Annotated in this window: 46 protein-coding genes and 3 pseudogenes (2 of these 49 running past the window's edge); 23 read left to right on the top strand and 26 right to left on the bottom strand. The window is 65.3% G+C overall.

Annotated elements, in window-relative coordinates:
- The 6 genes and pseudogenes from accD to F6X37_RS17460 all read left to right on the top strand — a co-directional run.
- Positions 1 to 523 carry the 3' portion of an acetyl-CoA carboxylase, carboxyltransferase subunit beta gene (accD, locus tag F6X37_RS17485; RefSeq protein ID WP_090808311.1) on the top strand. 350 nt of this gene lie to the left of the window's left edge, so the window shows 523 of its 873 coding nt (coding positions 351–873); its start codon lies beyond the left edge, outside the window; the stop codon is at positions 521 to 523.
- Positions 524 to 844: 321 nt separating this feature from the next.
- Entirely contained in the window at positions 845 to 2,155 is a 1,311-nt protein-coding gene (gene folC, locus F6X37_RS17480; RefSeq protein WP_187612198.1) for a bifunctional tetrahydrofolate synthase/dihydrofolate synthase, read from the top strand.
- A gap of 29 nt (positions 2,156 to 2,184) precedes the next feature.
- Positions 2,185 to 3,129, top strand: coding sequence for an SPOR domain-containing protein (locus F6X37_RS17475; RefSeq protein WP_187612197.1), 945 nt, complete (start codon positions 2,185 to 2,187; stop codon positions 3,127 to 3,129).
- A 7-nt stretch (positions 3,130 to 3,136) separates the two neighbouring features.
- Entirely contained in the window at positions 3,137 to 3,688 is a 552-nt protein-coding gene (locus F6X37_RS17470) for a CvpA family protein (RefSeq protein ID WP_184057541.1), read from the top strand.
- Between the two features lie 89 nt (positions 3,689 to 3,777).
- Positions 3,778 to 5,328 carry an amidophosphoribosyltransferase gene (gene purF / locus F6X37_RS17465; protein WP_090810350.1) on the top strand — a complete coding sequence of 517 codons (1,551 nt, stop codon included), beginning with the start codon at positions 3,778 to 3,780 and terminating at the stop codon, positions 5,326 to 5,328.
- Between the two features lie 238 nt (positions 5,329 to 5,566).
- Positions 5,567 to 6,283 (top strand): annotated as a pseudogene (locus F6X37_RS17460) (PLP-dependent transferase); the annotation flags it as partial.
- An 18-nt stretch (positions 6,284 to 6,301) separates the two neighbouring features.
- Here F6X37_RS17460 and F6X37_RS17455 read toward each other — a convergent pair.
- Positions 6,302 to 7,090, bottom strand: coding sequence for a helix-turn-helix domain-containing protein (locus F6X37_RS17455; protein WP_187612210.1), 789 nt, complete (start codon positions 7,088 to 7,090; stop codon positions 6,302 to 6,304).
- A 19-nt stretch (positions 7,091 to 7,109) separates the two neighbouring features.
- Positions 7,110 to 7,451 carry an FKBP-type peptidyl-prolyl cis-trans isomerase gene (locus F6X37_RS17450; RefSeq protein ID WP_090808322.1) on the bottom strand — a complete coding sequence of 114 codons (342 nt, stop codon included), beginning with the start codon at positions 7,449 to 7,451 and terminating at the stop codon, positions 7,110 to 7,112.
- A gap of 196 nt (positions 7,452 to 7,647) precedes the next feature.
- Between F6X37_RS17450 and F6X37_RS17445 the strand changes: the two genes are divergently transcribed.
- Positions 7,648 to 8,469 (top strand): sensor histidine kinase, encoded by an 822-nt coding sequence (locus tag F6X37_RS17445; RefSeq protein WP_187612196.1) that lies wholly within the window; start codon positions 7,648 to 7,650, stop codon positions 8,467 to 8,469.
- Positions 8,470 to 8,560: 91 nt separating this feature from the next.
- Positions 8,561 to 9,904 (top strand): hemolysin family protein, encoded by a 1,344-nt coding sequence (locus tag F6X37_RS17440; RefSeq protein ID WP_187612195.1) that lies wholly within the window; start codon positions 8,561 to 8,563, stop codon positions 9,902 to 9,904.
- Positions 9,905 to 9,944: 40 nt separating this feature from the next.
- Here the strand turns inward: F6X37_RS17440 and treY are convergent, their stop codons facing one another.
- From treY to F6X37_RS17400, 8 genes are all read right to left on the bottom strand, one after another.
- Positions 9,945 to 12,812, bottom strand: coding sequence for a malto-oligosyltrehalose synthase (gene treY / locus F6X37_RS17435; protein WP_187612194.1), 2,868 nt, complete (start codon positions 12,810 to 12,812; stop codon positions 9,945 to 9,947).
- The gene (gene malQ / locus F6X37_RS17430) at positions 12,809 to 15,019 is read right to left on the bottom strand and encodes a 4-alpha-glucanotransferase (RefSeq protein WP_187612193.1); all 2,211 of its coding nucleotides are present in this window, start codon (positions 15,017 to 15,019) and stop codon (positions 12,809 to 12,811) included. The genes treY and malQ overlap by 4 nt, the downstream gene beginning before the upstream one ends.
- Positions 15,016 to 16,920 (bottom strand): malto-oligosyltrehalose trehalohydrolase, encoded by a 1,905-nt coding sequence (gene treZ / locus F6X37_RS17425; RefSeq protein ID WP_187612192.1) that lies wholly within the window; start codon positions 16,918 to 16,920, stop codon positions 15,016 to 15,018. The genes malQ and treZ overlap by 4 nt, the downstream gene beginning before the upstream one ends.
- Before the next feature lie 139 nt (positions 16,921 to 17,059).
- Positions 17,060 to 19,273 (bottom strand): glycogen debranching protein GlgX, encoded by a 2,214-nt coding sequence (gene glgX / locus F6X37_RS17420; RefSeq protein WP_187612191.1) that lies wholly within the window; start codon positions 19,271 to 19,273, stop codon positions 17,060 to 17,062.
- Between the two features lie 115 nt (positions 19,274 to 19,388).
- Positions 19,389 to 21,599, bottom strand: a complete 2,211-nt coding sequence (glgB, locus tag F6X37_RS17415) for a 1,4-alpha-glucan branching protein GlgB (RefSeq protein WP_187612190.1) — start codon at positions 21,597 to 21,599, stop codon at positions 19,389 to 19,391.
- Positions 21,592 to 25,059, bottom strand: a complete 3,468-nt coding sequence (gene treS, locus F6X37_RS17410) for a maltose alpha-D-glucosyltransferase (protein WP_187612189.1) — start codon at positions 25,057 to 25,059, stop codon at positions 21,592 to 21,594. The genes glgB and treS overlap by 8 nt, the downstream gene beginning before the upstream one ends.
- Positions 25,056 to 28,508 carry a maltotransferase domain-containing protein gene (locus F6X37_RS17405; RefSeq protein ID WP_187612188.1) on the bottom strand — a complete coding sequence of 1,151 codons (3,453 nt, stop codon included), beginning with the start codon at positions 28,506 to 28,508 and terminating at the stop codon, positions 25,056 to 25,058. Before F6X37_RS17405 ends, treS begins: the two co-directional genes overlap by 4 nt.
- Before the next feature lie 528 nt (positions 28,509 to 29,036).
- The gene (locus F6X37_RS17400) at positions 29,037 to 29,699 is read right to left on the bottom strand and encodes a DUF1345 domain-containing protein (protein WP_187612187.1); all 663 of its coding nucleotides are present in this window, start codon (positions 29,697 to 29,699) and stop codon (positions 29,037 to 29,039) included.
- A 336-nt stretch (positions 29,700 to 30,035) separates the two neighbouring features.
- Between F6X37_RS17400 and F6X37_RS17395 the strand changes: the two genes are divergently transcribed.
- The 4 genes from F6X37_RS17395 (at position 30,036) to F6X37_RS17380 (ending at position 34,750) form a co-directional block, all read left to right on the top strand.
- Positions 30,036 to 30,662: a sugar dehydrogenase complex small subunit gene (locus tag F6X37_RS17395; RefSeq protein WP_187612186.1), complete on the top strand. Its 627-nt coding sequence runs from the start codon at positions 30,036 to 30,038 to the stop codon at positions 30,660 to 30,662.
- A gap of 109 nt (positions 30,663 to 30,771) precedes the next feature.
- Positions 30,772 to 32,373 carry a GMC family oxidoreductase gene (locus tag F6X37_RS17390; RefSeq protein WP_187612185.1) on the top strand — a complete coding sequence of 534 codons (1,602 nt, stop codon included), beginning with the start codon at positions 30,772 to 30,774 and terminating at the stop codon, positions 32,371 to 32,373.
- Between the two features lie 20 nt (positions 32,374 to 32,393).
- Complete coding sequence (locus tag F6X37_RS17385; RefSeq protein ID WP_187612184.1) at positions 32,394 to 33,824, top strand: cytochrome c; 1,431 nt, start codon at positions 32,394 to 32,396, stop codon at positions 33,822 to 33,824.
- A 188-nt stretch (positions 33,825 to 34,012) separates the two neighbouring features.
- Positions 34,013 to 34,750, top strand: a complete 738-nt coding sequence (locus tag F6X37_RS17380; RefSeq protein WP_262419953.1) for a metallophosphoesterase — start codon at positions 34,013 to 34,015, stop codon at positions 34,748 to 34,750.
- 37 nt (positions 34,751 to 34,787) lie between these two features.
- On the opposite strand, the gene F6X37_RS17375 is transcribed toward F6X37_RS17380, so the two are convergent.
- Both F6X37_RS17375 and F6X37_RS17370 read right to left on the bottom strand, forming a co-directional pair.
- Positions 34,788 to 35,489 (bottom strand): RES family NAD+ phosphorylase, encoded by a 702-nt coding sequence (locus tag F6X37_RS17375; protein ID WP_090808353.1) that lies wholly within the window; start codon positions 35,487 to 35,489, stop codon positions 34,788 to 34,790.
- Positions 35,486 to 35,848 carry an MbcA/ParS/Xre antitoxin family protein gene (locus F6X37_RS17370; RefSeq protein ID WP_018424156.1) on the bottom strand — a complete coding sequence of 121 codons (363 nt, stop codon included), beginning with the start codon at positions 35,846 to 35,848 and terminating at the stop codon, positions 35,486 to 35,488. Before F6X37_RS17370 ends, F6X37_RS17375 begins: the two co-directional genes overlap by 4 nt.
- Before the next feature lie 187 nt (positions 35,849 to 36,035).
- Between F6X37_RS17370 and F6X37_RS17365 the strand changes: the two genes are divergently transcribed.
- Complete coding sequence (locus tag F6X37_RS17365; protein ID WP_187612182.1) at positions 36,036 to 36,710, top strand: hypothetical protein; 675 nt, start codon at positions 36,036 to 36,038, stop codon at positions 36,708 to 36,710.
- A 44-nt stretch (positions 36,711 to 36,754) separates the two neighbouring features.
- On the opposite strand, the gene F6X37_RS17360 is transcribed toward F6X37_RS17365, so the two are convergent.
- Positions 36,755 to 37,606 carry a LysR family transcriptional regulator gene (locus F6X37_RS17360; RefSeq protein WP_187612181.1) on the bottom strand — a complete coding sequence of 284 codons (852 nt, stop codon included), beginning with the start codon at positions 37,604 to 37,606 and terminating at the stop codon, positions 36,755 to 36,757.
- Between the two features lie 99 nt (positions 37,607 to 37,705).
- On the opposite strand from F6X37_RS17360, the gene F6X37_RS17355 reads away from it, so the two are divergent.
- The 5 genes and pseudogenes from F6X37_RS17355 to F6X37_RS17340 all read left to right on the top strand — a co-directional run bounded on the left by F6X37_RS17355 (position 37,706) and on the right by F6X37_RS17340 (position 40,655).
- Positions 37,706 to 38,098, top strand: coding sequence for a tautomerase family protein (locus tag F6X37_RS17355; protein WP_184057500.1), 393 nt, complete (start codon positions 37,706 to 37,708; stop codon positions 38,096 to 38,098).
- Between the two features lie 134 nt (positions 38,099 to 38,232).
- Positions 38,233 to 38,331, top strand: a pseudogene (locus F6X37_RS37975) (transcriptional regulator); the annotation flags it as partial.
- On the top strand, positions 38,328 to 38,798 hold the full coding sequence (locus F6X37_RS17350; RefSeq protein WP_187612180.1) for an ArsI/CadI family heavy metal resistance metalloenzyme: 471 nt from the start codon (positions 38,328 to 38,330) through the stop codon (positions 38,796 to 38,798). The pseudogene F6X37_RS37975 and the gene F6X37_RS17350, both read left to right, overlap by 4 nt.
- 221 nt (positions 38,799 to 39,019) lie before the next feature.
- On the top strand, positions 39,020 to 39,724 hold the full coding sequence (locus F6X37_RS17345) for an SDR family NAD(P)-dependent oxidoreductase (RefSeq protein WP_187612179.1): 705 nt from the start codon (positions 39,020 to 39,022) through the stop codon (positions 39,722 to 39,724).
- Between the two features lie 85 nt (positions 39,725 to 39,809).
- Complete coding sequence (locus tag F6X37_RS17340) at positions 39,810 to 40,655, top strand: TOBE domain-containing protein (protein WP_187612178.1); 846 nt, start codon at positions 39,810 to 39,812, stop codon at positions 40,653 to 40,655.
- Between the two features lie 37 nt (positions 40,656 to 40,692).
- On the opposite strand, the gene F6X37_RS17335 is transcribed toward F6X37_RS17340, so the two are convergent.
- The 4 genes from F6X37_RS17335 to F6X37_RS17320 form a co-directional block, all read right to left on the bottom strand.
- Positions 40,693 to 41,403 (bottom strand): sulfate/molybdate ABC transporter ATP-binding protein, encoded by a 711-nt coding sequence (locus F6X37_RS17335; protein ID WP_187612177.1) that lies wholly within the window; start codon positions 41,401 to 41,403, stop codon positions 40,693 to 40,695.
- 1 nt (position 41,404) lies between these two features.
- Entirely contained in the window at positions 41,405 to 42,079 is a 675-nt protein-coding gene (gene modB / locus F6X37_RS17330) for a molybdate ABC transporter permease subunit (protein ID WP_187612176.1), read from the bottom strand.
- A 22-nt stretch (positions 42,080 to 42,101) separates the two neighbouring features.
- Complete coding sequence (gene modA, locus F6X37_RS17325) at positions 42,102 to 42,875, bottom strand: molybdate ABC transporter substrate-binding protein (protein ID WP_187612175.1); 774 nt, start codon at positions 42,873 to 42,875, stop codon at positions 42,102 to 42,104.
- A 192-nt stretch (positions 42,876 to 43,067) separates the two neighbouring features.
- Complete coding sequence (locus F6X37_RS17320; RefSeq protein ID WP_187612174.1) at positions 43,068 to 43,769, bottom strand: phosphatase PAP2 family protein; 702 nt, start codon at positions 43,767 to 43,769, stop codon at positions 43,068 to 43,070.
- 358 nt (positions 43,770 to 44,127) lie between these two features.
- Here F6X37_RS17320 and F6X37_RS17315 point away from each other — a divergent pair, with 358 nt between their 5' ends.
- Both F6X37_RS17315 and F6X37_RS17310 read left to right on the top strand, forming a co-directional pair.
- Positions 44,128 to 45,306 carry a PHB depolymerase family esterase gene (locus F6X37_RS17315; protein ID WP_187612173.1) on the top strand — a complete coding sequence of 393 codons (1,179 nt, stop codon included), beginning with the start codon at positions 44,128 to 44,130 and terminating at the stop codon, positions 45,304 to 45,306.
- Between the two features lie 109 nt (positions 45,307 to 45,415).
- A complete protein-coding gene (locus F6X37_RS17310) occupies positions 45,416 to 45,595 on the top strand; it encodes a DUF3563 family protein (RefSeq protein ID WP_090808381.1) in 180 nt (59 codons plus the stop codon).
- 155 nt (positions 45,596 to 45,750) lie between these two features.
- Here F6X37_RS17310 and F6X37_RS17305 read toward each other — a convergent pair whose 3' ends face one another.
- The 7 genes and pseudogenes from F6X37_RS17305 to F6X37_RS17275 form a co-directional block, all read right to left on the bottom strand.
- A complete protein-coding gene (locus F6X37_RS17305) occupies positions 45,751 to 46,209 on the bottom strand; it encodes a TspO/MBR family protein (RefSeq protein ID WP_090808383.1) in 459 nt (152 codons plus the stop codon).
- A 57-nt stretch (positions 46,210 to 46,266) separates the two neighbouring features.
- Positions 46,267 to 46,741 (bottom strand): annotated as a pseudogene (locus F6X37_RS17300) (FAD-binding domain-containing protein); the annotation flags it as partial.
- Between the two features lie 209 nt (positions 46,742 to 46,950).
- The gene (locus tag F6X37_RS17295) at positions 46,951 to 47,370 is read right to left on the bottom strand and encodes an organic hydroperoxide resistance protein (RefSeq protein ID WP_187612172.1); all 420 of its coding nucleotides are present in this window, start codon (positions 47,368 to 47,370) and stop codon (positions 46,951 to 46,953) included.
- A 182-nt stretch (positions 47,371 to 47,552) separates the two neighbouring features.
- On the bottom strand, positions 47,553 to 48,005 hold the full coding sequence (locus tag F6X37_RS17290) for a MarR family winged helix-turn-helix transcriptional regulator (RefSeq protein WP_090808388.1): 453 nt from the start codon (positions 48,003 to 48,005) through the stop codon (positions 47,553 to 47,555).
- Between the two features lie 175 nt (positions 48,006 to 48,180).
- Positions 48,181 to 48,987: a BPSS1780 family membrane protein gene (locus F6X37_RS17285; protein WP_090808390.1), complete on the bottom strand. Its 807-nt coding sequence runs from the start codon at positions 48,985 to 48,987 to the stop codon at positions 48,181 to 48,183.
- Positions 48,978 to 49,973, bottom strand: a complete 996-nt coding sequence (locus F6X37_RS17280; protein WP_090808392.1) for a homoserine kinase — start codon at positions 49,971 to 49,973, stop codon at positions 48,978 to 48,980. Before F6X37_RS17280 ends, F6X37_RS17285 begins: the two co-directional genes overlap by 10 nt.
- A gap of 214 nt (positions 49,974 to 50,187) precedes the next feature.
- Positions 50,188 to 50,583 (bottom strand): hypothetical protein, encoded by a 396-nt coding sequence (locus F6X37_RS17275; RefSeq protein WP_090808396.1) that lies wholly within the window; start codon positions 50,581 to 50,583, stop codon positions 50,188 to 50,190.
- Positions 50,584 to 50,773: 190 nt separating this feature from the next.
- On the opposite strand from F6X37_RS17275, the gene F6X37_RS17270 reads away from it, so the two are divergent.
- The gene (locus F6X37_RS17270) at positions 50,774 to 52,300 is read left to right on the top strand and encodes an AMP nucleosidase (RefSeq protein WP_410451377.1); all 1,527 of its coding nucleotides are present in this window, start codon (positions 50,774 to 50,776) and stop codon (positions 52,298 to 52,300) included.
- A gap of 1 nt (position 52,301) precedes the next feature.
- On the opposite strand, the gene F6X37_RS37970 is transcribed toward F6X37_RS17270, so the two are convergent.
- Together F6X37_RS37970 and F6X37_RS17260 are read right to left on the bottom strand one after the other, a co-directional pair.
- Complete coding sequence (locus tag F6X37_RS37970; protein WP_410451376.1) at positions 52,302 to 52,445, bottom strand: hypothetical protein; 144 nt, start codon at positions 52,443 to 52,445, stop codon at positions 52,302 to 52,304.
- Positions 52,446 to 52,677: 232 nt separating this feature from the next.
- Entirely contained in the window at positions 52,678 to 53,421 is a 744-nt protein-coding gene (locus F6X37_RS17260) for a TIGR00730 family Rossman fold protein (protein WP_035471771.1), read from the bottom strand.
- A gap of 1 nt (position 53,422) precedes the next feature.
- On the opposite strand from F6X37_RS17260, the gene polA reads away from it, so the two are divergent.
- A complete protein-coding gene (gene polA / locus F6X37_RS17255; protein ID WP_187612171.1) occupies positions 53,423 to 56,164 on the top strand; it encodes a DNA polymerase I in 2,742 nt (913 codons plus the stop codon).
- Between the two features lie 157 nt (positions 56,165 to 56,321).
- Positions 56,322 to 57,671, top strand: the 5' portion of a protein-coding gene (locus F6X37_RS17250; RefSeq protein WP_187612170.1) for an NAD(P)/FAD-dependent oxidoreductase. 6 nt of this gene lie beyond the right edge of the window; only the first 1,350 of its 1,356 coding nucleotides appear in the window; it begins with the start codon at positions 56,322 to 56,324; its stop codon lies beyond the right edge, outside the window.

The following is a 57,671-nucleotide window of genomic DNA, read 5'->3' as shown; positions in this document are numbered from 1 at the left end:
CGCGATTCACACGCTGCCGGTCGTCGTGGCGAACTTCGAGTTCTCGTTTATGGGCGGCTCGATGGGTTCGGTGGTCGGCGAGCGTTTCGCGCGCGGCGCGCAGAACGCGCTCGAACAGAAAGTGCCGTTCATCTGCTTCACCGCTTCGGGCGGCGCGCGGATGCAGGAAAGCTTGCTGTCGTTGATGCAGATGGCAAAGACCACCGCGATGCTCACGAAGCTGGCGGAAGCCAGGCTGCCATTCATCTCGGTGCTGACCGACCCGACGATGGGCGGCGTGTCCGCGAGTTTCGCATTCCTCGGCGACGTCGTGATCGCCGAACCGAAGGCGCTGATCGGCTTTGCTGGTCCGCGCGTGATCGAACAGACCGTGCGCGAGAAACTGCCGGAAGGCTTCCAACGCGCCGAGTTTCTGCTGCAAAAGGGCGCGATCGACATGATCGTCGATCGTCGCAAGCTGCGCGAAGAGATCGCGCAATTGCTGGCGCTGTTGAGCCATCAGCCGGCGGACGCGGTCGCGTAAAAGCCGGGCAGCACCGCATTTGCCGCTCTTTCGCCGCGCTGTCGAAGACGCGGCGGAGCCAGAGAAGCAATCAAAAAAATAGCGCGCCGCGTGAGCAATCAAGCGGCGCGCTGTCATTTCCAGGATAATTACCGTCGCCTGCGATGCGGCAGCGGTCGAAGCCGAAGCTGGCGCGGTTCAAGGCGCGGGTTTGTGCGCATAAACCGCGCAACGGCCTACGCCCATGACTGGCGACCCTCGACCCTCGACCGCAACCGCCTGACCAGCACCCTTCGCAGCACTGCAGAACCGAACTACCGCGACTCACTCAAGATTCACCCGATGACGACATTCCCCACTCTCGACGCGTGGCTCACGCACCTTGAATCCGCGCATCCGGTCGGCATCGACATGGGTTTGGGCCGCGTCTCCCAGGTGCGTGATGCGATGCAGCTATCGTTTGCGTGCCCGATCATCACGGTCGGCGGCACGAACGGCAAAGGCTCGACCTGCGCGATTCTCGAAGCGATCCTGCTGCGCGCGGGCTATACGGTCGGCTGCCACACGTCGCCGCATCTGCTGTCGTTCAACGAGCGCGCGCGCATCAATGGGGCAATGGCAAGCGACGCAGATCTGCTGCCGCACTTCGAAGCCGTCGAGGCCGCGCGCCAGAGCCTGGCCAAACCGGTCACGCTGACCTACTTCGAATTCACGACGCTAGCGATCATGAGCCTGTTCGCGTCGCGCGGCCTCGACGCGGTGATTTTCGAAGTTGGCCTCGGTGGCCGTCTCGACGCGGTCAATATCCTCGACACCGACTGCGCGATCATCACGAGCATCGATATTGACCACACCGACTATCTCGGCGACACGCGCGAAAAAATCGCGTTCGAAAAAGCCGGTATCTTCCGTCCCGGCAAGCCCGCGATTTGCGCGGACCCGGTGCCGCCGCAATCGTTGATCGATCACGCGGAAAAGATCGGGGCGCAATTGTGGTTGTTCGGCCGCGATTTCCGTTACGAAGGCCAGGCCGGCAGCGAGCGACAGCAGTGGAGCTATGTCGGCCCGACGCTGCGGCGCTCGGCGCTCGCGTATCCATCGCTGCGCGGCGCGAATCAGCTGATCAACACGTCGGCGGCGCTGGCCGGGCTCGAAGCTTTGCGCGACCGTCTGCCGGTGTCCGCGCAGGACATCCGGCTCGGCATCGCCAACGTGGATCTTCCGGGCCGTTTCCAGGTACTGCCGGGCAAGCCGTCCATCGTGCTCGACGTCGGCCACAATCCGCATGCCGCCGCGGTGCTCGGGCAGAACCTCGGCAACATGGGCTTTTTCCCGTACACATATGTGGTGTTCGGCGCGATGCGCGACAAGGACATCGCCGGCGTGCTAAGTCATCTGAAAGGCGAGATCGATCACTGGTGCGTGACCGACCTGCCGACCCCGCGCGCCGCGTCCGCGCAAGAGCTGGAAACCGTGTTGCGCGAGCTGGGTGTGGAAGACGGCGCCGACAGCAGCGTCATGCGTTATGCGACGCCGGCGCAGGCTTTCCAGGACGCGCTAAAACGTGCGTCAGAGAATGATAGAATCGTCGTTTTCGGCAGTTTCTATACGGTAGCGGGTGTGATGGCCTACCGGAAATCGCAGCAACACTGAGCGGGCACCAGGCTCGAACCAAGCGATTCATGGGAATTTTCTCGTTCGGCAAGAAAGACGACGCGCCCAGCCGGCGCGGCGCAAACACCAGTTCCAATCGGGCCACCCGGGGTGAACGCGTCGAGCGGCGCACCCGCCGCACCGAGCGCACCGTCGCTGCAGATGCAATGCTGCTCGACCCCACGCTGCCGGAAAAGCAGCGCGCGCGCCGCCGGCTCGTCGGCGCAATCGCACTGGTTGTCGCGGCGGTGATCATCCTGCCGATGGTGTTGGACTCGCACCCCAAGCCCGTCACCGACGACATCTCGATCGACATTCCGAACCGGCCCGCGCCGAAGCTCTCCAGATCCACCGCCAACGAAGACGTGCAGGGCGGCGTCGCGCTGGACAATCCGCCGGCCGCCGACACGGGCGTGGCTGCGTCCGGCCTCGCGCCGGCGACGAGCGCGGCGACCACGGCGGCAGCCTCGGCCTCCGCCGCCAAATCGACGCAATCGACCGCAGCGAAACAAGGCGCGACCCCCTCCGCCGCAACTGGCGCTGTTACCGCCGCGACGCCGAAGCCCGCCGCGAAGCCGCAAACGCAATCGCTCGCAGCCAACACCGCGCCTGCTGTCCCCGCCAAACAGACGAAGGCACCCGCCACCACACCGTCGGCGTCGGCCGACGACGAAGCGAACACGGCCACCGCCAGCGCCGACGCGAACTCCGGCACGCCGGCCTCGCCGCCGGGCAACCGTTTCGCGGTGCAGCTCGGCGCCTTCTCGAACGAAGCGAACGCGCGCAATTGGGCCGCGAAGTTGAAAGCGGCAGGCGTGCCCACATATACGGAACATAGGAAGCAAGCCGACGGCTCGACGCTGACATTGCTGCGTGCAGGCCCGTTCGCCGACCGCGCCGCGGCCACCGCCGCTGTCGCGAAGGTCCGCGAGGCGGGCCTCGTGTCGGGCTCGAACGGCGGCAGAGCACAGTAAGCGAGCGATGTTCACTGCCTTCGACTACGCTGTAATGGCGGTGATTGGTTTGTCGGCGCTGCGAGGCGCCTGGCGCGGTTTGCTGTCGGAGGTGTTTGGTTTGATCGGCTGGGTCGCGGCGTTTTTCATCGCTTGCGAGTTCGTGGGCTACGTGGTCCCGTATATCCCGTCTACTTGGCCAGGCGGCGCGTTGACGCAGTGGCTGCTGGCTTTTTCGCTCGTGGTGATCGGCGTAGTGCTGGTCACGAGCGTGGTGAGCGCGCTGCTCAGCCGCCTCGTGCAGGTCACGGGACTGGGTGGTGCGGACCGCTCGCTCGGTTTGATGTTCGGCCTCGTGCGTGGGGTCGTTCTGGTGCTGATTCTGGTCGCCCTCGCAGGCTTGACCAAACTGCCCAAAGAGGAATTCTGGCGCAACGCGCTGCTTCGTCCGTATGCGGTTGCGGGCGTACGCGCAATGAAACCGCTGCTCCCCGAGGCGCTCGCCGCTTACGTCCATGTGGACGATTCGGGCGCCCCGAGCAATGCGCAACAGGACTCCGGCGCATACCGGCTGCCTTGACGTCGTAGCGCGTGCCGTCGCATGAAAGCGCGGGCGCGGTCGCAGGCACCGGTCGCCATCACGAATTTCGTACCTTTGAAGGACATGCCATGTGCGGCATCGTAGGCGTAGTTTCCCATTCCCCGGTCAACCAGCTGATCTATGACAGCCTGCTGCTTCTGCAGCATCGCGGTCAGGACGCCGCCGGCATCGCGACGGCGAACGGCAGCAATTTCCACATGCACAAGGCCAACGGCATGGTGCGCGACGTGTTCCGCACGCGCAACATGCGCAGCCTGCCGGGCACGACGGGCATCGGCCAGGTCCGTTACCCGACCGCCGGTTCGGCGTCGAGCGAAGAAGAAGCGCAGCCGTTCTACGTGAACGCGCCGTTCGGCATCATCCTCGCGCATAACGGCAACCTCACCAACTGGCAGCAACTGAAAGATGAGATGTTCCGCATCGATCGCCGCCACGTGAACACCAATTCCGATACTGAAGTGCTGCTCAACGTGCTCGCGCACGAGCTGCAACTGTCGAGCTCGGGTCTGCAGCTCGATCCGGCCGCGCTGTTCAAGGCGGTGTCGGGCGTGCATCGGCGGGTGCGCGGCTCGTATGCGATCGTCGCGTTGATCGCTGGCTACGGCCTGCTTGGTCTCCGCGACCCGTTCGGCATCCGTCCGCTGTGCCTCGGCAAACGGGAAACGGCTGACGGCGTCGAGTGGATGCTGGCGTCGGAATCGGTGGCGATCGAAGGTGTCGGTTTCGAATTCGTGCGCGACGTGCAGCCGGGCGAGGCGATTTTCATCGACGCCGAAGGCCAGCTGCATTCGCAGCAATGCGCGACGACCACGAGCCTGAACCCCTGCATCTTCGAACTCGTGTATCTGGCGCGTCCGGATTCGGTGCTCGACGGCGTGCCGGTCTACAACGTGCGTCTGCGCATGGGCGACTACCTCGCCGAGAAGATCAGGCGCGAGCTGCCCGACGTCGCAATCGACGTGGTGATGCCGATTCCCGATTCGTCGCGCCCGGCCGCGATGCAGGTTGCGAAGAAGCTCGGCGTCGAGTATCGCGAGGGCTTCTTCAAGAACCGCTATGTAGGCCGTACCTTCATCATGCCGGGGCAGGCGGTGCGCAAGAAGTCGGTGCGCCAGAAGCTGAACGCGATGAACATCGAGTTCAAGGGCAAGAACGTGCTGATCGTCGACGACTCGATCGTGCGCGGCACGACGTCGCATGAAATCGTGCAGATGGCGCGCGATGCGGGCGCGAACAAGGTGATTTTCGCGTCGGCGGCGCCGCCGGTGAAATTCCCGAACGTCTACGGCATCGATATGCCGACGCGCGGCGAACTGGTCGCGCACGGCCGCTCGGACGAGGAAGTTGCGCGCATGATCGGCGCGGATCACCTCGTGTATCAGGACGTCGATGCGCTGAAGCAGGCGGTGCGCGATATCAATCCGGCGCTGAAGGAGTTCGAGGCTTCGTGCTTCGACGGCAACTACGTGACCGGCGACATCACGACCGAATACCTCGACCGCATCGAAAGCGCGCGTCTCGCGCCGTCGTCGCAATCGGATCGCGATGCCGCGAGCGAAGCGATCGACGGTGGCGGCCCGGCGCGTTCGCAGCTGCATCTGCAACTGTCGGTGGGTTGAGCGTACACACCGCGCCCCGAGCGCATTAACATGTTGGCTTGCGTCGATTTGATCTCAGCTTGCGGACGCGGGGCAACCCGAAACAGCTAAAGCGAAGGGCGGAACGCGACAGTCGTCCGCCTTGGCTCCAGCCTCCCCGTACATGAAGCCCGCTTATGCCGACGCAAAAGCGGGTTTTTTTGTTGCTGCCTCGTTTAGCCACGGAAGCAGCCACGGAAACCTGGAGACCAGAACCAACATGGACGACTTCCACAACTTTGACTTCGACACGCTGGCCGTTCGCTCGGGCACCGTGCGCAGCGATGTCAACGAGCACTCGGAAGCGATCTTCCTGACATCGAGCTTCGTGTTTGCGAGCGCCGCGAGCGCCGCGAGCGCCGCGGACGCCGCCGAACGCTTCAGGAACTCAGAGGACTATTTCACGTACTCGCGCTTCTCGAACCCGACCGTGTCGATGTTCCAGGAGCGTCTGGCTGCGCTCGAAGGCGGCGAGGCCTGCATCATCATGGAAAAGGTGTTTCCGTTCGTACGCAGCGCCGGGCCGACGCTGTCCGCGTTCAACGTGTGGGTACTGTTGAAAGGCATGGAAACGTTGTCGCTGCGCGTCGAGAAGCAGTCGGCGAATGCGCTCGAAATCGCGCGCTGGCTCGAATCGCATCCTCAGCACGCGCTCGCGATGCGTCAGCAGAAGTTGGGCGGCGCGATCGTATCGTTCGAATTGAAGGGCGACACGCCCGAGCAGATGCGTATGAACGCATGGCGCGTGATCGACGGCACGAAAGTCTGCTCGATCACCGGCAACCTGGGCGACACGCGTACGACGATCACGCATCCGGCGACGACCACGCACGGCCGCATTACGCCCGAAACGCGCGCGGCGGCGGGCATCAGCGAAGGTCTGATCCGGCTTGCGGTGGGGCTTGAAAACGCGGGCGATATCCGTGCGGATCTGTCCGCGCCACCTCCGCCGCGCTCAGTGCCGCAACGCGCGCCACTGCCCGGGCGCCAGCCCGAAACGCCGCGTGAACGCGTGCGTGTAAGCGCTCTGATCGCCGAAGCCGATCTCGAGCGCGATATCGGTCAACGAAAGACGCGCGTCCGCAAGCAGCGTGATCGACGTGTCGAGCCGCAGCCGCTGCAAATAGCGATGCGGCGTCTCGCCGAACGCATCGATAAACAGTTGATGAAAACGCCGCATGCCGAAACCGCAGTGCGCGGCGAGGTCCGCGATCTTCAGCGGCTCGGACAGATGCGCGCGCAGCCAGCGGTCGATGCGCGCGAAATCGAGACGAACGCCTTCGCTCTGCACACCGGCAAGCGCCCCGGAATCGGCGACAAGCGCGGCGCCCAGGCGTGCCGCAGCATCCCAATGAAAGCGACGGTGACCGAAGGCATTATCTTGCGCTTCGCCCACGCCGCCCGCAGCATGCGCGGCAATCGCGCGCACGAGCTGTGCGAGCGACGGATCAACGGCCACGGCGCGCGCGCGCTCGAACAACCGCTCGGGCACCGCCAGCGACGCCGCAGGCAAATCGAGCACGAGCTGCCGGTTGGTGCCGACACCCGCATAATCGTGCCGCGCGCCGGCCGGGATCAGCCATGCGGAGCCGGCGTCGATCTGCTCGGCGACGCCGTCAACCGCCATCACCATTGCGCCGTCGAGCCCCAGCACGACCTGGTGGAAGTCGTGCACGTCCGACGCTTCGATCGCGCCATAGCAGCGCAGCGAAACGTTGGGGGCGGCGACGGCGGCGTGGCTCACGACAATACTCAGACGTGACTCAGACTTCGAGCAGTTCGACTTCGAACACGAGCGTCGCGTTCGGCGGAATCACCCCGCCCGCGCCGCGCACGCCGTAGCCGAGTTGCGGCGGAATGGTCAGCTTGCGCTTGCCGCCGACCTTCATGCCTTGCACGCCTTCGTCCCAGCCCTTGATGACCATGCCGCCGTCCAGCACGAACGCGAACGGGTCATTGCGGTCCTTGCTCGAATCGAACTTCTGGCCGTCGGTCAGCCAGCCCGTGTAATGCACGGTCACGGTCTTGCCGGCCACGGCTTCGGCGCCGGTGCCTTCCACGAGATCTTCGTACTTCAGGCCGGATTCGGTCGTCACAGTCGACATGCGTTGCTCCTCAGATCAAAACGTAAAACCGACATTGTAGGCGCGTTGACGTCGATCGCGGAGTCGGGTCCGGTTCCGCGCATGGCATGCGGATTGCATCCCGCGTTGCGATTCGGCCTCGACTGGCCGGTCCGAACGGGATGCCTATAATGAGGCTTCCCCCCCATCATCCAGCATTGCCTGAGAGGACTCGATCGTGCCTACGTCACCCAACGGGACTGCTGGCGCCCAGCCGGCGTCGGCCGGCTTCGTCATCACCGAACGCAGCGCGCTGCTGCGCGCGGAAACCGCGTTGTTCATGCGCGATCACGTGCTGTCGCAGGTGTCGCACGACCTGCGCGGTCCGTTGAATGCGATTCATAGCTGGGCGTACGTGCTCGAGCGCAAGCTCGACGCGAACGATCCCAATTCGCAGCGCGCGATCACCGGCATTCGCAGCGGCGTCGATCAGCAGGTGAAGCTGCTCGAGACGATCGTCGATGCGACGCGCGCCGAAACGAAATCGCTCGCGCTCACGTATGAACCCTTTCCGCTGCATCCGCTACTCGACGAAACCGTCGAGGAAGTCCGCGCCGGCCTCGCCCGCGCGCGCGGCGTCGAAGTGCGGCTCGACTCGCAGATCGCCACCGAGCAACTGAACGGCGACCGCGCTCGGCTCGCCGCCGCGGTGTGGCTGATGCTGACGTTCGCCGTCGAAGCGAGCGCGCGGGGCACCGAGGTCGCACTGGCCGCGCGCGCGGACAACGGCACATGGCATGCGAGCGTCGCGTACGAGCCGAACGAGGCCGCGTTGAACGACGCCGCGCTGCCGCATGTGCTCGAAGCGTTCGCGCGCAAGCAGGCGGGCGAACCGCGCGAGGCGAAGCGCATCGCGTGGGTGTTCGCGTTGTGCAAACGCGTCGCGGAGGCGCACGGCGGAAGCTTCGAGCAAAGCGATACGACGGAAGCGGACGGCGTCACCGCGACCCCCGCCACGCTCGTGCTGCGCGTGCCGTTCAGCGCGGCGGCGCCGAAATGAGCGTCGCGCGCGAATGCGTTGGCGCACAATCAAGAATTCATCGAGCTTTCAGCGCCTATACTGACAACTTTTGTTGCCGGAGCCCGTCGCTTTGATCCAGGTTGTCGCTCTTATCGGTGCAATGTTTCTGGTTGCACTCAACGGCTTTTTCGTCGCCGCCGAATTCGGTCTGGTCAAACTGCGGCAGACCCGCGTGCAAAGCCTTGCCACCCAGCATGGCATGCGCGGACGTCTGCTCGCGAAGGTGCACGGACAGCTCGACGCGTATCTGTCGGCGTGTCAGCTCGGCATCACGCTCGCGTCGCTCGGCCTCGGCTGGATCGGCGAACCGGCGTTCGCGCAACTGCTGATGCCGCTTTTCACCGTGATCGGCGTCGAGTCCGAGAAGCTGATGCATGGCATTTCACTGTTCTTCGCGTTTTCGTGTATTTCGTTCCTGCATATCGTGGTCGGCGAACTCGCGCCGAAGTCGCTCGCGATTCGCGAGGCGGAGAAAATTTCGCTGTGGGCCGCGACGCCGCTGTACGGTTTCTACTGGGCCATGTACCCGGCCATCTGGCTGCTCAACACGAGCGCGAACGCGGTGCTGAAGGCCGCGGGGCTCGATACCGACCAGGGTCACGACTCGCATTACTCGACCGAGGAACTCAAGCTGATCCTGCGCGGCCGCCGCGCGAACGTCGCGAGCGAACTCGGTGCGTCGACCGGCGCGTACAGCCAGGACGAATGGAACACGATCGCGCACTCGCTCGACTTCTCGCGAATGACCGTATCGGACCTGATGCGGCCGTCGCATGAAATGGTGTGCCTGCGGCGCGATCTGCCGTTGCGAGACAACATGCAGGTGGTCGCGCGGCACCGCTTCAGCCGCTATCCGCTGTTCGAGGATGCATCCGGCGAACGCGTGGCCGGCATGATCCATCTGAAGGACCTGCTGCTCGCGCGCCAGGCGGGCAGCACGCTCGACGACCTGTCGCGCTACGTCCGCCCCGTGCAGTACGTGAAGCCGGACATGCCGGCGCTCGAACTGTTCCGGCGCTTTCGCAAGGGCGCGCCGCACTTCGCGCTGGTCGGCCACAAGAACGCGAAACCGATCGGCTTCCTGACGCTCGACAACCTGCTCGGCGCGCTGGTCGGGCAGATCCACGATGAATTCCGCCAGGGCGACGCCGACTGGACCCGCATGGACGACGGCACGCTGATGGGCAAGGGCAGCTTGCCGGTGGTGTCGCTCGAACGCGCACTGGGTATCGACATCGATGAAGGCAAGGCCGAATCGGTGGGCGGGCTCGTGATCCAGGCGCTCAACGATCTGCCGAGCGAAGGGCAGCGCGTCGAGTTCGAAGACTTCGACGTCGTGGTCAAGAAGATGAAGGGACCGCGCATCGTGCTCGTGCGGGTGTATCCGAAGCTGTTCGACGACGAGGGCGGTTGAGGGCCGAGCCAACCCGAAGCCTCAACCCTTTTTAGCCGCCTCAGCTTCGAGGCACCCCATCCTCCACCAACACCGCGACCGGCATCGCGGCGAGCGCGTCGCGCAGATACAGCAGCCCGTGATCGTCGACTTTCGGCGCGGCGGGGCTCAGCCAATCGAACAGCGCACGCGCCGACAGATCGGGCGGCATTTCGATGGCCGTATCCGCCCATTGCGCCGGCTCGACGAGCGGCAGACCAGCATCATCGCCAAGCAGTCGCGCGGCCAACCGGCTGGCAATCACCACGGCCCACGCATTGCCATGCCGCCGCGCGAACGCGATCACACTCGACGCATGCGCGCCGCGCACCGTGAGCGGCAGATACGCGCCCTGACTCAGTAGCTCCGGCAGATGCGCGCGCAACGCCAGCACGCGCTGGATCACCGCGAGCTTTACGCGCCCGTCGCGCCAGTCCGCCAGAAATTCCGACGGCGGCGTTTGCGTCTGTGGCAGCCACGCCTCGCGTTTCGCGAAATCGACGGGCCGCCGATTGTCCGGATCGACGAGGCTGAAGTCCCACAGCTCGGTGCCTTGATAAAGATCAGGGATCCCAGGCGACGCGACGCGCAACACCGTCTGCTGCAGGCTGTTGAGCGCGCCCGCGCGACCAATGCGCTCGACGAACGCCGACAGCTCCTTCAGAAAGGCGTCGCGCCGCTGCGGCGCAAGGATACCGAACAGGAATTCGCGGCAGCCGGCTTCGTAGGCTTCGTCGGGCGCAAGCCAGCTGGTTTGCAGCTTCGCCTCGCGCAGCGCCTTCAACTGCCATTGCGCGACGCGCTCGGCCAGCTCCTTGACGCCGGCTTCGTCGTCGGCGCGCAGCGGCGGCGGCCAGCAGCCCACCAGCGTTTGATACAGCATCGCCTCGGCGGCGGGGCCGGGAGCCCATGCGTCGCTCTTGTCCTGGCTCACGCTGTTGATCGGCGTGCCGTCGAGCGCTCGACGCTGCGGCGCGTTCAACGTCGACCATGCACGCAACGTCGCGCCCCATTCGTCGGCGATCTCGCTGAGCACCGCGAGCCGCGCGCGCACATCTTCACCGCGCTTGTGATCGTGCGTGGCGGTCGCAAGCATCGCATGAGGAAAACGTTGCGCGCGCTCGAGATTGCCCGCATGAAACTGCTCCACCGACAGCGCGAACTCGCCCGGGTCCGAGCCGACTTCGTTGCGCGACAGCAGACGGCCGTAGCGATAGCACGCGGTGTCCTCGATCGCCTTGGCGGCGACCGGCGCGGTCAGCTGCGAAAACAGTGTTTGCGCGCTGCGCCGGGACGAGCCCGCATGCGGCGGCGCTCCGCCGCCTTGCGCCTGCTGCTGCGACTGCGCGCCGGGCCGCGCGGGCGGGGCCTCTTCGGCGCTGCCGCCGAGCCACGCATTCACGCGCTCGAGCGCCGCATGGTCCGAGCGCGGCAGCGAAGCGCGCGCGCCCGCGAGCGCCTCCTCGAAATAGACGTTGTCGGCGGCGCTGCGCAGTCCGCCCAGCGGATACATGCGGTACACGGGGAAATGCACGACCAGTTCGGTCAGCGCGCGGCGCAGCGCCGGGTACGTGAAGTCGCGCGTGCTCAGCGAATCGCGTGCGATCCGATGCAGCGCGCGCGCCGCGCGGTCCAGTTCCGCCGAGAAGTTTTCCGCGAGAATCTTGCGCCGCGCCGCGTGCGCTTCATCGGCGAAGCGCGCGCTGCGGCCGGTGAGCTCGGCCCACGTACCGGCGAGCGGGTCCGCGCCGGCCGGATCGTGCAGCAGCGCGCCGACGTCGTTCATGAAGTCGTAGCCCGTCGTGCCGTCGACGGGCCAGTCGTCGCGCAACGGCTCGCCACGGCCGAGAATCTTCTCCACCACCACATACGGCGCGGTGTCGCGCAACTCGCTGAGCCGTTGGCGCAAACGCTGGCAGTATTCGCGCGGCTCGGCGAGCCCGTCGATGTGATCGATCCGCAAGCCGTCGACGAGCCCTTCGCGATAGAGGCGAAAGATCAGCGCGTGCACCGCCTCGAACACCTCGGGCCGCTCGACGCGCACGCCGGCGAGCGTCGAGATGTCGAAGAAGCGCCGCCAGTTCACTTCGTCGGAGGCGGTGCGCCACCACGCGAGCCGGAAATGCTGCCGCTCGAGCAGCCGATGCAGCCGGTCGCGCGTGACCGGATCCTCAGGCGCGTAAGTCTCCAGCACGAACTCGATCGCCGACTCGCCTTCGCGCGCGACGAACTCGCGCAGCGCGTCACGCGCCTCGGCGGCGCGTGGTTGGTCGGCGGGCTGCGTGGTGAGCCCCTGAAAGCGATTCGCGAGCGCGCTCAGATCGGCGCGGTCGGCGCCTTGCAGGATCGCCGCGTAATCGACCGGGCAGATCGGGAACACGTGCGGACCGTAGCCGATATGAAAGCGTCCGCTGTCGGCCGCGAAATGCAGCCCGATGCGGCCCGCCGCCAGTTCTTCGCCGTACGACGCGCCGAGCGTCGGCAGCAGCACCTTGCCGCGCAGCGCGGGATCGGGCGAATGCCAGTCGACGTCGAAATGACGCGCATACGCGCTGTGGCGGCCCCATTCGAGGATGTCGAGCCACCACGCGTTGCTCGACCCGCCGACGCCCATATGATTCGGCACCATGTCGACGATGAGCCCCATGTCGTGCGCGCGCAGCTTGTCGACGAGGTGCTTCAGGCCCGACTCGCCGCCGTATTCGGCACTGACCTCGGTGTAGTCGACGGTGTCGTAGCCGTGCATCGAGCCGGGCTCGGCCGTCGTGATCGGCGACGCGTACAGGTGGCTGATGCCGAGCGCGGCGAAGTAGTCGATGTGCCGCGCGGCGTCGTCGAACGTGAAGCCTCGATGGAACTGGAGGCGCAGTGTGGAGCGTGGAACGGTCATGGCGTGTCAGGCTCCGCGGAAGTGTTGGATGAACGCGCGGCGGCGCGGCGCGCGCCGTCGACGGCCAGCAGGCGGTCGGTGAACACGGGGTCGTCGAACATCGCGTCGACGGGCAGCGTCATGCGGCGGCGCCAGTTCGGATGTTCGTCGATCGAGCCCGGCAGGTTCGGCTGCTCGTCGAGCGCGAGCAGGTCTTCGAGCGGAAACGTGACGAGCGGCCCGGGTGTCGCGGCGACGAATGCGAGCGCTTCGTCGACCGGCGCGTTGTCGGCGTCCGGCGGCGCGACATCGGGCGCGGCCACGCCCGCTTGCTGGAACGCGCGCCACAAGTCGGTGCGCTGCTGCGCGCGCTCTTCGAGCGCCGCTTCCTCGGGATCGCGCCCGTCGGCGCGCGCCATCGTCTGGCCGATGCGGTTGCGCCACATGATGTCGCTGCCGCGCCACCAGCCGGCGACGGTCGGCAGATCGTGCGTGGTCGTCGTGCCGACCGCGTAGCGGTCCCAATCGGCCGGCGCCTTGAAGCCGTTGCCGTCGGGGGCGCCTTCGAACCACAGCACGCGAATCCCCTCGATGCCGTGCTCGTCGAGCCGCTCCCGAAACCCGGACGGCACGGTGCCGAGGTCCTCGCCGATCACGATCGAGCGATGCCGCCACGATTCGAGCGCGATCAGCCGCAGCAGGTCTTCGAGCGGATAGCGCAGATATGCGCCATTGCGCGCGCTTTCGCCTTCGGGCACGAGCCACAGACGCCGCAAGCCGAGGATGTGATCGATGCGGATGCCGCCGGCATGCGCGAACGCCGCGCGCAGCATGTCGATGAACGCGGCGAAGCCTTGTGTGCGCATCGCGCGCGGCGAAAAGGTCGTGAGTCCCCACGACTGGCCGGCCTGGTTGAAGAGATCGGGCGGCGCGCCGACCGACACGCCCTGCAGCATGTCGTCGGGATAGGACCATGCATGACTGCCGGCGCTGTCGCAACCCACCGCGAGATCGGCGATCAGGCCGACCGCCATGCCGGCTTCGCGCGCGGTGTGCTGAGCGTGCAACAGGCCGCGCGATGCCAGCCACTGCAGGAACAGATGAAAGTCGACCTCGTCGCGATGCGCGGCGGCGAACGCCTCGACTTCGGGGCTGCGTGGGTCGCGCAACGCATCGGGCCAGTTGCGCCAATGGCCGTCGCCGCCTTGCGCGAGCTGCGCGGCCTGCAGCGCTTCGAAGCGCGCATGATCTTCGAGCGCGCGCCCCGCGCGTTCGCAGAAGCCGTGAAATTCGAGCGCCCGCGGCGAGTGCTGCGGGCGCTCGTTGGCGCTGAACTGCTCGTACAGCGCGCGCAAAACCGTGAGCTTCAGCGGGGTCGCGTGCGGCCAATCGATCAGCGGCAGCTCTTCATATTTGGACCACGCGTTGCCGGCCTGCGCCGATGCGGACGCGGACGCATCCGCGCCGAACACCGCGGCCGGATCGATATGCGTGACGTTGAGCCATAAACGCGACGACGGCGCGTACGGGCTGAAGCGCTCGGGCTGCGCGCTGAACATCGCGTGGGTCGGACTGACGGCGAGCGCGTGCGCGCCGCGCTGCGCGCCGTGCCGCGCAAGCTGCGCGAGCGCCGTGTAATCGCCGATGCCGCCGTCGCCGGTGCGGCGCAAGCCATACAGTTGCGCGGCGATGCCCCACAGCGGCGGCGTAGGCGGCGCGGCTTCGCGTTCGCCTTCTCCGTCGCCGCCGCCGCCGTGCAGCGTGCGCCATGCGTCGGCGACGGTGTAGCAGCGCGGCGGCGCGACCGCGAGCGTCATGCGCTGGTCGTTGATCACGAGCGTGTGATAGCCGGTTTCGTCGATCGGCGCGAGCAGCGCTTCCTCGCCTTTCGGCGCGGTGAAGCGGCCGTCGATGATCGAGCCGCTCTCCAGCTCGATCCGGTAATGGCTGCCCGACCTGACCGCGGCCGCGGGCAGCGCGATGCCACGCCCGATCACCGCGGTCATCAGCGGCGGCAGCCTACGGCCCGATAGTTCGGCCTCCAGAGCAGCGGCGCTGTGGCGGATATCCGTGGCGTTGCCGCACGGCAGACCCATGCGTTCGAGCAGCGTGCCAAGAGTCTTCTCCGGCACGTGCTGCGTATGATGGTGCGCGTCCTGCCACTCCACCTCGAAGCCTGCGCGGGTGGCGAGCGCGGCAAGCCTGTCGTTGGGGCGTCGGGTCGTCACGCGCGCTGCTCCTCGTGCGATGCGATGCGCGCATCGTGGCGGCTCGCGAATTCGTTGATGTCGCCGGTCAGCCACGCGATGCACGCATGCGCGGGCAACACCCGCGCGTCGGCCTGTTCGCGCGCGCGCGGCGGTGTTTCGAAAATGATCTTGCCGTCGGGGATGGCGTCGAACGCGACGTTCTGCTGCGACAGATTCAGCGCGATCGACAGCGTCTCACCATCGCCGAGATTCCAGCGCGCGATCAGCGCGTTCGCGTCGCCGCCGCCGGCATCGCGCAGCACGGTCGCGCCGCACGCCTTCGTATGTTTCAGGCGCGGCGTGATCAGCTTCGCGCGCACCGCGAGCGCGGACTTGTAGTAATGCATCCAGTCGAGCCGATCCGGCGTCGGCTGTACATCGGGCGCGGGTGGCGACGAGGCGGCGAAGGTCTGGGCATCGTTCGGATCGGGGATCTGCGCGCGGCGTTTCTCATCGCTGAACGCGGCAAAGCGCGCGAATTCACGGCGTCGCCCTTCGCGCACGGCGTCGGCGAGATCGCCGGTGTAATCGGTGAAAAACAGGAACGGTTGCGTCGAACCATGCTCCTCGTCCATGAACAGCAGCGGAATTTGCGGCGACAGCAACAGCAACGCGGTCGCGGCGCGCAGCGCGTCATCCGAGGTCAGCTTGCGCAGACGTTCGCCGAACGCACGGTTGCCGATCTGATCGTGGTTCTGCAAAAACATCACGAACGACGTCGGCGGCAGATGCGCGCTCGCTTCGCCACGCGGCGCACCATCGTGCAGCGGCGACGGCTCGCCCTGATACGCGAAGCCTTCGGCCAGCACTCGCGCGAGCCGGCGAATCGGTTCGTTGGCATACGCGTGGTAATAGCCTTCGGTTTCGCCGGTCAGCAGCACGTGCAGCGTGTTGTGCGCGTCGTCGTTCCATTGCGCGTCGAAATGCGCGTCGAGCAGGCTCGCGCTGTTGTGCTCGTTTTCGACCACCAGATGCACCTGACGGCCCTGCTGCACGCGCGCGCGGATATGGTCCGACAGCTCGCGCAGCCACCCGGGATTGTCGATCGCATGCGCCGCATCGAAGCGCAGTCCGTCGAAGCGGTACTCGTTGATCCAGTAGACGGCGTTGTCGGTGAAGAAGTCGCTGACTTCGCTGCGCTCGAAGTCGATCGCGGGGCCCCACGGCGTGTTCACGCCTGCGCGGAAAAACGGCTCCGCGTATGTATGCAGATAGTTGCCGTCCGGTCCGAAGTGGTTGTAGACGACGTCGAGAAACACCATCAGGCCCACACCATGCGCGGCGTCGATCAGCGCCTTCAGTTCTTCGGGGCGGCCGTATGCGGAGTCGGGCGCGTACGGCAACACGCCGTCGTAACCCCAGTTGCGACGACCGGGAAAGTCGTTCAACGGCATCAGTTCGATGGCGGTGACGCCGAGCGCGGCGAGCTCGGGCAGGCGCTTTTGCACGCCCGCATACCCGCCCATCGCACCGACGTGCAATTCGTACAGCACCGTTTCTTCCCAGGGCCGGCCGTGCCATTCGGTGTGTTCCCAATGGTAGGCGCGCGGATCGATGACCTCGCTCGGGCCGTGCACGTCCCGCGGCTGGAACCGCGAGGCCGGATCGGGCACCGCCTGCCCGTCGTCGAGCTGGAACCGATACAGCGTGCCCGCGCCGCTCTCGACGGTGGTCTCGAACCAGCCGTTGCCGGTCGGAGCCATGTCGTGCGCGCCTTGCGCGGGGCCGTTTTCGACGACCACCTGCACGCTGTTGCACGACGGTGCCCAAAAACGGAACCGCGTGCGCGGTCGCGGGCCGCTCGCGCCGATCAACTGCGCGCTGAACGGCAGGCAGTGCGCGTGATGATGCGTGTGAGGATCAATCGGACTTTCAGACATGTCTTCACCATTCGAATCTGCTAACGAGCCTGGACGGCAATGCGACGCAACGCAAGCAGGCATTGCGACGCAACATTCTTGCCACCCCGGCTGCGGTGCGATTTATCCACGCTCGAACCAGGTCGCCGCAGTGCATCGTTCATTGCGAACCATCGTCGTTTGCGGTCTGCGCGCCCGGATCGGGCGGCAGCGCGGTCAACAGCCGCGGCCCGTGCTGCGCGCCAGCCACCCAGCCGGCTTGCCAATCCGCTTCACCGGTCGGTTGCGCGGCGAGTATCACGAGGCCGTGCGCGGCGACCTCGAGTTCGGCCGTCGCGAGCCGCTGCGGCGCGCGTTCCGGATCGGCCGTGTCTAACAGCACATGCCATTCCAGGTGCGGCGCGGGAGGCGCGAACTGCAGCGGTTCCTCGTGAGCGTTGAGCATCAGTAACAATACTTCGGTTTCGCCATTCAGGCCCGGACCCGCGCGACGCAACGTGAACGCGCGTCCCTCCGGGTCCTGCCAAGCTTCGATCGTCAGCGGATCGCCGTGTTCGTCGAACCAGCCGACGTCGAACAGGCCGGGGAGCACTTCGCGGTCGCCGAACAGAAAGCGCGTTTCACGTAGCAGCGGATGGCGCTTGCGCAACCCGATCACGCGCGCGACGAACTCGGTCATGCGCTGACCTTCCGGCGAATCCGCGAGGTCCCAGTCGATCCAGGATAGGTCGTTATCCTGACAGTACGCATTGTTGTTGCCGCGCTGCGTGCGCAGCGCTTCGTCGCCGGCCAGCAGCATCGGCGTGCCGAGCGCGATCATCAGTGTCGCGATCAGCGAGCGCGACACCCGACGGCGGGTCGCGAGGATCGCGGGGTCGTCGGTCGCGCCTTCGAGACCCCAATTGCGGCTGCAATTCTCGTTGTGGCCGTCGTTGTTGTCTTCCAGGTTGGCTTCGTTGTGCTTCTGCTCGTACGCGGTCACATCGGCCAAGGTGAAGCCGTCATGCGACGTGACGAAGTTGATCGACGCCCACGGCTTGCGATGCCGCCGGTTGAACAGATCGGCCGACCCGGTCAGGCGCGCGGCGAGGTCGGGCCGCAGGCCGGCATCGCCACGCCAGAAACGTCGCACCGTGTCACGGAAACGGTCGTTCCATTCGCTGAATCCCGGCGGATGATTGCCGAGCTGATAGCCGCCAGGGCCGAGATCCCATGGCTCGGAAATCAGCTTGCGTTGCGATAGCACCGGGTCCTGGCGCAACGCGTCGAACAGGCCCGAGCCCGGATCGAAGCCGTGGCTTTCGCGCCCGAGCGTCACGCCGAGATCGAAACGGAAGCCGTCGATATTGAACGCGGTCGACCAGTAGCGCAGTGAATCCATCACCATCTGCAGAACGCGCGGATGCGGCAGATTGACCGTGTTGCCGCAGCCCGTGTCGTTGATATGGTGACGCTCGTCGCCGGGAATCAGCCGGTAATAGCTGGCATTGTCGAGGCCGCGCCATGAAATGGTCGGGCCCATCTCATTGCTTTCGCAAGTGTGGTTGTAGACCACGTCGAGAATCACCTCGATGCCGGCCGCGTGCAGCTGGCGCACGGCGATGCGCATTTCGTCGAGCCGGTGCGTGCTCAGATAGGTCGGCTCCGGCGCGAAGAACGCCGCCGTGTTGTAGCCCCAGTAATTGCGCAGGCCGCGCTCCACGAGGAAGCGGTCGTTCAGAAACGCGTGCACGGGCAGCAGCTCGACCGCGGTCACGCCGAGCTTCAGCAAATGCTCGATGAACTCCGGCGACGCGAGCGCCGCGAACGTGCCGCGTTCATGCTGGCGCAGATCGGAGCGCAGCATCGACGCGCCGCGCAAGTGCGTTTCGTAGATCACGGTCTCGCCCCACGGCACGTCGGGCCGCCTGTCGTGCGACGAGTCGAACGCCTCGTCGATCACGACGCACTTGGGCATCGCGGGCGCGGAATCGCGCCGGTCGATCGAAAGGTCCGCGCGATTCGAATGCACGCGATAGCCGAACAGCGCGTCGGACCAGCGAAACTGCCCGACGAGCTTGCGCGCATACGGGTCGAGCAGCAGCTTGTGCGGATTGAAACGATGCCCGAAATGCGGCTGATACGGCCCATGCGCGCGAAAGCCGTACGCGGTGCCCGGATGCGCGTTCGGCAGATAGCCGTGCCAGATCTCGTCGGTGCATTCGGGCATGGTGAAGCGGCGAATCTCCTTGCGGCCGGTTGAATCGAACAGGCATAGCTCGATTTTCTGCGCATTGGCCGAGAACACCGCGAAGTTGACACCCAGCCCATCCCAGTTCGCGCCGAGCGGATACGGCGAGCCGGGCAGCAACCGCTCGGGCAACGCATGCGACATGATTTCCCTTTCCTGTTCTGATTGTCGAGCTGGAGCTCGGGTCTGACTGGGTCTTCATGCAACGGGCGCGCGGCGGCTGCCTGTGCGCCGCGCGCCCGGGTTACGGCACGTTTTCTCAGTCCGCGCGCAATACGATCGTCGCGAGCGGGGGCAAGGTCAGCGCAGCGGAATGTGGCCTGCCGTGGCTCGATACATGGTCGGAATGAATCAGCCCGCCGTTGCCCATGTTCGAGCCGCCATACACGCCTGCATCGGTATTCAGCACTTCCACCCAGCGTCCGCCGCGCGGCATGCCGAGCCGATAGCCGAGCCGCGGCACCGGCGTCATGTTGCACACCACGACGAACTCCTGGCCCGCGCCGTCGGTGCGCCGATAGGCGAACACGCTGTTGCCGCTGTCGTCGCCGATCAACCATTCGAAGCCGCCCGGTTCGCTGTCGAGCAGATGCAGCGCGGGCTCGTTGCGATACAGATGGTTCAGGTCGCGCACCAGTAATTGCACGCCGTGGTGGTTCGAATCGTCGAGAAGATGCCAATGCGGCGAGCCGTCATGGTCGAACTCCGCCATCTGGCCGAATTCGCCGCCCATGAACAGCAGCTTCTTGCCTGGGTGCGTCCACATGAAACCGAAGTACGCGCGCAGATTAGCGAAACGCTGCCAGCGGTCGCCGGGCATCTTGCCGAGCAGCGAGCCCTTGCCGTGCACCACCTCGTCGTGCGAAAGCGGCAGCACGAAGTGCTCGGAATATGCGTACACCATGCCGAACGTCATGTTGTGGTGGTGATACTGGCGATACATCGGGTCTTCGTGCATGTAGTGCAGGGTGTCGTGCATCCAGCCCATGTTCCACTTGAAGTCGAAGCCGAGGCCGCCGTCCGCGAGGCGCGCGGTCACGCCCGGCCATGCGGTCGATTCCTCGGCGACCGTGATCGCGCCGGGCGCGCCCGGCACATAGCGGACCTCGTGATTCAACCGCTTCAGGAACGCGATCGATTCGAGATTCTCGCGGCCGCCATAGATGTTCGGCACCCACTCGCCGGCCGCACGGGAGTAGTCGCGATACAGCATCGACGCGACCGCATCGACGCGCAGGCCGTCGACGTGATAGCGCTTCAACCACGCGAGCCCCGACGCGATCAGGAACGCGCTGACCTCGTTGCGGCCGAGGTTGTAGATCATCGTGTTCCAGTCCTGGTGATAGCCTTCGCGCGGATCGGCATGCTCGTAGAGCGGCGTGCCGTCGAAATCGATCAGGCCATGCGCGTCGTTCGGGAAATGCGCGGGCACCCAGTCGAGAATCACGCCGAGCCCTGCTTCGTGCGCGCGATCGACGAAACGCGCGAACTGCTCGGGCTTGCCGAAGCGCGCGGACGGCGCGAACTGCCCGAGCGGCTGATAGCCCCACGAACCGCCGAACGGATGCTCGGCGATCGGCAGAAATTCGATGTGCGTGAAGCCCATGCTCTTCGCATAGGGAATCAGCCGCTCGGCGAGCTCTTCCCAGACGAGACCACGCTGGCCTTCCTCGGCGACGCGCAGCCACGACTCCGCGTGCACTTCGTAGATCGTGATCGGCGTGCGCGCGGTCTGCTTGTCGGCGCGCGACTGGATCCACTCGTGATCGCTCCACGGAAACTGCTCGATCTCGTCGACGTGTGCGACGATCGATGCGGTGCCCGGCGGCTTTTCCGTCTGCATCGCGCACGGGTCGGCCTTCAGCGGCAGCGGATGGCCGTCGCGCGACAGCAGCTCGTACTTGTAGCGCGTGCCGGCGCCGACACGCGGCACGAACAGCTCCCACACGCCCGCCTGGTGACGCAGCCGCATCGGATGGCGGCGGCCGTCCCACGCATTGAAGTCGCCGACCACCGACACGCGCCGCGCATTCGGCGCCCACACCGCAAAGCGCACGCCCGGCACACCGTCGACGTCGACCGGCCGCGCGCCCAGACATTCGAGCACCGCGTACGGATCGCCGCGCGCGAGACGTTCGAGCGGCTCGTCGCCGAGCACCGGAGCAAACGAATAGGTATCCTCCACTTCCTGCACCACACCATGCCAGTCGATGCGCAAGCGATACGGCATCGCCGACGTGATGCGGCCCGCGAACAGGCCAGGGCGCAGTTGTTCGAGTTCGCCGAGCGTCGCGCCATCAGCGCGCGAAATCACGGTGACGTGCGCGGCGTTCGGCAGCAGCGCGCGCACGATCGGCCCCGCGTCCGTCTGATGCAGCCCGAGCTGCGAAAACGGATCGGGGTGACGCGCTTCGACGAGCGCGTCGATATCGACGGGTTGAAGGCCTGCGGCCGGATCATGCTCACTCATAGTCGCCCTCGGCCGGGTTAGGCGGCGTGGCCGCGCCAGGCGCCTGGGTTGACGGATCGTGGTGCGGCGGCCTGCCGGTGTCGCCGAGCAGCCGGCTCACGAGCGCCGCGAGGCCGCGCACCGGCAAGCCGAGCCACGCCGGTCGGTTGGCCGCTTCGTAGCGGATTTCGTAGGCGGCCTTCTCGATCAGGAACAGATCGAGCAGCGCCTCCTCGGATTCGGGCGCGACGAGCGGCGTCGGCGACTGCGCGGCGGCCGCGCGATATTCCGCGAGGAACGCGCCAGTCGCGTGCGCGCGGAAGCGCTCGAACAGCGCGCGCTTGCGATCGGCGGTCTGTTGCGGCGCGCCTTCGGTGGTCGATTGCGCGGCTGCGCTCGCATACGAGAGCGAGCGCATCAGACCGGCCACGTCGCGCAACGGGCTCGATTTCTGGCGACGCTCGTCGAGCGAACGCGCGGGCTCGCCTTCGAAATCGATCAGATATGCGTCGCCGTGCGCGACCAGTACCTGGCCGAGATGGAAGTCGCCATGGATGCGGATGCGCAACGCGCCCGCGTCGCCCGGCACCAGCTTGTCGACGGCCTCGACGAGCGCGGCGCGGCGATCGATCAGACTTTGCGCAAGCCCCTTCGTGTCCGCGTCGCTCATGTCCGCGATGCGCGGCGCGAGCAGATCGAGCGCGGCCGCGAGCATCGTCTGCGCCGCCTCGACCCATGCCTTCACCTGTTTGGCGTTGGCCGGTTCCGGCGCGAACGCGGGGTCGTCGCTCGGCGTGGCGAGCGCGACGTGCAACTCGCCGAGCCGGCGGCCGATGATGCCCGCGAGTTCGCCGTAACCGTCCAGCAGAATCGACTCGTTCGTGCGATCGGGTACTGTCTGCGTTTCGGTGTCGATCGCGATCGCGAGTTCGTCGACCGAGCGGCGCAGATAGTCGAGCGACCAGTTCCACGCATCGCCCTGATTGTCGATAAAGCCCTGCAGGATCGCGAGCGTATGCGGCACGCCCTCGGGATCGACGCGCACCACTTCGCCATACAGCGGCGCGGTGTTCGCATAGCCGAGCTGCGTCAGATAGCGGCTGATTTCCGCTTCCGGATGGATGCCGCTGACGAGCCGTCGCACCAGCTTCAGCACCGCGGCATCGGCGACGATCAGCGAGCTGTTGCTCTGTTCGGCCGCGAGCCAGCGAATCTCGGGCCGCTCGCCGAGAGCGTCGAGTTCGGCGAAGCGCTCGGTCGGCAGGAACTTGATCTCGCTCTTCTGCACGGTCGGCACGACCGCGCGCTCGCGCATCTTGCGCAGCACGTTGTGCGCGAAGATCGGCAGCGAGAACGCGTCGGTAAGATGGCCGACGTTGCGGCCCCGCCGCACGCGTGCAAGCGCCAGTTGCAGAAACAGCGGCGTGGTGGTTTCGCCGCCCCATGTGATCGCGATCGGCACAACGTAGCGCTCGGTGTGGTTGCCGACGTCTGCTTCGATTTCAGTGAACGCGAAGCCGCCGTTCGGGATCGTGGTCAGCGCGGCGAGCCGCACCGCGTGCATCTTCTGATCTTTCGACGCGAACCAGCGGCGCCGGCTCAGCCACGACGGCAGCACCTCGGATTCCAGCAGCCGCACGTTTTCGGGAGTCGGCCCGGTCTGCCCCTCGCGGATCACGATCGTGACGAACTCGGGCAGCGGCACGGAATGCGCCTGCGCCCATGTCGGACGCCCGCCGCCTTCGCACAGCATGAACCACAGGAAGCCGTAGGGCGGGAACGTCAGCAGATAGGTCAGCTGACCGATCGCGGGGAACACCGAATCGGCGGTCATCTCGATCGGCACGAAGCCGTTGAATTCTGACAGTTCGAGCTCGACTGCCTGCGGCGCACGCGACAGATTCGCGACGCACAGGATCGGCGCCGCGCCGGGCATCTCGCGCAGATACGCGAGAATCTTGCGGTTTTCAGGCTTCAAAAAGCGGATCGTGCCGCGTCCGAAGGTCTGCTTCGCGCGCCGCGTCGCGAGCATGCGGCGGGTCCAGTTCAGCAGCGAATGCGGGTCGCGGCTCTGCGCTTCGACGTTGACCGCGTCGAAGCCGTACAGCGTACCCATCACGGGCGGCAGCACCAGTTGCTCAGGGTCCGCGCGCGAGAAGCCGCCGTTGCGATCCGACGACCACTGCATCGGCGTGCGCACACCGTCGCGGTCGCCGAGGTGGATGTTGTCGCCCATGCCGAGTTCGTCGCCGTAGTAGATGACCGGCGTGCCGGGCATCGACAGCAGCAGCGAGTTGATCAGCTCGATGCGGCGGCGGTCGCGCTCCATCAGCGGCGCGAGACGGCGGCGAATGCCGAGATTCAAACGTGCGCGGCGATCGCTCGCATAGGTGTTCCACAAATAGTCACGCTCGGAATCGGTGACCATTTCGAGCGTCAGCTCGTCGTGATTGCGCAGGAAGATCGCCCACTGGTTCGATTCGGGGAGTTCCGGTGTCTGCTTCATGATGTCGGTGATCGGGAAGCGGTCTTCGCTCGCGATCGACATGTAGATGCGCGGCATCAGCGGGAAGTGGAACGCCATATGGCATTCGTCTTCGTTGCCGAAATACTCCTTCACGTCCTCGGGCCACTGGTTCGCCTCGGCGAGCAGCATCCGGTTCGGGTACTCGGCGTCGATGGTCGCGCGAATCCGCTTCAGGACCTCGTGCGTCTCAGGCAGGTTCTCGTTGTTGGTGCCTTCACGTTCGACGAGGTACGGCACGGCATCGAGCCGCAGCCCGTCGATGCCCATGTCGAGCCAGAAACGCATCACGTGCAGCACCTCTTTCAACACCGCCGGATTGTCGAAGTTCAGATCGGGCTGGTGCGAGTAGAAACGGTGCCAGTAGTACGCGCCCGCAACCGGATCGTGCGTCCAGTTCGACGGCTCCGAGTCGATGAAGATGATGCGAGTCTCCGCGTACTTCTGATCGGTATCGGACCACACGTAGTAGTTGCGATAGTTCGAGCCGGGCTTCGCGCGCCGCGCGCGCTGGAACCACGGGTGCTGATCCGACGTGTGATTGATGACGAGCTCGGTGATCACGCGGATGCCGCGCGCGTGCGCTTCCTGGATGAAGCGCCGCACGTCCGCGAGCTGACCGTAGTCGGGATGCACGTTGCGGTAGTCGGCGATGTCGTAGCCGTCGTCGCGGCGTGGCGACGGATAGAACGGCAGCAGCCAGATCGCGTTGACGCCGAGCTCGGCGATGTAGTCGAGCTTGGCCATCAGACCGGGGAAATCGCCGACGCCGTCGTTGTTCCCATCGAAGAACGACTTGATGTGCACCTGATAGATGATCGCGTCCTTGTACCACAGCGGATCGTCGCTGAGGGCCGCGGGTTTGCCGCGGCGGCGCGTGCGTACCTTCGCCGCGGTGCCGACGGCCACGGCCGTTTGCGCCTCGTGCGCGGTTTGGGCTGGATCGTCGCGCTTCATGTTCCACCTTCCATCCAGGTTGGGTTGACAGCGTCTGCGTGAGGAGCGCTGTCGGGATCGTGGTCGCTGTCCTCGGGGCGATCGGCGGGCAGGCCGCCTAGCGGCGCGATTCGCCAGATCGAGAAGGGTTGGCCCGAGCCGAGCCGCACGTGTTGCCAGCGTCCGTGCCATTCGAAGCGTGCGCCGGTCATCTGGTCGATCACTTCGAGCGTGGCGTGATCGTGTAGATGCCAGCGCTGGAACGTGTCCCACGACAACTCGATGTCCGCGCCCTGTTCGTTGAACGGATCGAGATTGATCGCGACGACGATCACGTTGTCGCGCGATTCGGTCGCTTTCTCGAAGCACAGGATGTGGTCGTTGTGCGCGGCGAGGAACGTGAGACCGAGATGCGTTTGCAGCGCCGGATTCGCGCGACGGATGCGGTTCAGTGCGGTGATCTCGCCGACGATATTGCCGGGCCGGTGCCAGTCCCACGCCCGCAACTGATACTTTTCGGAGTCCAGATACTCTTCGCTGTTCGGCAGCGCGGTGGCCTCGCACAGTTCGAAGCCGCTATACGCGCCCCACAGGCCGGCCAGTGTCGCGGCCAGCGCCGCGCGGATCAGAAAGCCCGTGCGTCCCTGCGATTGCAGATGGCGCGGGTTGATGTCCGGCGTATTGACGAAGAAGTTCGGCCGATAGAAATCGCGCGCGCCGGTCTGCGTGAGTTCGCCCATGTACTCGGTGAAATCGCGCTTCGACTCGCGCCACGTGAAGTACGTGTACGACTGCGAGAAGCCGATCTTGCCGAGCCGGTTCATCATGCGCGGCCGCGTGAAGGCTTCGGCGAGAAAGATCGTGTCGGGGTGGCGCGCACGCACGTCGGCGATCATCCATTCCCAGAACGGCAGCGGCTTGGTGTGCGGATTGTCGACGCGGAAGATGCGCACGCCCGCGTCGACCCAGAACAGGATCACGTCGCGCAATGCGAGCCACAGGCCGGGCTTGGCGTCGTGCGCGTAGAAGTCCGGGTTGACGATGTCCTGATACTTCTTCGGCGGATTCTCGGCGTAGCGCAGCGTGCCGTCGGGGCGCCACGCGAACCACGTCGGATGCTCCTTCAGCCACGGGTGATCGGGCGAGCACTGGATCGCGAAGTCGAGCGCGATCTCGAGGCCATGCGCATGCGCGGCGGCGAGCATCGCCTTGAAATCGTCGAGCGTGCCGAGTTGCGGATGCACGGCGGTGTGACCGCCCTCAGCGGCGCCGATCGCATAGGGACTGCCCACGTCGCCCGGCTGCGTGGTCAGCGTGTTGTTGCGGCCCTTGCGGTTCGCGAGGCCGATCGGGTGGATCGGCGGGAAGTACAGCACGTCGAAGCCCATGTCGCGGATGCGCGGCAGCTTCGCGCTCACGTCCGCGAACGTGCCGTGGCGCGACTCGTCGTCGCTCATCGAGCGCGGGAAGATCTCGTACCAGCTCGCGAAATAGGCGGCCGTGCGTTCCGCGTCGATCTTGTAGATCACGGGGTCGCGGCTCACAAACGGGCGATGGCGCGCGGCGGTCATTGCCTTCGCTGTGGCGGGCGCGAGAATCACTGCGAGCTTCTGTTCGGCGTCGGCCTTCTGGAAGTCGCGCACGATGTGTTCGAGCGGCTCCTTGTCGGCGCCTTCGGTCGTCTCGACTTCGGCGAGCACGAGCGCGAACAGATGCGCGGCTTCGTCGAGTTCTATCTCGACGGTCTGGTTCGCCTTCAGCTTCTTCTGGATGTGCTCGACGAGCGACGCGAACTCGTCGCGCCACGCGATCACGGTGAACTCGTAGCGGCCGATCCGCTCGAGCGGAATGCGCGCGCTCCACAAGTCGAGCCCGGCCGGCGGCGCGGGCGACATCAGTTCTTCGTGCCACGCGGTTTCGTCGGCCGCGCGCCACAGCACGGCAGCCGCGATCTTGTCGTGACCTTCGGCGAAGATCGCCGCGCGAATTTCCGCGCGCTCGCCGACGCTGCGCTTGGCCGCGAAGCGACCGTTCTCCACCGACGGCGACACGCTCTCGATCGCGACGCGCGGCGCTTCGATCGCGTCGAGCACTGTCTTGCGGCCGCTGCGCTTGCTGTTCGCCTTGTCGATGGGCGGCGCGAGGCAGATCGGCTGTTCCGCGAACGCGCGCAGCAGCCGCACCGCACCGGGCGCGAGCGCGAACGGCACGAGTGCCGCGGGTTCGGTTCGGCCGCGCGCGTCGAGCGGCGCGAAGCGCGTAAAGCTGCCCGGCACGCCCGCGAGGAAGCGCGCGGGATCGACACGCACTGGCGCACCGAGCTCGGGATTCACGACGATCAGGACTGCTTCCCCGGCGTCGCGCAGATCGGCTGCGTCGCCGCGCAGCAGAACCGCGGCCGATGCGCCGGGGCCGCTCAATGGGCGCAATTCACCGTTCGCGTGCAGTGTCGGCGTGTTGCGCGCGAAGTCGTTGGCCTGGGTGACGGCGGCGCTCAGATCGAAGCGGCGCGACTGCGCGGCGCGGGCGAACTGCGCGGCGTCGCCGCGCGTTTGCGACATCGGTTCGGCGATGCCGTATTCGAAGCCCATCGGCATCATCCAGCCGCTGCCCAATGCAACCGACGTGAACAGCGCGCGTCGATACGCCCGCTCGACGATCGCCGCATCATGCACGTCGCTCAGCTCGGCGGCGAGGCGGGTACCGTACGGCGCTTCGGGAAAGGCGATCGGCGCACCAACGCGCGCGAGCGCCGCATGCTCCTCGGCCATCCAGCTCGAACGGAAATCCCACCAGCGCACCGACGAAAACGCGCTGTCGAAGCCGGCTGCTTCGAGACCGGGCAGATCGCCGCGCGACAGGCCCGGCGTTGCCGCGAGAAAGCGCACGCGCGGATGCTTCGCGCGCACTTCATCGCCGAGGTGCCGCCATGCGGCAGCCGGCACGCGATGCGGCGAATCGAAACGGAAGCCGCCGACACCCGCCTCGGCGAGCGCGAGCAGTTGCTGGGTCCACCAGACGCTCAGCGAGGCACTCGTCGCGGGGTCGTCGAAATTCGCGTAGGCAACGTTGTCTTCGCGATGCACGTGGCGCGGATCGAGCCGTGCGAGCTCGGACTCACGCGCGTGAAACCAGTCCGAATGCTCGCTGTACAGCACGCCGTCGGCGGCCATGCGGTCGATCACGAGATCGACCAGCAGCGTCAGGTTGTTGCGGCGCGCGGCATCGGCGAGCATGCGCACGGCGTCGTGCACCGAATGCTGCGCCTCGAACACCGGATGCAGCCGAGCGTGATTGCCGACCACCTGGCCATGGCCGGCCTGGCCGGGCTCGAACAGCCCGCCGATCAACGCATGATCGAAGCCGAGCCCGGCCGCATGAGCGAACTGCGCGGGCCAGGCATCGAGGGGCCCGACGAGAAGAGAATGAAAAAAGTAAATCCGCGGCGCGTACCCGTTTGGAGATTCCATCGGTCGTTTCCAGAGTTGTCCTGCTGCGGTGTGGATGCACTTGGCATGCGATCACAGCGCTCATTGGGCTTCCCGAGCCGGATACCGCGCGATGCGTCAGCAGAGGCACGTACTGGTCAATGTAGTGCAAAGATCGTCGCGCCGCTGGCCAGTCGCGGGTGCTTTGACGCCAGACGCCGGTCTCGCGGGACTGGTCGTCACTCGTCGCGGAAAGGAGCAAACCGTGTGCCAACGCGGGCAGCCGGGCACCGCGCTAGCGCGGAAACGGGGAGGTTACGGTGAGATGGCGGGTGCCGAAGGTGCGCGCGCGCACGGAGCGCGCGCAAAAATGCGGGCATTGTTACGCACGCCGCGGGTGGCCGGCATGTAAAACGGGGTGGTGTGGGGCCGGTTTTACACGGGCGGCCCGCGTTGCACGGAATGCGGTTCAAGCGGACGCGTGAAGCCTGGGTGCCGCTCGCGTGGCAGCCATGTGGCACGCGCGTGGCATTCGCATGAAATTCATCCGAACGCCGCGCAGCGGCCTTGTCACGAACCCAGCAGCCCCGCCGCGATGTTCACGCACAGGCCGAGCACCGCGACGTTGAAGTAGAACGACAGGACCGATTGGGCGAGCGTCGCGCGGCGAATTTCGCGTGAGCGCAACACGACATCGGAAGTCTGCGACGCGACCGCGATCGTGAACGAGTAGTACAGGAAGTCCCAGTAGTTCGGCAGCAAATGGTGATCGGGAAACTTCAACGCGGTCTCTTGCGCGTCCGTGTCGAAGTAGAGGCGCGCGTAGTGCAGCGTGAAGATCGTCGGAATCAGAAACCATGCGCCGATCAGCGTCAGACCGGTCAGCAGGTAGTGCCAGACGGTCGTTGCGCCGCCCGCGCCCTTGGCCGACGCGAGTTCGAGCACGATCGCGGCGACGCTCGCGATCGTCGCGACGCAGATGACGACCAGCACGACGCCCGCGTTTTCGTCGTCGCGCATCGCGTATTCGCGCACGCGGTGCTCGTCGGCAAAAGCCATATGCACCCAGATCATCAGCAGGTAGCTCCAGATGGCCGCGTCCCAGCCGATCAGTGTGCGGGCGATCGGACTCGTATGACCGGGCACGAGGAACGCGACGACGATCCCGATCACGAGGCCGATCACCGTGCGGGGCCGATTGCGAAGAAGCTGGGGATAGTAGTTGATGGACATGGACTCGATGAACGACGAAGTGTAGGGCAGTCGGTGTTGCGGATTCTACGCGTGCAACGCGGACCGATTGTCGAATGGTGGGTCACAGGCTATAGTCTTTCGCGGCGGCCTTGCGCGCCGCTTTCAGTTGAAAGGCGATTGGTAGATAACGGCAGCAATCGTTGCGATCATGCATGCAACTCCACACATGCGGCGCGCGTGAATCACGCGCACGGATACGAGACCGCTGAAGCGGCGTAAGACCAGGTTTGGGGAAGAGCAAACGAAGCGGCAGGCGAACGGCATCATGCCCTCGCCGCGCTGCTCGTCGAGAACGACTCATCATCTGGAGCCCCCATGACAGATGTTCCTGAGGATAACGATGCGCATCCCCACGTGACGCATCGGCAAGGAGCGAAGTCTTATCGCAATGCCACACGTTTCACCGGCTTGCCGCCGTCGTTTTCCGCTTCGCGCAGGGCCTGGGTGCTCGGCTCGTGCGCGACGGCCGCGGCGCTCGCGTTCGCCGGCGCGAGCCGTTCGCTGTCGTGGATCGCGCCCGCCTTCGCCGATACGCGGCCAGCCGGGGGCGGACTCGATGCCTTCCTCGCGCTTTCGCAACACCTCACCGGTCGTAGCAGTTTCGATACCGTGCTTGGCCAACGTGTCTACGATGCGCTGTCGCGTGCCGATAACCAGTTCGCGCAGAACGTCGCGGCGCTCAACACGTGGCTGCAAGGCCACGGCGGCGTGCCGTCCGATACGGTCACACAGGCGCTGCAGACCGACCAGCCCGCGCTCGCGAAAACGGTCGGCGCAATCATGCGCGCGTGGTACCTGGGCCTCGTCGGCGACATGCCGCACGTCCAGGTGATCGCGTATGAAAAGGCGCTGATGTTCGAGCCCGTGCAAGACGTGCTCACGATTCCCTCCTATTGCCGCGACGTGCCGTTCTACTGGACGCAGAAGCCGACGCCCGCGTGAGCCGCGCGAGCCCGCGAGCGGGCCACGCCAGCAGCGCAACCAGCACGCCGGACCCGCAAGCGTCGCACGAACAAAGCCCGCAACAGGCAGGGCATCGAAGAGAGAAACGATGGCAAACACACAATCCGCCGATATCGTCGTGGTCGGCTCCGGCGTCGCCGGCAGTCTGGTTGCGCATCAGCTGGCGCTGGCGGGCGCGTCGGTGATCCTGCTCGAAGCGGGGCCGCGCATTCCGCGCTGGCAGATCGTCGAGAACTTCCGCAACTCGCCGGCGAAGTCCGACTTCGCGACGCCGTATCCGTCGACGCCTTACGCGCCGCATCCCGAGTACGCGCCCGCGAATAACTACCTGATCCAGAAGGGCGATTATCCGTACAACTCACAATACGTGCGGCTGGTCGGCGGCACGACCTGGCACTGGGCGGCCGCCGCGTGGCGGCTGCTGCCGTCGGACTTCCAGTTGCGCAAGCTGTATGGCGTCGGGCGCGACTGGCCGTATCCGTACGAAACGCTCGAGCCGTGGTACGTGGCCGCCGAAGTGCAGCTCGGCGTGTCCGGTCCCGATAGTTCGATCGATCTCGGTTCGCCGCGCTCGAAGCCCTATCCGATGCAGCAGCTGCCACTGTCGTACATGGATCAGCGGTTCAGCCACGTGCTCAATGCGCAGGGCTTCAAGGTCGTGCCCGAACCGGTCGCGCGCAACAGCCGGCCGTTCGATGCGCGGCCCACCTGCTGCGGCAACAACAACTGCATGCCGATCTGCCCGATCGCGGCGATGTACAACGGCGTGATTCACGCGGAGAAGGCCGAGCAGGCCGGCGCGAAACTGATTCCCGAAGCGGTCGTGTATCGCATCGAAGCGGACGACAAAGGGCTTATCACCGCGGTCCACTACAAGGACCCGAACGGCAATGGCACACGCGTCACGGGCAAGCTGTTCGTGCTCGCGGCGAACGGCATCGAAACGCCGAAGCTGATGTTGATGTCGACCTCCGACAAATTCCCGCACGGCGTCGGCAACAGCTCCGATCAGGTGGGCCGCAACCTGATGGACCATCCCGGCACCGGCGTCACGTTTCTCGCCAACGAACCGCTGTGGCCCGGCCGTGGCCCGATGGAGATGACCTCGATCGTCAACTTCCGCGACGGCGCATTCCGCTCCGATCACGCGGCGAAGAAGCTGCATTTGTCGAACGGCGTGCCGACGATGGGGGTCACCGCCGACCTGCTGAAAAAAGGCCTGACCGGCGCCGAGCTCGACCGGCAGATTCGCGACCGCGCGGCGCGAACGCTGAACATCAACAGCTTTCACGAACATCTGCCGGAGCCGCAGAACCGCATCGTGCCGTCGGCAGATCACAAGGACGCGCTCGGGAATCCTCAGCCCGAGATCTACTACTCGATCAACGACTACGTGAAGAAGAGCGCCGCCAATACGCACGAACTGTATGCGCAGATCGCGACGCTATTCGGCGGCACCGAGGTCTCGTTCGACGACAGCTTCGCGCCCAACAATCACATCATGGGCACGACGATCATGGGCAGCGATGCGGCGAGTTCGGTCGTCGACGCGGACTGCCGCACGCACGATCATTCGAACCTGTTCATCGCGAGTAGCGGCGTGATGCCCACCGCCGCGTCGGTGAACTGCACGCTGACGATCGCTGCACTGTCGCTGAAACTGGGCGACAAGCTGAAGCGCGAAATCTGAGCGCCGACCGGAGAGCCACAATGACGAAGAAAACCTGTCGCGCGCAGCCGAACCCTGTGCTGATGCACGTCAACCAGCGCCGCCGCTTCGGCGGCGCGGCGCTCGCGGCCGCGTTTTCGCTGCTTGCGCTGTCGATAGCGTGGCACGAGTCGCACGGCCCGGACGCAGACTCGACCGACGAAATGCCGATCACCCAGGCGCGCGCCGACGACGCGGCGCAGGCTGCGGTCGGCGGCCCGGCCATGCTCGCCGGCAAGGCCGCCAATGGCGAACTCGTGAAGCGCGGCCAATACCTGACCCGTGCTGCCGATTGCGCGGCCTGCCATACGGCGGACAAGTCGCGCCCATTCGCGGGCGGCCTGCCGATCAGCACACCGTTCGGCACGATCGTGACGCCGAACATCACGCCCGATCCCGACACCGGCATCGGCCAATGGAGCGACGCCGATTTCATGCGCGCGATGCACGAAGGCATCGGCAAAGGCGGCGAGCGGCTCTATCCGGCGTTCCCGTACACCGCCTACACACGCGTGACCGAACAGGACGTGCTCGCGATTCGCGCGTATCTGAACACGCTCGCGCCGATTCACTACACGCCGCCCTCGAACAGCCTCAAGTTCCCGTTCAATCAGCGCTGGCTAATGGTGTTCTGGAACCTGTTCAACTTCACCGAGGGGCGCTTCGTGCCGGACCCGAAACAGAGCCCCGAATGGAACCGAGGCGCGTATCTGGTCGAAGGGCTCGCGCATTGCGAGGAATGCCATACACCGCGCAATTTCATGCAGGGGCTGAAGTCGAGCGCGCGTTTCTCCGGTGCGGTGCAGGCCGGCTGGCATGCGTTCAATATCACGCCGGACAAGCTGAGCGGCGTCGGCGACTGGCGCGACGACGAACTCACGTCGTATCTGTCGACCGGCGCGGCGCCGAGCCGCGCAAACGCGGCCGGCCCGATGGGCGAAGTGGTCGCGAACAGCACGCAGTATCTGACGCCGGTGGATCTGCGCTCGATCGTCGTGTTCTTGCGCTCGGTGCCGGCCGTGAGCGGCGGCGACGCGCGTCCCCGTGATCAATGGGGCAAGCCGGCCAGCGACGTCACCGCCATGCGCGGCACCGCGATCACCGGCGTGAACGGCGCGCAGCTGTTCGTCGCCAATTGCGCGACCTGTCATGGCTGGACCGGGCAGGGCGTGGGCGCGAGCGCGCCGGGCGCGTATCCGTCGCTGATCCACAACTCGACGGTCGGCGCGAACGACGCGAACAATCTCGCGTTGGTCATTCTGCACGGCGTGAATCGCACGACCGCGCACGCGGACGTGCTGATGCCCGGGTTCGGCGGCCATCTCGACGACGAGCAGATCGCGGCGATCACCAACTACGTGACGAAACAGTTCGGCAATCCGCAGGCGACGATCGCGGCCGACCAGGTGGCGAAGCTGCGCACGCTGCAATAGCGCGCGGGACGACTCGGGCGCGCGCGAGGAGTGACTCGCGCAAACGTGCATTTCCGGTAACGCATACCGCAAATGTGCCGTTTCAGCGTCATTTTTGCGTCGTTCGATGTCTTTCTTGCTCGATGAAGCGCGCGGATACGATAGGCACCCCGCATACGCGTGCGCGTCGGCCGCATTATCATGGTGGGATGAATTCCATCCCCGCCAACTTCGTTCAGCATCACGACGCCAACGAGGCCGGCCGCGATTTCGTGGTCGGCGATCTGCACGGCTGCGTCGACGCTTTGCGCTACCTGCTGCGTCAGATCGCGTTCGATCCGACGTGCGACCGGCTGTTTTCGGTCGGCGATCTGGTCGATCGGGGCGAACACTCGGAGCAGGCGCTCGCGCTGCTCGAGAAGCCGTGGTTCCATGCGGTGCTCGGCAATCACGAGGACGCGCTGTGCGCGGTCGCCGACGGCCGCTTGCGGCGGCAGTGGTGGTACGGCATCGGCGGCGCGTGGGCGGCCGACGTGCCCGACGAGCGCCTGCGCTATTACGCCGAGCATCTGCGCACGCTGCCGCTCGTGCGCGTGATCGGCAGCGGCAAGGCGCGCTTCAACATTCTGCACGCCGAATTTTTCGGCTCCGACGCCGAGCTCGACGCGGGCAATTATTCGGCCGAAACGCGCCAGCAATTGCTGTGGGGTCGCGAGCTCGCGCTGGGCAACGGCGATCCGCTGCGGCAGCGCGGGCTGTCGCTGACCTATTGCGGCCATACGCCGGTGCGCGACATCACGCAGATCGGCTCGCAAGTGTTCATCGATACGGGCGCGTTCGGGCCGGACGGCACGTTGACGATCGTGCAGCCGCAGGCGTTGCGTCGTTGGTCGATCTCGGTCGAGGCCGCGCGCGCGGAAGGGGCGGCGGAATTGGCCTTGCCTTGAACGGCTGAAGTCCCCGCGCTGCTTCGCCGCTCTTCTGTCACCCGACCTGATTCAACTCGAACACCATATCGACGCTCCTGCCGTTCCAGTTGTATTCGAGGTATGCCGCGTGATGGCAGTCGCGCAGCAGCATCGTGCGGAATGCCGCGAGGCATTCGCCAGCGCTGTCGCGCACCGACGGATACACGATGCCCGGCGCGCCCGCCGCGCGTACCGCGCGCCCGAGCGCCTGTCCGGGAAGGTAGTCGTCGGGCGACAGCACGGCGGGATCGAACTCGGGGTCGCGACGCAAGTCGACCACGCTGCCTTGTGCGACTACCGTGTAGAGACGCATCTGTTGACGCATCGGCGGCTCGGCGGTCGCCTGGAGAAACTGACCCGTGTGATAGCGTGTTTCCGCGATCGCAGTCGCGCGTGAACGCGCGCAATAGAACACGCCGTAGGTGCCGTCGGAAAAGCGGCTGCCGAGCGGATTCAGATGCGTGAGCGCGGCCATGATCGGCCCGTAGCCGGGCCCGAAACGGCGCTCCTCGCGCGGCACCAGATCGAGTTCGCCGATTTCGGTGCGCAGACGGTCGTTGGTCATCGCTTCGAGCGCGTACAGCGCGTCGAAATCCTCCGGCGATGCGACCCGATCGAATAGGTTGATGGCCGGAAAGCGCGTCGGAATCACGCGATACGCGGGCGACCAATCGAGCGCTGCGCTGGTCCAGCGGTCCTGCCATTGCGGTTGCGTCACGCCCAGCCGCCTCGCATTGCGTCGAGATACTGGCGCACGGCCACGAGATCGCTGATGTTGCCCGCCAGCATGCGGTCTAGCGCGCGTTTGCCGCCGAACGGCGGCGCGCTGTTGGGACGTTTGACCCAGGTGTCGGCGGCGCTCGGCTGCGGCAGCAGAATCTGCAGCGCCTTGTAGATGCCGAGCAGCAGCGACAGTCGCTCCAGCGTGTCGTGGCTGAGGCGCGCGGTCTCGGGCGTCGCCCTCCACTTGAAGAACGTCGAGCGGCCCGGCTTGCCGAGCAGCACGATCTGCTCGTCGGCGCTCAGGTCCCAGTCGCGCGCGATGTTGAAGAACGCACGCAGACCGGCCGCGGACATCTGCGTCAGCGTGGGTTCCGAAAGCGATTGTCGCGGCGATGCCTCGGGCGAGGAAATTCGGGCAGCGTGAGTCATTGCGGGTAGGTCCCTATGTGTACTTTTTAATGATATTAGTCCAAAAGTGGATTTTAGCAAGAGAATATAATCCCGGCTCGTTTTGGCAGTCGTCGATCAGGAGAAGCAGCAGATGCGGGTTCGAGCAGTAGCAGCGGCGCTGGCCGTGTGGTGTGTGTCGGAGGTGGCGTTGGCTGCCGGTTATGGGGAAGTGTGGAATCCGCCGGAGGCGAGCGGGCATATCGCGAGCGGACACGTTACCCGGCAGGCGCATGCGCGGAAAAAACCCGAGGCGGTGAAAGTGAAGGCGGGCGCCAAGGGCGGAATCAAGACCAAAGCTGGTGCGCATGCGCGGCAGACGGCGAGCGCCCGGCACGCGGCAACCCATGTCGCGTCGGCCGGCGCGGCCCACGGCGGCAAACTCGCGGCGCATGGGAACGGCGAGAAACATCTCGTGGCGGGCGGGAACGTGAAAGGCGGTACGAAAGTCGCGGCGTCGGGCCCGAACCGGTCGCACGCCACCGTGACCGCGCAGACCGCGAAGCACGCGCAGCCACATGTGCAACTGGCGCACGCGAAGCCGGCTCAGGGCAAGGTCGTGCACGCCGATTTCGCGGCGGTTCACACCGCGCGTCCCCATGTGGACAAGGTCGCGGCGAAGCCCGCGATTTCCGGTGCGAATCTGATCAAACCGCCCGTGCGGACTTCGTCGGACGCATCCGCAAACGTTAGCGACATCGCGCCGATGGGCTCCGTGCCCAATCCGGCGACCGCCAGCAGCGGTTCGCTGCCGCCGATCATCCACTAAGGCTGCTTCGAGCGGCGCGGCGCGGTGTGGCATCGGTCGTGGCGTCACGCCGTGGCGAGGCCGTTTGCAAGCAGCCGCAGCGTTTCCGCCGAGCGGGCCTCGCGCACGCGCGAATGCAGCGTCACACGCGATTCCGGCAGCGCCGGCAGGCTGAGCCGCGCGCCGACGTCGATCAGACCGCGCGGCGCAACCCGACGCGCGAGCGGCGACACGGCGAGCCCAGCAGCCACAGCCGCGCCCACTGCCGCGACGCCACCACCCACAAACACCTCCTGCCAGGCGATCCCCGCCGCCGTCAGCGTGTGCAACGCGACCTCACGCACGTTGCACGGCGGGCTCAATAGCGCGAGCGCTAGCGGCTCACCGACTCGCGGCAGCCATGTCGGCGTCGCGAGCCAACCGAGCGGTTCGCTGAACAGCGTCTGCGCGTCATCGCGCGGCGGTTCGTCGGCGCCGTAGCGGACGATCGCCGCATCGAGCCGGCGTTCGTCGAACTGCGCGAGCAACGCCGCCGATGTGCCCATATGCAACTCGACCACGAGGCCCGGATCGTGTGCGTTGAGCCGGCCGAGCAGGTGCGGCAGATCGGAGCCCGCAACGTGCTCGCTGAGCCCGAGCACGAGCCGTCGCCGCTCCACCGACAGCGCGCCGAGCGCGCGCTCGTGCGCGTTCAGCAACTCGCGCGCGGCGCCGAGAAACGCGTGGCCGTCGGCGGACAGACGCACGATGCGCGGCGTGCGCTCCAGCAACTGCTTGCCCAGGTGCGCCTCCAGTCGCTTCAGCTTCAGGCTGACGGCCGATTGCGTGGTGTCGAGCGCGTCCGCGGCGCGCGTGAAGCTGCGCAGATCGGCGACCAGCACGAAGGCGCGCACCGCATCGAGATCGAGGACTTTCATTTCGGATGGAAATAGATGAAATAGACAGAGATATCTGTTTATTATGACGGCGCGCGCCTAAGCTGTGTTCAAGCCAACACCGCAAACAAGGAGCCCATCATGCCGCTCACCCGGATCTCACTGCGCGCCGGCAAGCCGGCCGATTACCGCCAGGCGCTGAGCGCCGGCATCCAGCGCTCGCTGGTGGACACGTTCAACGTGCCGAAGGACGACATGTTCATGCTGATCACCGAGCACACGCCCGACAACATGATCTATGACCGGCAGTACCAGAATATCGAGCGCGGCGACGATCTCGTCGTGATCCAGCTGACCGTTAGCAACACGCGCTCGGTCGAGCAGAAGAAGGCGCTCTACCGGCGCATCGTCGATGAACTCGGGAAGTCGCCGGGCGTGCGGCCCGAGGATGTGTTCATCAATCTCGTCGAGGTCGAGAAGGAGAACTGGTCGTTTGGGAATGGGATTGCACAGTACGCAAGCCGTCCCGACTAGCGAAATGCGTTGTTAGTCCAAAGTTCAGATGTCGCGTTTCCGCTAAATTGAAATGTCGTGTTTGCGGGTTCAGGCTGGTGGCCAGCATTCCTTAAGGAGCGCCGGCCATGAACGCATCTGGGACGATCACCATGTCGATGACGTCGCTGATCGGCTTCCTCACAGAGAACTGCTGCTCCGGTGCATCGTGCGCCGCGAGCGACCTTTCCAACTGTTGCCGAGACGAAACATGAAACGCATGCACATTCACGTGGCTGTGGACAATCTTGCCGACAGCATCCGCTTCTACAGCGCGATGTTTGGCAACGTCGAGCCGACGGTCATCAAGAGCGATTACTGCAAGTGGGAGTTGAGCGACCCCGTCGTGAACTTCGCGATCTCGCAACGCGGGGCGAAACCTGGCGTCGATCACATTGGCATCCAGGTCGAAACCGATGAAGAACTGGCAGAGATGAACGCGCGCTTCGCCGCCGCTGAAGTTCCCGTGCAGCACCAGAGCGGCACGACATGCTGTTACGCGAAGTCGGACAAGGCGTGGACCGTCGATCCGCAAGGCGTGGCCTGGGAAACCTTTCTGACCCTCGAATCGGCTCCCATCTATGGGCAATCTCATACCCAGGAGGCATTGGCAGCAAACGAACCCGCGGCAGCCTGCTGCGCTCCGTCCCAGACAAGCATTTCCGGCAGAGGAAACCAATGAGTCGCGCTGAGGCTCGTGCAGCCGCGCGCCCAGCCATAGCGTTTGGCTGGGAACCAGTATTCACGAGAGGGTGACATCGCGCGGTCTCCTGGTTCGGGCGCTTGCTCATTGTCGACGATTCACGGTCGGTAAGTGCAAGCATTGCATCTTCCGCGCTGTATCACGCGGGACTATATTTCCTGGACCGGCTTCAACCCCAGTCCATCGACAGGAAACGTTCCATGCAACCCGCAAACCAGCAAAAAACCGTGCTTCTGATCGGCGCCTCGCGCGGCCTCGGCTTTGCGATGGTCGAGGAGTATCTGAAGCGCGGCTGGCGAGTCATCGCGACCGGCAGGCAAAATTCCACGACCAGGCTCCTTCAGCTTGCGACGGCGTCACATGACGCACTCGAAGTCGAAACGGTCGACGTCACGATGCCCGAACAGGTCGCCGCGTTGCGGGGCCGCCTCGAAGGACGTCCGATCGACCTGCTGTTCGTCAACGCCGGCGTCAAGAACGACGATAGTGAAACGATCGCGGATGTATCGACCGACGAATTCGTGCGCGTGATGGTGACGAACGCGTTGAGTCCGATGCGGGTCGTCGAGGCGCTGCACGATCTCGTTCGGCCGACTGGCACGATCGGCGTGATGTCGTCGGGGCAGGGCAGCGTCGCCAACAACGAGAATGGCAACTACGAGGTCTATCGCGGCAGCAAGGCCGCGCTCAACATGTTCATGCGAAGCTTTGCCGCGCGTCATCGAAGCGATACCAGAACCCTGCTGCTGATGGCGCCCGGCTGGGTGCGAACCGATATGGGCGGGCCGGACGCGCGTCTGAGCATCGACGAAAGCATCCCGAACCTGGTCAGCACGATCGACGCTTACGAGGGCCGTGCCGGTTTGCATTACCTCGATTACCTCGGCAGAGTCGTGCCGTGGTGAGTGGCAAGCGTAGGGGCCAGCGGCGGAAGAGCGCGTCGCTATAATGATTCGCCGCCCTACCACGTACCCTCAACCACTCTCTGCCATGACCATCGACCGCCCCGATCCTCCCCGCGATGCCCTCGAACTCGGCGGCTCCGTCTGGTTTCAGGCGGGCACGCAGACGCTCGGCGGCGCGGCCCGCATCGCGCTGCTTGCGGCGATTGGCGAGACCGGCTCGATCACGAGCGCGGCGAAGGCGGTCGGCATCAGCTACAAAGGCGCGTGGGATGCCATCGACACGATGAACAACCTCGCCGGCGAGCCGCTCGTCGTGCGTCTGACCGGCGGCAAGGGCGGCGGCGGCACGACGCTGACGCCGCGCGCGATGAAGCTGATCGAGACGTTTCGCGCGGTCGAGCGCGAGCATCGGCGCTTTCTCGAACGTGCCGGCGCGGCGATCGGCGAAGGCTTCGCGACGGACTGGGACCTGATCGGCCGCATCGGCGTGAAGACGAGCGCGCGCAACCAGTTCTACGGCACGGTGTCGGCGATCGAGCGCGGCACCGTCAACGACGAAGTGTCGCTCGCGCTGCCCGGCGGCCACACGATCGTCGCCGTGCTCACGCACGAGAGCACCGAAGCCCTCGGGCTCGCGGTCGGCGTGGCGGCGTTTGCGCTGATCAAGGCGTCGTGGGTCGTTTTGCTCGTACCGGGTGATGGCGATCGCGATGCGCCGTTGAGCCTGTCGGCGCGCAATCAGTTGCGTGGCACCGTGCACAGCGTGAAGCGCGGCGCGGTGAACGCGGAAGTGTCGCTGGGGCTCGAAGGCGGCGCGGTGGTCACGGCGGTCGTCACCAATGGCAGCGTCGAGATGCTCGGTTTGCAGGAAGGCGCGAGCGCGGTCGCGGTGTTCAAGGCGTCGAGCGTGATACTTGGCGTGAAGGATTGAGGTTGCCGGGGCGTAACGAAGGCGCAATGCCACCCGCTCAACGAGGCGACGCCTCGCTGCGCGCATATCCTGCGAACGGATGATCCTCGCGCACGCGTCCGTCGCTGACCTGCACGACCTGATCGCCGAATGCGGCGACGTCGTCCGGATCGTGCGTGATCAGCACCATCGGAATATCGAGCCGTGTTTGCAGGTCCGATAGCTCGCGTCGCATGCGCTGGCGCAACTCACTATCCAGTGCGGAAAACGGCTCGTCGAGCAACAGCAGGCGCGGCTGCGAAACCAGCGCGCGCGCGAGCGCCACACGCTGCTTCTGCCCGCCCGACAGCTGCGCCGGGTGATTGCCCGCCAAGCCCCTCAATTCGAGCGCATCGAGCCAGTAATCGACCTGCGCATGCGCGCCGCGCGCACGCGGATTGAGCCAGCCCCGGTGCAGCCCGAAGCCGATGTTCTGCCGCACGTTCAGATGCGGAAACAGCGCGTAGTCCTGAAACAGATACGCGATCTTGCGCGCCTGCGGCTTCTGATCGATGCCGACCGCGCTATCGAACAAGGTGGTGCCGTGCAGCGTGATGGTCCCTTCATCGGGACGCAGCAAGCCGGCGATCGCCTGCAAGGTCAGGCTCTTGCCCGCGCCCGACGGCCCGAACAGCACGAGCCGCTGCGTGCTCGCGCTGAACGCGACGTCGAGCGTGAAGCGCCGCTCGGCGGTCTCGAAGGTCTTGCGGATGGCGACGTTGAGCGGCATGTCAGCGGGCTCTCAGAAGCGTGTGCTGCGGCACGAGACGCCCCGCGAGCAGCAGGATCGTCACGCACGCGACCGATGTCACGAGCACGAGGAAGTTGGCGGTGCTGTCGTCGCCGGCCTGCACCGCCGAATAGACCGCGACCGACAGTGTCTGCGTGCGGCCTGGCAGATTGCCCGCGATCATCAGCGTCGCGCCGAATTCGCCGAGCGCGCGCGCGAACGCGAGCAGGCCGCCCGCGAGGATCCCGCGCGCGGCGAGCGGCAGCGTCACGCGGAAAAACACCGCGGCTTCGCTGACGCCGAGCGTGCGCGCCGCGCGCCCCAACTGCGGATCGACGCCCTCAAAGGCGGCGCGCGCGGACTTCAGCACGAGCGGAAACGCGACCACCGTCGACGCAATCACCGCGCCCTGCCACGTGAAGACGAGCTGGATGTCGACGCGGTCGAGCCACGCGCCGATCACGCCGCGTCGGCCGAGCAGCACGAGCAGGTAATAGCCGAGCACGGTGGGCGGCAGCACGAGCGGCAGCATCAGCAGCGAATCGATCACGTCGCGCGCGCCGGAGCGCCAGCGCGACAGGCCGAGCGCGGCCGCGACGCCGAGCACGAGAGTGAGCGCGGTGGCCCAGCCTGCGACCTTCAGCGATAGCAGCAGCGGAACCCAGGCCTGTTGCATGAGCGTGTGCTCTCCCCGTGAATCAATGCGCCGGCTTGAAGCCGTACTTCGCGAGCACCGCCTCGCCGGCCGGCGACAGCACGAAGTCGATGAAGGCTTGCGCGTCGGCCGCGTGATGGCTGCCTTCGACCTGCGCGATCGGATAGCTGATCGGCGTTTGCGTCGGCAGGTTCAGCGCGATCTTGACCTTGTCGGGCATGATCGCGGCATCGGTGCCGAACACGAAGCCGGCGTCGACTTCGCCGCGCGCGACGTAATCAAGGCTCTGACGCACGTTCGACGCGAGCACCGCCTTCGCGCTGACCGCGTCCCACACGCCGGCGGCCTGAAGCGCGCCTTGCGTGTAGCGGCCAACCGGCACCGAGGCCGGATCGCCGAACGCGACGCGCTTGACGTTCGCGGTCGTCAGCGCGTTGAGGTTGGCGGGCGCGAAATGACTGTCGGCTGGCACGATCAGCACCAGTGAGTTGGCGGCGAAGTCGCGCCGCGTCGACGGCACGATCACCTTTTCGGCGGCGGCCTTGTCCATTGCCTTCTGATCCGCGGACGCGAATACGTCGGCGGGCGCGCCTTTGACGATCTGTTGCATCAGCACGTCGGACGCGCCAAAGTTCAACAGAACCTTGGTGCCCGGATGCTGTTGCTCGAACGCGTCGCCGACCGCCTTGAACGCATTGGTCAGGCTGGCGGCGGCCGAGACCACCAGTTCATCGGCGTGGGCCTTGACGCTGACCACGACGGCGACGGCGGCTGCGACGCACAGCGCGTACTGCTTCAGATGGCAAGAGCGTGTCATGAAGGACCTGGAGCCTGACGTGAACGGGAAGCAGTGGCTTAAAAACGCTATCGTAATATATGCGCAGTTATAGCGGTGCGCGAGAAACGGTCGATTCGGCGCAGCGCTTCACGTATGGCGTGAAGCGAGGGAAGTGCTACGAAACTGTAAAAGGAAGCGTGAAAACGCGGCGGAAGGGCCGGCGCAGCGTGCTCAGATGTCCGACGCGCGCATCGGCTCGAGCGTATTGCGCGTTTGCGACAGCGGCGCGGCCGACGGTCGAATGTCGCGTGGGGCCCGCCATTTCGCGCGAATGAACGGCCGGTCGTGGCCGGACACCTTCAATGCGATATGCGTGACCCAGCGCTGCGTGGGCACGTGCACGCCGTGCATCAGGATTGCCAGCACCATCAGGCTGACGGTGACCGGGAGCGCCGACAGCCGGCCCGGCTCCGCATTCCACGCGATGCGCACGAACACGAGCGCGGTGAGCGCGCCGACGAGGCAGCCAGTCACGGCTTCGGACGGCGAATGCGCGCTCAGCACCACGCGCGACAAACCCACCGCCAGGCCGGCGGCAAGCCCCCCGAGCACGCCGAGCAGCCGGACGGCGCGGCGCGCGGGCAATAGCATCAAAAACAGCGCGACCGGATAGACGGCCGTGGACAGCATGGAGTGACCGCTGACGCCGGTGAAATCGAGCTCGCGCACGCCGACGCCCCAGCCGAGGAAGGCGAGCTTGGTCACGGTCACGACGCCGATCGCCGTACCGAGCAGCGCGAGCCAGCAGGCCGCGAGCCGCCACGAGTAGCCGACCGCCAACCACAGCGCGATGGCGAGCGCGAGCGGCAGCGTCAAGCCGGCGCCGCCGAGGCTGGTGATCGAATACCACAGGTGGATCGGTAAATCGGGCATGGCGGGAGCGCGACGCGGGTCGCGTGAAATCGGGTTGGTGGAAATCGGCGCGCGGCCGGCACGAAACGCCGATGCGGCCCGCATCGACACGTCGGGAGATCAACCGCCAGTATAGTCGGGTGTCGCGCGACGGTCTTGCGGCGCACAGCGCTTCTGCACGCCGAATGTGGGCTGCCGAACGGCTATCGACGTGGTTTGACGACAGGGCCCCGGCAAGGTTCGCGACGATCGAAATGGGGCACGAAGAGCGGCGCTGTGTTCAGCACCGCAGGAAAAATGATGTTATTGTGCATTGCACAACTTCATCTGATCCGCAGTTTTGGGGTCCGCATTTGTCTCTTTTGCGAGGTTATCGCCGATGGCAAAAAGCCTATCGAAAATCTGGCTGCGTGGTTTGAAGCGCCTGCTCGCGATCCAAACCGAACACGCGCAAAAAACCGCCAAGCGAGCGCAGGCGCGACCGGTTCGCGCCGCCACCACCAAACCGTCGAGCAAGGCTCATCCACTGAAGCCGGCTGCCGCGCTACGCACGCCGATGAAACGCGAAGCGCCGCGCGAGTCGCGCGTGCGTCCACGCGCGGCAGCGTGGGCGAGCGGCGCGTGGACGCGCTCGTTCCATTCCGCGCCGGCCGCGCCGGGCCGGCTGGTCAATCACCTGCAGTACGGGCTCTATATCCCGTCCGGGCACGCGCATGAGGCGATGCCGCTGGTCGTGATGCTGCATGGCTGCACGCAGTCGATCGACGAATTCGCCGAGGGTACGCGCATGAACCTGCTCGCCGACCGCCACGGCTTCGCGGTCGTGTATCCGGAGCAGTCGAAGCACGCGCACTCGCACCGCTGCTGGCATTGGTACGATGCCGGCGCTAACGCGGGCGGCGCGGAAGCGCGCGCGGTCGTGTCGCTAGTGGATTCGCTGGTCGAGCAGCACGGCTTTGACCGCGCGCGTGTCTACGTGGCGGGGATTTCGGCGGGCGCGGGGCTGACCGCGCTATTGGCCGTCAAGTACCCCGGGCATTTCGCCGCGGTCGCGCTGCATTCCGGCCCCGCTTTCGGCGAGGCGCGCTCCGGCATTACCGCGATGGACGTGATGCGGCGCGGCGCGCGTCGCGAGCCGGCGGAACTCGTCGACGAAACCACGAACGTCGCGCAATACCCGGGCATGCCGGCATTGATCGTCCACGGCGATGCCGACCATGTGGTGGCGCCGGTCAACGCGGACCAGTTGGCGACACAGTTTCTGCGTCTGAACCGCCTCATTGACGCGAACGGCGCGCGCAAAGCCGGCGAGACGCGCGAGGACCGCAAAAATGGCGTCGTGATGCGCGATTATCTGCGCGGCGGGCGGCGCGTGGTACGGGTTTGTCGTGTGCAGGGGCTGGGTCACGCATGGGCCGGCGGCGACGATGCGCTGCCCTTCCATTCGTCCAAGGGCCCGGACGCGAGCGCCATGCTGTGGGAGTTTTTCCGGCATCAGCGTCGTGCGGACGCGGGCCGAATCGCGGAAGGATTGGCGGCATCGTCGGTCGGGCGGTGACGTCCGGGCAACACCTCGAAAATGATTAGTGGCATGAAATCAGGGTTTTCCCTATAATGCGGGTTATCCCTTAGGCGTAACCGCCTAGCTATCATTGCCGAGGTGAACCATGTATCTGATCAGCCGCCTGTTCCTGTTTCTGACCAAGTCGCCGGACCAGCTCGCGAAGGAGCGCGCTGACGCCTATCTCGCTGAAGCGACCGATCTCTACGATCTCGAATTCCGCATGCGCAAGCTCGATCAAGAGACGAACGCGCGTCCGTCGTGGATGAGCCAGCACTACGGCTAAGCCGACTGCCTGTAATCGGCATCAGGCCGTCAGCAATCGGAACATCGGCGCGTGGTGAGGCGCTGGTGTTTGGGGTTGGCGATCAGGCTAGTGCCCGTGTCGCGCACTCCCCTTTTCTCATCGCGCGGCCTTCGCGACCGCTCGGCAGACTCCACTCAAGCAGCCGGATTCAGCTGCCACAACGCGTAGTTCAAAAGCGCGGCGTACGCGACCCACACGACATACGGCACGAGCAGAATGCCCGCGAGGCGATCGCGCCGCCAGAACACATACGTCAGCATCACGATCAGTAGCAGCAGAATCAGGATGTCGATCAGCGCCGTCTCCGGCCGATGCAGGCCGAAAAACAGCCACATCCACGCGGCGTTGAACACCAGCTGCACGACCCACAGTACGATCGCCGCGGTCAGGCCGTCGCGCTTCCACACGCGCCACGCGGAAAACGCCATCAGCACGTAAAGTACGGTCCAGACCGGTGGGAAAACCCAGTTCGGCGGATTGAACACAGGCTTTTGCAGGCCCGTGTACCACGCGTCCGGCAGAGACAGACTCGCGGCCCAGCCGGCCGCCAGCGTCAGGATCAAAAACACGAGCAGCGACGGCAGACGGCGCATCTTCGCCCCCTTCAGACCTTCTTATTCAATAATGTGAGCAGGCACTCACTTTCCGTATCAGGCCAGTGTGCGCTCGCGGGCCTGTGCCTGGTCGACGATCCGTTCGGGATAATTCCCGCCCAGTACCATGCACCGAATTCCGCGAGCCGCTCCGCGCCGGCCAGCCACCGCGCGTGAATCCATTTTGCCGGCAAGTTCGCGAGCTGCGGTAGATATCGTTTGATAAAGCGCCGTCGGGGTCGAATTTTTCGGATCGCGTGAGCGGATTGAAAATACGGGAGTAAGGTTGCGCGCCGTAGCCGGTCGAGGCGGCCCACTGCCAGCCGCCGTTGTTCGCCGAGAAATCGAAGTCGTTCAGCAAATCGGCGAAGTATCGCTCGCCGAGCCGCCAGTCGATGCCGAGATCCTTCGCGAGGAAGCTTGCCGCGACCATCCGCAGACGGTTGTGCATATAGCCGGTCTGGTTCAACTGCAGCATCGCGGCATCGACGAGCGGATAGCCGGTGCGGCCGTCGCACCAGGCGGCGAACGCTGCAGGCGGCGGGCGCGTGTCATCGGGAGAGGCAGTCGGGCTGAAGGTGGTCGAGGACCGGCTACGCAGGATGCGTGCCGTGCGCGCGAAAACAATCAGCGCCCAGCCCTATTGTGCAGGGTGCGGGCGCTGCTCGCGACGGCGCAGGGTAATGCGCCGTGAGCGGTTCTTCTTGAGCATTGCTGATCGGCGCAACGGCCGACCTGACCTCAAGCGACGTGCAGACGAACCGCGACGTTGTTACGCGTAGCGTTCGAGTACGGGCAGACCTGGTGCGCTGCATCCACCAGTTCCCTGGCAGTGTCCGCAGCCAGACCCGGCAGAGTGATACGCAGGTCGATGTCGAGCGCGAAGCCGCCCTTGTCGTTCGGACCGATGCCGACGTCGGCGGAAACCTGCGTGTCGGCCGGCAGGGCCTGTTTGCGCTGGCCGGCGACAAACTTCATGGCGCTCAGGAAACAGGCCGAGTAGCCGGCTGCAAACAGCTGTTCGGGATTCGTGCCTGCTGCACCATTTCCGCCGAGTTCACGCGGTGCCGCCAGCTTCACGTCCAATGCATCGTCCGACGATACGGCGCGGCCGTCGCGGCCGCCGGTGCTCGTTGCGCTTGCCTTGTAGAGGATGTTCATGGTGCGGTTCCTAGTCTGGGGTATCAGGGTTGGCTTGTTTGCCGCTGGCTGCCGGTTCGCCGGTCTGGCGAAGCGCTAGCGAAGCGCTAGCGAAGCGACAGATGACCAAGATAGTACACAAATCATTTGTGCACAAATTAATTTTTCGATGGAACCGGAACTAGTCCTTTTCAGTTATCGCCCTACTGGTCCATGAAGTCGTTGAGCGTCGTGCGCAGGCGTGTGAGGTCGTCGCGCAGACGCAGCAGGAAGTCCGCCGTCTGCTGCGTCGCGCAGAAGATTTCGCCGGGCACGTCGCGCGCCTGACGCTTGAGCGCCTTGCCCGCGCCCGTCAGGCGAATGTAGACGAGGCGCTCATCGTCGGTGCCGCGCGCGCGCTCGACGAGTCCCTGCGCTTCGAGGCGCTTGAGCAGCGGCGTGACCGTCGCCGGATCGAGATTCAGGCGCGCGGCCATGTCCTTGACGGTGACGTCGTCGGTTTCCCACAGCACGAGCATCGCCAGATACTGTGGATACGTGAGTCCGAGCTTTTCGAGCAGCGGCTTGTACGCTTTCGTCATCGCGAGCGAGGTCGAGTAGAGCGCGAAGCACAGTTGCTCGTCGAGCGTGAAGGGGAGAGCGGGGCGCTGGGTCATGATTCATCTCGGCAAAAAGAGCGTGCAAATGGATTGCACGCAAACCATTGTGCCGCAAGTCGATTCAGGATGCCGAGCGTCGGGAACAGGTGTGTCGACAGAGACGTCGGGAAGGTGCGCGCGGAACACGCGGCGCGCGCGGGCGCCAGAACGGCTCCCGCGCGGGAACGACGGATCAGGCCGCCGGCGTGGTCGGCAGATCCGGCGTTTGCGGCGTCTGCACGCCGAAGCAGCCGCGATAGGTCGCGTAGAACGAGCAGTACAGCATGGTCGTGACGATCATCGTCGCGGGCATCAGGATCGCGAACGCGAAGTCGGCCGCGCCGAGCGCCTGCATCAGCACGGACAGCCCGATCGACACGACCGTTGCGACTGCGAACCACAGCGCCGCGAATACGACGAAAGCGCCGCGATTGCGCCAGCAACTGACGACGCTGAAGAACATGGCCTTGACGGGCGGCACGTCGTGCCAGGCGGCGAGGATGGGCGAGAACCAGAACAGCATCGCGACCGGTATGTAGAACGCGAGCGCGGTGATCACCGCGAGCGGGATATTGCTGTTGGCGATCGTGTTCTCGTCCATCGACGCGTTGCCGAGCATCACCTTCAGCAGCATGCCGCCGTCGGCGAGCGCCGAGCCGGCCAGCACGAGCGCCATGGCGATGACATACAGCACGCCGAGCACGAGCAGCCGCCGCGCGACCACCGGGCCATACGAATGAAAGCCGTCGACAAGGATGGTCGGAAACACCGGTTTGCCCGCGATCGTGTTGCGGCATGCGGCCATGAAGCCGACCGCGACACCGGGAATGAACAATAGCGGCAACACGCCGCCGACCACCGGAATCTGCGACACGAGCGTCATCACCAGCAAATAGGTGAAGAACAGCGTCAGAAAGGCGAGCGGATTCTTGCGGAACAGCCAGATACCCTGGCGGAACCACACATAGCCGGTTTTCGCGGGGACTTCGATCAGTTGCATGAGGTATGGATGCCTGGATTCGCGACGCCGTGCAGGCGCTCGCGCAGAATGCGTTCGAAATGACCGGGGTCGTGCGGCTTCAGCAGTTCGGCCGCGCGCGGCAAATGAAAATCATACAGGCGCGAGACCCAGAAACGGTATGCGCCCGCACGCAGCATGTCGCCCCAGTGATGGTTTTCCTCGACGGTGAACGGCCGCACCGTCTGATACGCGCGCAACAGCGCCTCGGTGCGCTCGGCGTCGAGCTTGCCGGTCGCGAGGTCGACGCACCAGTCGTTGACCGTCACCGCGACGTCGAACAGCCACTTGTCGCAGCCGGCGAAATAGAAATCGAAGAAACCACCGAGCCGCACTTCGTGGCCGGTGTCGGGCGCCGCGTGAGCGAACATCGCGTTGTCGCGGAACAGGTCGGCGTGGCACGGGCCTGCGGGCATTGCCGCGTAATCGGCGGAGGCGAAGAACGCTTCCTGATGCGCAAGCTCGGAGGCCAGCAGATCGCGCTGCTCGCCTTCCAGATACGGCAGGATCGTCGGCACGGTTTCGCGCCACCACGGCAGGCTGCGCAGGTTCGGCTGATAGCGCGGATAGTCGCGGCCCGCGAGGTGCAGGCGCGCGAGCATCTGGCCGACCTCGACGCAATGCTCGACGCCCGGCGAGAGTTCGGGTGCGCCTTCGAGCTTTGTCACGATGGTCGCGGGTTTGCCGAGCAGCATGCCGAATAGCGCGCCGTCGAGACGCGGCATCGGATCCGGTACCGGCACGCGATGCGCGGCAAGATGCCGCATCAGGTTCAGATAGAACGGCAGTTGTTCAGCTGTCAGCTTTTCGAAAATCGTCAGCACGTATTCGCCGCGCGTCGTCGTCAGAAAGAAGTTGCTGTTTTCAATGCCGGACGAAATGCCGCGAAACTCGACGACATCGCCGAGATCGTAGTGACTCATCCATTCTGCGAGTTGGGATTCGTTGACAGCGGTGAAGACGGCCATGCGGAAACGTCGGATCAGGTTGTTCGGGCTGGCGCGGTGCGGCCAGTGCGAGGTGAGACAAACGAATGAGGCGGAGCGGGCGACGAATGCGGAACGGCGAAGTGCAAGCGTCGCCGCATTCAGCGCGGGTTCATCGCGCAGCGGCCGCGATCGGGTTGAGCGGGGGCGCGGTCGCGCCGCGGCCGCCGTTGCCGGCGTGCCGCTTTCGTAACGATCAATAGTGGAGATTCACCGATGGCAAGCGCGTACTGGGCTTGCCGCTGTCGTGGACGGTGGGCGACGTGTCGGGCGACGCGCTCATCTGGTAGCGGGTGCCGAAATTCGAATGCACGTCGATTTCGACCGGCTTGCCCTTGTCGCGGAATTCGGTGATTTCGGTGCCGTTCGGGCTGACTTCGTGAAAGCTCGGCGTGCGCGGAACGTTGATGTCGACCTTCGAGCTGACCTCTGCGGCCGGACGATTGATCTTGTCCAGGTCCGGCAGACCGGCCCGTTCATTGCCGGACTGGGGCACGCCGGCGGCCGGCGGTTCGTCGACGGGCTGGGCAGCCATCGCGGCGTTGCCGAAGGCCAGAGCCAGCGCAACAGCGATGGGAAGGAGCAGCTTCATGGTGATTCTCCGATTGGGTGCCAGATTCTAGCAAATCCGGCCTGACGCACGGGCGCCAAGCCTTATTTTGCGCCGCTTTCGCGCAACCTGCGCGCGTTCTCGCGGGCGCTGTTGCAAGCGTCGCCGCCGACATTTGGCAACAGCGGGTTCCGTGGTAATGTCGTCTCATCAAAAAGGGTGAACGATGATGATCAACAACGATATCAATCAGCGCACGGTGCAGACTCCCGCCAACAGCTTCCCAACCGAAGGCTTCGACGACGCGGCCGAGGCCGTCACCCGCCTCGCCGCGATCTACGAGGCGAACACGTCGTTCCTGCGCGATGCGTTCGCGCGCTATCGCCGCAACGAGCAGTTCGACCATCGCGTGCGCGCCTGCTATCCGTTCGTGCGCGTGCGTACCGAGGTCAACACGCACGTCGATTCACGTCGCTCGTACGGTTTCGTCGCGGGGCCGGGCGTGTTCGAGACGACCGTCACGCGGCCAGACCTGTTCGGCAACTACTATCGCGAGCAACTGCGGCTGCTGGCGAAGAATCATCACGTGCAGATCGAGGTCGGTGTGTCGGACCAGCCGATTCCGATTCATTTCGCGTTCGCCGAGGGCATCCACCTCGAAGGCGATCTGGACCGCGAGCGCCTGTTCCTGATGCGCGACATCTTCGATATACCGGACCTCGCGCTGCTCGACGACCGCATCGTCAACGGCACGTACGAGCCGCTGCCGGGCGAGCCGCATCCGCTCGCGTTGTTCACGGCGGCGCGCGTCGATTTTTCACTGCATCGGCTGAAGCACTACACGGCGACCTCGCCGACGCATGTGCAGAACTACGTGCTGTACACCAACTACCAGTTCTATATCGACGAATTCGTCAAGCTCGGCCGGGGCATGATGGCCCGTACCGACGACGAGGAATTGCGCGGCTATCGCAGCGAATACACGTCGTTCGTCGAGCCCGGCGACGTCATCACCTACAACGAGAATCTCGGCGAGCAGGCGCAGGAGGGCACGCTGCCGCCACGTCTGCCGCAGATGCCGGCCTATCACCTGAAACGCGCGGACGGCAGCGGCATCACGATGATCAACATTGGGGTCGGGCCGTCGAATGCGAAGACCATCACCGATCACATCGCGGTGCTGCGTCCGCATGCGTGGATCATGCTCGGCCACTGCGCGGGACTGCGCAACACGCAGCGTCTCGGCGACTACGTGCTCGCGCACGGCTATGTGCGCGAAGATCATGTGCTCGATGCCGATCTGCCGCTGTGGGTGCCGATTCCGGCGCTCGCCGAAGTGCAGGTCGCGCTCGAGCGCGCGGTCGCGCAGGTCACGCAGCTCGACGGCGTCGAGCTGAAGCGCGTGATGCGCACGGGCACGGTGGCGAGCGTCGACAATCGCAACTGGGAGCTGCGCGATCATCGCGAGCCGGTGCAGCGGCTGTCGCAAAGCCGTGCAATCGCGCTCGATATGGAAAGCGCGACGATCGCCGCGAACGGCTTTCGCTTCCGCGTGCCTTACGGCACGTTGCTGTGCGTGTCGGACAAGCCGCTGCACGGCGAGCTGAAGCTGCCGGGCATGGCCGATCAGTTCTATCGCGCGCAGGTCGATCAGCATCTGCAGATCGGCGTGAAGGCGATGGAACTGCTGCGGATGAATGGGCTGCATCGATTGCATAGCCGCAAGCTGCGGAGTTTCGCGGAAGTCGCGTTTCAGTAACTCAGGCCGAGGCACTGATAAACAGCCCGCTTACGCTGGATGTGCCGCTTTGAAGATGGCTCGCGAGCGGCAACGCGCCGCCGAATGAAATGAGACCGAGGTCGAGAAAGCCGCTGAAGATCTCACGCAACGTCGGCATGGGCACGAGCGCGGCTTCGGGTGAGGTGAGTTCGTTCAGATTGCGAGCTTCAAGTACCAGCTGAGCACGTTAGCGCCGGACGGCAAGCGTGCAAACGATTTGTTCGCCAATCCGGTTGACAGTCAGCGAGCCGCAAACTGGCCTGCTAAACGAAAGCGGGCAGCCCGAAGGCTGCCCGCCATGTGCGCGACGATAGGCATCGTGCTACGCGCAATGCGAGGCGCGCAGCCTCTTGCCATCACAGGTAGAACATCCGGTCTTCTTCCGACTTGACCGGATGAACTTCGCCTTCCTCGCGGTCTTCGTAGAACTTGAGCACCGCTTCGAGCACCTGGTCCGGATTGTCGATCACCTGCATCAGATCGATGTCGGTCGGATTGATCAAACCCATCGGAATCAGAGCGCTCTTGAACCACGCGAGCAGACCTTCCCAGAACTCGGCGCCGACCAGAATGATCGGCACATGGCGCGACTTCTTGGTCTGGATCAGCGTGAGCACTTCGGCCAGTTCGTCGAGCGTGCCGAAGCCGCCGGGCATCACGATCACCGCGTCCGAGTTCTTCACGAACGTGACCTTGCGCGTGAAGAAATGGCGGAAGCGCAGCGAGATGTCCTGCCACTGGTTGCCCGACTGCTCGTGCGGCAACTCGATGTTCAGACCGACCGAAGGCGCCTTGCCCGCATGCGCGCCCTTGTTGGCCGCTTCCATGATGCCGGGGCCGCCGCCGGAGATCACCGCGAAGCCAGCATCCGACAATTTGCGCGCGATCTGCGTGGCGAGTTTGTAGTACGGCGAGTTCGGTTTCAGGCGCGCCGAACCGTAGATGCTGACCGCCGGGCGAATCTCCGACAGGTACTCGGTCGCCTCGATAAACTCTGCCATAATCGTGAACATCTGCCACGATGCGCGGGCTTTCTTGGCCGTTGCGCGCTCTTGATCTGCGAGCGATCGCAGACTCGGAATCACTTTTCTCTTAGTCATAATGCCTGAAGAACGAAGCCTTGAAGGTAAGACCCTGCTGTTGGTCGACGGTTCGAGTTATCTGTACCGGGCCTACCATGCGATGCCTGATCTGCGCGGTCCCGAGGGTGGCCCGACGGGTGCGCTCTACGGGATGATCAACATGCTGCGGCGCATGCGCAAGGAAGTCACAGCAGAGTATAGCGCGTGCGTGTTCGACGCCAAGGGCAAAACGTTTCGCGACGACTGGTATCCGGAATACAAGGCGAACCGTCCGTCGATGCCAGAAGATCTTGCCCGTCAGATCGAGCCGATTCACGTCGCGGTGCGTGCGCTCGGCTGGCCGCTGCTGATGATCGATCGCGTCGAAGCGGATGACGTGATTGGCACGCTGTGCACCGAAGCGGAAAAGCTCGGCATGAACGTGGTCGTGTCGACCGGCGACAAGGACCTCGCGCAGCTCGTGTCGAACCGCGTGACGCTCGTCAATACGATGACCAACGAAACGCTCGACCGCGACGGCGTGGTCGCGAAGTTCGGTGTGCCGCCGGAGCGCATCATCGATTATCTGTCGCTGATCGGCGATACCGTCGACAACGTGCCGGGCGTCGAGAAGTGCGGTCCGAAAACCGCGGTCAAATGGCTGACGCAATATGAGTCGCTAGATGGCATCGTCGGGCATGCGAGCGAGATCAAGGGCGCGGTCGGCGAGAATCTGCGCCGCGCGCTGGACTTTTTGCCGATGGCGCGCAAGCTCGTCACAGTCGAGCGTCATTGCGATCTGACCGGGCACATCGTGTCGATCGAGGAGAGTTTGCCGAGCCTTCCCGAATCGCGCGAAGAGTTGCGCGAGGTGTTCACGCGCCACGGCTTCAAGACGTGGCTGCGCGAAGTCGAAATCGCCGATGCGGTCGAAGGTCCGGAAACCGACGTGCCCCCCGCGTTGTCCGTCGATCACGAGCGCCACTACGAGACCGTGCAAACATGGGAGCAGCTCGACGCGTGGCTCGACAGGATCGATGCGGCCGAGCTGACCTCGTTCGATACCGAGACCACGTCGCTCGATCCGATGATCGCGCAGATCGTCGGCTTGTCGCTGTCGGTCGAAGCGGGCCGCGCCGCGTATGTGCCGCTCGCGCATCGCGGCCCCGACGCGCCAGTGCAGCTGCCGCGCGACGAAGTGCTCGCGAAGCTCAAGCCGTGGCTCGAAAGCGCCGGCAACAAGAAGGTCGGCCAGCATCTGAAGTACGACGAACAGGTGCTCGCGAATTACGGCATCGAAATGCGCGGCGTCGAGCATGACACGCTGCTCGAGTCGTACGTGCTCGAATCGCATCGCACACACGACATGGACAGCCTCGCGCTGCGTCATCTCGGCGTGAAGACGATCAAGTACGAAGAGGTCGCGGGCAAGGGCGCGCAGCAAATCGGCTTCGACGAAGTCGCGCTCGACAAAGCCGCCGAATATGCGGCCGAAGACGCAGACATCACGCTGCGTCTGCATCAGGCCTTGTATCCGCAGATCGCCGCGGAGAAGTCGCTCGACCACGTGTATCGCGAGATCGAAGTGCCGACTTCGCGCGTACTGCGCAAGATGGAGCGGACCGGCGTGCTGATCGACGCGGAGAAGCTGCGTCAGCAGAGCAGTGAGATCGCCACGCGTCTGATCGAACTCGAAGGCAAGGCGTACGAACTGGCCGGCGGCGAATTCAACCTCGGCTCGCCAAAGCAGATTGGTCAGATTTTCTTCGAGAAGCTCGAACTGCCGGTCATCAAGAAGACGCCGAGCGGTGCGCCTTCCACCGACGAAGAGGTGTTGCAGAAGCTCGCCGAAGACTATCCGCTGCCGAAGATTCTGCTCGAACATCGCGGCCTGTCGAAACTGAAGTCGACCTATACCGACAAGCTGCCGCGCATGGTCAATCCGCACACCGGCCGCGTGCATACGAACTACGCGCAGGCCGTCGCGGTGACGGGGCGGCTCGCATCGAACGATCCAAACCTGCAGAACATTCCGGTGCGTACCGGCGAAGGTCGGCGCATCCGCGAGGCGTTCATCGCGCCGCCCGGGCACAAGCTCGTCTCCGCCGATTATTCGCAGATCGAATTGCGCATCATGGCCCACATCTCGGGCGACGAATCGTTGTTGCGCGCGTTTTCGCAGGGCGAGGACATTCACCGCGCCACCGCGTCGGAAATCTTCAGCGTGACGCCGCTCGAAGTGTCGAGCGATCAGCGGCGCGTCGCGAAGGTCATCAACTTTGGGCTCATCTACGGCATGAGCGCGTTCGGACTCGCGTCGAACCTCGGCATCACGCGCGATGCGGCGAAGATTTATATCGACCGCTACTTCGCGCGCTATCCCGGCGTCGCGCGCTATATGGACGAGACGCGTTTGAGCGCGAAGGCGAAGGGCTACGTCGAAACGGTGTTCGGCCGTCGTCTGTGGCTGCCCGAGATCAACGGCGGCAACGGTCCGCGCCGCCAGGCCGCCGAGCGTGCAGCGATCAACGCGCCGATGCAGGGCACCGCGGCCGACCTGATCAAGCTTTCGATGATCGCCGTGCAGAACTGGATCGAAGACTCGAAGATCGGCACGCGGATGATCATGCAGGTGCATGACGAACTGATTCTCGAAGTGCCCGACGCTGAGTTGTCCGAAGTCCGCATGCGCCTGCCAGAACTGATGTGCGGCGTCGCCGCGCTGAAGGTGCCGCTCGTCGCCGAGGTCGGCGCGGGCCTGAACTGGGAGGAAGCGCATTGACATGCCCGTGACATGCGCACGATAACGTCGTGCGCATGTGACACATGGGTTTTGGCGACTTGTGACTTCTTAGGCGGGTCGAGGACAATCGGTTCAGGACGGCGCATTCATGCGCAGCGTCGCGACAGATAATTCATCGGCTACACGGAGAAGTGCAATGCATCGATTTATCGTCGTTGGCGGAGGTGCGGGAGGATTGGAACTAGCGACGCGTCTTGGCGATCGCTATGGGGCCGACAAGAAGGGGCGCAACGCGCAGGCCCAGGTCACGCTGGTCGACCGCTATCCGACGCATATCTGGAAGCCGCTGCTGCACGAGGTGGCGGCGGGCAGCATGGACCCGTTCACGCAGGAGCTCCCGTACGCGGCGCAGGCGCGCTGGCATGGCTTCGCGTTCCAGCAAGGCGACCTGACCGCACTCGACCGCACGAATCGACGCATTACGCTCGGCACCGTGCTGGACGACGACGGCGCTGAACTGCTGCCCGAACGCGAGCTCGAGTACGACACGCTGATCATCGCGATCGGCAGTACCACGGCCTTCTTCGGCGTCAAGGGAGCGGCCGAATTCTCCATAGCACTGGATACGGTTAGCGAGGCAGAGCGTTTCCGCAAGCGCCTGATCGCCGCATGCGTGCGCGCCGAGCATCAGGCGCACGAACCCGTCGAGTCGAGACCGGGACCCGGCACGTGGACGTCGAGCGAGCCGCGCATTCAGGTGGCGATCGTCGGCGGCGGCGCGACGGGGGTCGAGTTGTCGGCGGAGTTGCGCAATACCGCGCAGGTGTTGTCCGCGTATGGCTTGCACAAGCTCGATCCGCGGCATGACGTCGGCATCGTGCTGATCGAGGCGGGGCCGCGCATTCTGCCCGCGTTGCAGGAGCGCGTTTCCACGGCCACCGCCGAATTGCTGACCAGGCTCGGCGTGAAGCTGATGATCGGCGAGACGGTGGCCGAGGTCGCGCCGGGCTACATCCGCACCGCGAGCGGTCACACCGTGCGGGCCGATCTGACCGTGTGGGCGGCGGGCATCAAGGCGCCGGCGGTGCTCGGTCAGCTCGACGGCTTGCCGGTCAACCGGCTCGGCCAACTGGTCGTGCGCCGTACGCTGCAAACCGGGATCGACGACAACATCTTCGCGCTTGGCGACTGCGCGGCCTGCGAGTGGCCGGGCAACGAGCGCAACGTGCCGCCGCGCGCGCAGGCCGCGCATCAGCAGTCGAGCTTTCTGATGAAAGGACTGGCGGCGCGCCTCGACAACAGGCCACTACCGGAATTCACTTATCGCGACTTCGGCTCGCTGGTCTCGCTCGGCCACTTCAGCGCGGTCGGCAATCTGATGGGCGGGGTGATTGGCGGCAATATGCTGATCGAAGGGCTGTTCGCGCGCTTCATGTACATGTCGCTGTACCGGCTGCATATCGCGGCGCTGCACGGCTATCCGCGCATGGTGCTCGACACCTTCGCGCACTGGTTGCACCGTACCACGCTGCCGCGCGTCAAGCTG

The sequence above is a fragment of the Paraburkholderia sp. 31.1 genome, assembly GCF_014397645.1.
Classification (GTDB): Bacteria; Pseudomonadota; Gammaproteobacteria; order Burkholderiales; family Burkholderiaceae; genus Paraburkholderia; species Paraburkholderia tuberum.
The sequence above is the reverse complement of the archived record's forward strand: the minus strand, read 5'-3'. Positions and strand labels throughout refer to the sequence as shown.

Excerpts from the sequence above, each read along its gene's own strand:
- F6X37_RS17470 (WP_184057541.1), top strand. The coding sequence starts at position 3,137 with ATGTTCACTGCCTTCGACTACGCTGTAATGGCGGTGATTGGTTTGTCG.
- F6X37_RS17370 (WP_018424156.1), bottom strand. The coding sequence starts at position 35,848 with ATGTCCGCGGCCGGTCTGCGTGCGTTCTTCAACATCGCGCGCGACTGG.
- folC (WP_187612198.1), top strand. The coding sequence starts at position 845 with ATGACGACATTCCCCACTCTCGACGCGTGGCTCACGCACCTTGAATCC.
- F6X37_RS17315 (WP_187612173.1), top strand. The coding sequence starts at position 44,128 with ATGGCAAAAAGCCTATCGAAAATCTGGCTGCGTGGTTTGAAGCGCCTG.
- F6X37_RS17385 (WP_187612184.1), top strand. The coding sequence starts at position 32,394 with ATGACGAAGAAAACCTGTCGCGCGCAGCCGAACCCTGTGCTGATGCAC.
- F6X37_RS17290 (WP_090808388.1), bottom strand. The coding sequence starts at position 48,005 with ATGACCCAGCGCCCCGCTCTCCCCTTCACGCTCGACGAGCAACTGTGC.
- treY (WP_187612194.1), bottom strand. The coding sequence starts at position 12,812 with ATGACCGTTCCACGCTCCACACTGCGCCTCCAGTTCCATCGAGGCTTC.
- glgX (WP_187612191.1), bottom strand. The coding sequence starts at position 19,273 with ATGTCGCATGCGTTGCCCGAGCGGTTGCTGCCCGGCTCGCCGTATCCG.
- F6X37_RS17305 (WP_090808383.1), bottom strand. The coding sequence starts at position 46,209 with ATGCGCCGTCTGCCGTCGCTGCTCGTGTTTTTGATCCTGACGCTGGCG.
- treS (WP_187612189.1), bottom strand. The coding sequence starts at position 25,059 with ATGAAGCGCGACGATCCAGCCCAAACCGCGCACGAGGCGCAAACGGCC.
- F6X37_RS17475 (WP_187612197.1), top strand. The coding sequence starts at position 2,185 with ATGGGAATTTTCTCGTTCGGCAAGAAAGACGACGCGCCCAGCCGGCGC.
- F6X37_RS17365 (WP_187612182.1), top strand. The coding sequence starts at position 36,036 with ATGCGGGTTCGAGCAGTAGCAGCGGCGCTGGCCGTGTGGTGTGTGTCG.
- F6X37_RS17400 (WP_187612187.1), bottom strand. The coding sequence starts at position 29,699 with ATGTCCATCAACTACTATCCCCAGCTTCTTCGCAATCGGCCCCGCACG.
- F6X37_RS17450 (WP_090808322.1), bottom strand. The coding sequence starts at position 7,451 with ATGTCGACTGTGACGACCGAATCCGGCCTGAAGTACGAAGATCTCGTG.
- F6X37_RS17320 (WP_187612174.1), bottom strand. The coding sequence starts at position 43,769 with ATGCCCGATTTACCGATCCACCTGTGGTATTCGATCACCAGCCTCGGC.
- F6X37_RS17345 (WP_187612179.1), top strand. The coding sequence starts at position 39,020 with ATGCAACCCGCAAACCAGCAAAAAACCGTGCTTCTGATCGGCGCCTCG.
- F6X37_RS17405 (WP_187612188.1), bottom strand. The coding sequence starts at position 28,508 with ATGGAATCTCCAAACGGGTACGCGCCGCGGATTTACTTTTTTCATTCT.
- F6X37_RS17340 (WP_187612178.1), top strand. The coding sequence starts at position 39,810 with ATGACCATCGACCGCCCCGATCCTCCCCGCGATGCCCTCGAACTCGGC.
- F6X37_RS17285 (WP_090808390.1), bottom strand. The coding sequence starts at position 48,987 with ATGCAACTGATCGAAGTCCCCGCGAAAACCGGCTATGTGTGGTTCCGC.
- F6X37_RS17280 (WP_090808392.1), bottom strand. The coding sequence starts at position 49,973 with ATGGCCGTCTTCACCGCTGTCAACGAATCCCAACTCGCAGAATGGATG.
- F6X37_RS17335 (WP_187612177.1), bottom strand. The coding sequence starts at position 41,403 with ATGCCGCTCAACGTCGCCATCCGCAAGACCTTCGAGACCGCCGAGCGG.
- F6X37_RS17350 (WP_187612180.1), top strand. The coding sequence starts at position 38,328 with ATGAAACGCATGCACATTCACGTGGCTGTGGACAATCTTGCCGACAGC.
- glgB (WP_187612190.1), bottom strand. The coding sequence starts at position 21,599 with ATGAGTGAGCATGATCCGGCCGCAGGCCTTCAACCCGTCGATATCGAC.
- F6X37_RS17355 (WP_184057500.1), top strand. The coding sequence starts at position 37,706 with ATGCCGCTCACCCGGATCTCACTGCGCGCCGGCAAGCCGGCCGATTAC.
- treZ (WP_187612192.1), bottom strand. The coding sequence starts at position 16,920 with ATGTCTGAAAGTCCGATTGATCCTCACACGCATCATCACGCGCACTGC.
- purF (WP_090810350.1), top strand. The coding sequence starts at position 3,778 with ATGTGCGGCATCGTAGGCGTAGTTTCCCATTCCCCGGTCAACCAGCTG.
- F6X37_RS17380 (WP_262419953.1), top strand. The coding sequence starts at position 34,013 with ATGAATTCCATCCCCGCCAACTTCGTTCAGCATCACGACGCCAACGAG.
- F6X37_RS17360 (WP_187612181.1), bottom strand. The coding sequence starts at position 37,606 with ATGAAAGTCCTCGATCTCGATGCGGTGCGCGCCTTCGTGCTGGTCGCC.
- modA (WP_187612175.1), bottom strand. The coding sequence starts at position 42,875 with ATGACACGCTCTTGCCATCTGAAGCAGTACGCGCTGTGCGTCGCAGCC.
- F6X37_RS17260 (WP_035471771.1), bottom strand. The coding sequence starts at position 53,421 with ATGACTAAGAGAAAAGTGATTCCGAGTCTGCGATCGCTCGCAGATCAA.
- F6X37_RS17275 (WP_090808396.1), bottom strand. The coding sequence starts at position 50,583 with ATGAAGCTGCTCCTTCCCATCGCTGTTGCGCTGGCTCTGGCCTTCGGC.
- F6X37_RS17295 (WP_187612172.1), bottom strand. The coding sequence starts at position 47,370 with ATGAACATCCTCTACAAGGCAAGCGCAACGAGCACCGGCGGCCGCGAC.
- F6X37_RS17390 (WP_187612185.1), top strand. The coding sequence starts at position 30,772 with ATGGCAAACACACAATCCGCCGATATCGTCGTGGTCGGCTCCGGCGTC.
- F6X37_RS17310 (WP_090808381.1), top strand. The coding sequence starts at position 45,416 with ATGTATCTGATCAGCCGCCTGTTCCTGTTTCTGACCAAGTCGCCGGAC.
- F6X37_RS17395 (WP_187612186.1), top strand. The coding sequence starts at position 30,036 with ATGACAGATGTTCCTGAGGATAACGATGCGCATCCCCACGTGACGCAT.
- polA (WP_187612171.1), top strand. The coding sequence starts at position 53,423 with ATGCCTGAAGAACGAAGCCTTGAAGGTAAGACCCTGCTGTTGGTCGAC.
- modB (WP_187612176.1), bottom strand. The coding sequence starts at position 42,079 with ATGCAACAGGCCTGGGTTCCGCTGCTGCTATCGCTGAAGGTCGCAGGC.